Genomic DNA, 47,729 nt, shown 5'->3' on the forward strand with positions numbered 1-47,729 from the left:
GAGCGACCAACTCAGACCGTCACCCCGGCTGCCGCCGAGTCCCAACAGCAGGCACCGTATCGGTGCCCACAGCAAGGATGGTGCCCTAGTGACCAGGTTCGTGTCGTCCCCGCTGGCCCTCGCCGCTGCCCTCTCGCTGTCGCTCACCGCCTGTGGTGGTGACGACAAGGAGGCCGGATCGACTCCCGCCGCGAGTACGCCGGCACCGAGTGTGACCTCTCCGGCACCGAGCGGTACGCCCGGCGAACCGGTCGCCCGGACGGCGGCCGAGCTCACCAAGGCCCTGCTCGCGTTGAGTGATCTCCCGAGCGGCTTCTCGCAGGAGAAGGACGAACCGGACGACAACTCCAAGCCGTTCTCCTCGCCGAGCAGCCGGTGCAAGACCCTGGTCAAGTACCTGAACGCCACCAAGGCGCCGGGTTCGAAGGCCAGCGTGAGCCGATCCTTCTCCGGCAGCCAGGAAGGCCCGTACATCGACTTCGGCCTCGACTCGATGGGTACCGCGGAGGAGGTCGCCGACCTGCGGGACACGTACGCGGACGCGGTGAAGTCCTGCACGAAGGTCTCGCTCAAGACCGAGGGCGAGAGCAGTACGTCGATGAAGGTCGAGAAGATCGCGGCACCCCAGTTCGGCACCGGCCCGTTCGCGTTCCGCCTGACCGGAACCAGCGGCCCGAAGCGCGGCCTCGAGTACACCGCCGCCATCACCGGCGTCAACGACGTCATCGTGTCGGTCGGCGTCCTGGCCGGCCAAGGCACCGAGCTGGACGTCGCCACCGAAACCGCTGTCACCAAGGCCCAGCAGGTCCTCAAAGCCGGCGCGTGATCGGCGTCACACCGGCCACTGTCACGCCCGCGTCGCGCCGGCCCGTCGTGTCGGTATGGAACAACGGATCGACTTCAGCAAGGTCGTACCGGCCGGCTTTCTGGCCGTGTACGGCGTGGAGAACTATGTGCAGGGCAAGCTCGACCACACCCTGTCGCACCTGATCAAAATCCGGGCGTCGATGCTCAACGGATGCGCGTTCTGCCTGGACATGCACACCACGGACGCGCTCAAGCACGGGGAGAGCAGCCAGCGCCTGTTCGGCCTGGCGGCGTGGCGTGAATCGTCGTTCTACGACGAGCGCGAGCGGGCCGCCCTTGCCCTGACGGACGCGGTCACGGTGCTCGAACGGACCGGCGTACCGGATGGGCCCAGTTCTTCGCTCACGTCTACACCCGGCCGAACCTGAGCGTCCTGCCCGTCCAGTTGGTGACCGGCCCCGCGCTGGACATCGTGATCGGCGACCGGCGGCATGTGCTGGCACTGAGTTCGACGGCGACCAGATCGCCGGGATCCGGGTCGTCATCAGCTCGGACAAGCTGTCAGCGATCGGGCAGCGGCATGATCGTCGTACGGCGGTGGTGTTCGAAGACGACTGAGCTGCGGATGTCGGCGATCTCCTGGCGTTTGGCCAGCGCCAGCACGAGGTCGCGGAGCGCCTGGGTGTCCTTGACCGCGACGTGGGCGAGGAAGTCGGAGCCGCCGGAGACCATGAACATGTCCAGGGTCTGCGGAAGCTGCATCACGTAGTCCTGGAACGCGGTCGCGACGGCCATCGCCTGCGGGCGGAGCTTGATCGAGATGATCGCCTGGGTGGACCGGTCGATCGCGGCCAGGTCCACCTCCGCGCGGTACCCGCTGATCACGCCGCGCTCGCGCAGGCCGCGGATCCGCTCCAGGCAGGTCGACGGCGCGATCCCGAGCTCGGCCGCCATGTCCCGGTTCGTCCGGCGGGCGTCGTTCTGCAGCATCTGCAGCAGCGCCGTATCAAGTTCGTCCATAGCGGGAAGTTTCGCAGATCCGCCGAACGATGTTCGGATCAGAGGACGTGAGCCCGTGCACCTGGCTAGCTTTGCCGTCGTGCTGACGAACAAGATGGTCGTGGTGATCGCGGCCGAGGCGCCGGTCGGCGTCGCCCTGAACACCGCCGCCCTGCTCGGGGTCGGACTCGGCCACCACCACGACGACGTGGTCGGCCCGGACACCGCCGACGCCTCGGGTGCGGCGCACACCGGGATGTGCGCCCACCCGATTCCGGTACTGCGAGCATCCGCCGAGCAACTGCAGGACCTCCACACCCAGGCAGCGGCCAGGGACGACGTCACCGTGCACGACATGCACCAGATCGCCCAGCGCGCACGCACCTACGAGCAGATGTCGACCACGTTGAGCGGGACCAAGCCCGAAGACATTGAATACCTCGGCCTGGCCCTCTACGGCCCGCGGTCCGCCGTCGATTCCCTGACCGGCGCTCTACCGCTTTACCGGTAGGGCTCAGAGGAAGAGGTCGGCGAAGCGCCGTAGTTCGTTCGGGTCCAGGCCGTTCTCGAAGGCCACGATGAGTTCCTGGGTTCCGGCGTCCTCGTACGCGGCGATCCGTTGCCGGATCGTCGACTCGGTGCCGATCAGGCCGTAGGAGGCGAGGTCGCCGGGGAAGGCGAACTCGGAGCCGGCGGGGACCCTGGACCGCGCTTCCGCGTCCGAAGTGCCGAGGATGTACGACGTGGTGACCGTTCGCCGGATGTCGTCGTACGGGCGGCCGACGTCCGCACAGTGCTTGCGGAGTACGTCGTACTTGCGCCGCAGCACCTCCGGCGAGTCCATGATGTTCGACGCGTCGGCCCACCGCGCGACGGTCCGCAGAGTCTTCTGCTCACCGCCGCCGGCGACCAGGACCGGGATGTGGGGTTGCTGGAGTCCTTTCGGCTGGTTGAGTCCGCCGGACGCCCGGTAGTACCTTCCCTCGAAGTCGACCGACTCCTCGGTCCAGAACCGGCGGATCAGTTGCACCGCCTCGTCCAGCCGCCGCAGCCGGTCGCCGGCGGTGCCGAACTCGTACCCGTACCCGGCGTAGTCCGGCTCGTACCAGCCGGCGCCGATTCCGAAGATCAGCCGTCCGTTGCTGACCACATCGATCGTGGACGCGATCTTCGCCTGGAGCGCGGGGTTGCGGTAGCTGTTCGACGTCACCAACGGGCCGATCCGGATCCGGTCGGTCGCGGCCGCGAGCGCGGTGACCATCGTCCAGGCCTCGAACAGCGGTGCCTGCGAGGGCGGGATCGGAAGCAGGTGGTCGGGGACGTAAGCGGCGTGGAATCCGAGCTCGTCGGCGGTCTGGGCCACCGTAGTGATCCGGCGGAACGCGTCGGACGGGTCGAGGCCGGCGAGCTCGCCGGTGAATCCGGTGGGCAGGAACACGCTGAAGTTGGTCATGGCGGCCTTTCAATGAAGTGCTTGCACTCGTTTGTGCGTATTGACCGGCTGACGCGCCAAAAGGAATCGGATGTCGTGTCGGCGTCCGTATGGTGGGGACATGCGACTCAACTACGAGGCGACAGGTCCCGCCGACGCTCCGGTTGTCCTGCTCGGAGCGTCGCTCGGAGCAACGCAGGCGATGTGGGCGCCGCAGGTCGACGTCCTGGCGAAGCGGTACCGCGTGGTGGCTTTCGACCACCGCGGGCACGGCAAGTCCGACGTACCGCTCGGGCCGTACACGATCGACGACCTCGGTGGCGACGTCGTCGAACTACTCGACACGCTCGAGGTCGACCAGGCGTCGTACGTCGGGATCTCGCTGGGCGGCGCGGTCGGGCTGTGGCTCGCGCAGAACGCGGCCGAGCGCTTCCACCGGTTCGCGTTGCTCTGCCCGCCGGCCAACCCGGCCGAGAACGCGCAGATGTGGACCGAGCGGGCGGCCCAAGTGCGCGCCGAGGGAACCCAGTCGATCACGGACGCGACGCTCGGCCGCTGGTTCCTCCCGGAGTTCACCGAAGTCGCGCCGGTGCGCCAGATGCTCCTCGACACCCCCGACGAGGGCTACGCCGCCTGCTGTGAGGCTCTGGGCTCCACCAACCTGCTGCCCGGCCTGGCCGACATCACCGCTCCGGTCCTCCTCGTCACCACCGCCGGCGACACCTCCATCCCCCCGGAAACCGTCGTACCCCTGGCCGCCCAGATCCCCGGCGCCCACCTCGAAATCATCGAGAACGCCGCCCACCTGGTCACCTACTCCCACCCGGATGTCATCAACCCGCTGCTCCTCACCCACCTCGGGTGAGTGCGCGATTCCGGCGTACGGGGGCGGCGGCGTTAGGCTGGTAGGCGCTCTGACACCGACCGGAAGTTCCTGATGACTGTTGAATCGCTGTTCCCGCGCCTGGAGGCGCTGCTGCCGACTGTGCAGAAGCCGATCCAGTACGTCGGAGGTGAGCTGAACTCGGTCAGCAAGGACTGGGACGCGGTCAGCGTGCGCTGGGCGCTGATGTACCCGGACGCGTACGAGGTCGGCCTGCCGAACCAGGGCGTCCAGATCCTCTACGAGGTACTGAACGAGCGTGACCACATCCTGGCCGAGCGGACGTACTCCGTCTGGCCGGACATGGAGAAGGTGATGCGGGACCACAAGATCCCGCAGTTCACCCTGGACAGCCACCGGCCGGTCCGCGCGTTCGACGTCTTCGGACTGTCGTTCTCGACCGAGCTCGGCTACACGAACATGCTGACCGCACTCGATCTGGCCGGGATTCCGCTGTACGCCGTCGATCGGACCGACGAGGACCCGATCGTGCTGGCCGGCGGGCACGCCGCGTTCAACCCGGAGCCGATCGCCGACTTCATCGACGCCGCCGTCCTCGGTGACGGCGAGGAGATCGTGCTGGCCATCTCGGACGTGATCCGGGAGTGGAAGGACGAGGGATCCCCGGGCGGACGCGACGAGGTGCTGATGCGTTTGGCGGCCTCCGGCGGCGTCTACATCCCGAAGTTCTTCACGGTCGAGTACCTGACCGACGGCCGGATCAAGCGGGTCGCCCCGAACCGTCACGGCGTCCCGTGGCGGACGGCCAAGCACACGGTGATGGACCTGGACGCCTGGCCGTACCCGAAGAAGCCGCTGGTCCCGCTGGCCGAGACCGTGCACGAGCGGTACTCGGTGGAGATCTTCCGCGGTTGTACGCGCGGCTGCCGGTTCTGCCAGGCCGGCATGATCACCCGGCCGGTGCGCGAGCGCAGCATCACCACGATCGGAGACATGGTCGAGAACGGGCTGAAGCAGTCCGGATTCGAGGAGGTCGGACTGCTCAGCCTGTCCTCGGCCGACCACAGCGAGATCGCTGAGGTAGCCAAGGGTCTGGGTGATCGGTACGAGGGCAGCAACGTCTCGCTGTCGTTGCCTTCGACAAGGGTCGACGCGTTCAACATCACGCTGGCCAACGAGTTCTCCCGCAACGGCCGGCGCAGCGGCCTGACCTTCGCGCCCGAGGGCGGGTCGGACCGGATGCGCAAGGTGATCAACAAGATGGTCACCGAGGAGGACCTGATCCGCACGGTCGCGGCGGCGTACGGGCACGGCTGGCGGCAGGTGAAGCTGTACTTCATGTGCGGCCTGCCGACCGAGACCGACGAGGACGTGCTGGCGATCGCGGACCTGGCCAAGAAGGTGATCGCGACCGGGCGGGAGGTGTCCGGCCGGCGCGACATCCGTTGCACGGTGTCGATCGGTGGGTTCGTGCCGAAGCCGCACACGCCGTTCCAGTGGGCCGCGCAGCTCGGCGCCGAGGAGACCGACGCCCGGCTGTCGAAGCTGGCCGCCGCGATCCGTTCCGACCGGAACTACGCCAAGGCGATCGGCTTCCGGTACCACGACGGCAAGCCAGGCATCATCGAAGGCCTGCTGTCCCGCGGTGACCGCCGTGTCGGCCGGGTGATCGAGGCGGTCTGGCGTGACGGCGGCCGGTTCGACGGGTGGAGCGAGCACTTCTCCTACGACCGCTGGGTCGAGTCCGCCGAGAAGGCACTGGCCGACGAGCCGGTCGACCTGACCTGGTACACCACGCGGGAGCGCGAGTACGCCGAAGTTCTGCCGTGGGACCACCTGGACTCGGGGCTGGATCGCGACTGGCTGTGGGAGGACTGGCAGGACTCGCTCGAGGAGGACGGCGCGATCGAGGTCGAGGACTGCCGCTGGACCCCGTGCTTCGACTGCGGCGTCTGCCCGCAGATGGGCACCGAGATCCAGATCGGTCCCACCGGCAAGAAGCTGCTACCTCTTTCGGTGGTCTGAGGGCCTGCCGATCAGCGGCCCCCAAATCCATCAGTTGCAGTAGTAGGCCGGGGTGACGCCGCCGAAAGAAGCAGCTCGGTGAGCAAGAGTTCGTCAGCGCTGCCCAGAACGAGGTCGGCGGCCGCCACCGCACCCGGCGCGACGAACGGGTTGGGGACAGCGACCGCGAACATCCCGGCCGCCTGCGCCGCCGCGACGCCATGCGCGGTGTCCTCGACCGCGATCGCCTCGTCGCCTCGTACGCCGAGGCGCTGCAAGGCCAACTCATAGATCGCCGGATCGGGCTTGTGGGTCTCGACCTCGTCACCAGTGACGACGTGGTCGAAGAGATCCACCGCGTCGACGCGCTCCAGATGGCCGCGCACCCAGGGACGCGCCGAGCTACTCGCGATCGCGACCTGCAGACCGAGCTCGCGTGCCGTCCGTAGCCAGTCCTGGATGCCCGGCCGGAAGTGCAGTTCCCGGTGCATCGCGTCCCGGTGAGCGGTCCGGCGCGCATGACTTGCGGCGCGGTCGAAGCCGGAGCCGACAGCGGCCGCGAGTAGTTCATAGCGGTCCTCGGTGATGTCGCCGCCGTGCCCGGGCCAGAACTCCGCGAGATCCAGCTCGAGCCCGTGGTGGGCCCACTCGGCCCGCCAGCTCTCCACCATCGTCGTCTCGGTGTCCATCAACAGCCCGTCGAAGTCGAACACAACCGCCCGCACGTCCACCGGCACGAGCCGCGTCGCGAGCCGGTGGATCTGCGGCTCGGTCAGCCCGAGACCCGAGAGGTACGCGCGGACTCCGCCGAGTTGGTGGTCCAGATGGTCGAGTGACCCGAGAATCGTCTCGGGCCTCGTGCGCGAGTACTCCGGTCCGTCCTGCCGACCCAGCCGGACCTCGCTCACCGCATAGTCGTCAGCGATCACCTCGCGGGGTACACCGGCCAGCTCGAGAAGCAGGGCCGCGAGCTGACCGGTGCGATCCTTCCCGGAGTGGCAGTGCACGACCACCGGCCGGTCCGCCGGCGCGTCCGCGACGGCCTGGAAGATCTTGCTGAGGTGGGCCGAGTTGCGGCTCAGGCTATTGCAGTAGACGTCGACCAAGCGCGGCTCGGCGGCCGCATCCCGCGTCGCCTCAGCGGCCGGATCGATCCAAGGGATGCGCCGGTACGACGGATGGCCGTCGAGCGGGTGTGGTTGCCTGAGTTCCACGTCGGAGCGCAGGTCGAGCACCAGACCGGCGTCGACCGAGTCGAACTCAGCCCGTCCCGCGTCGTCCAGGTTGTCGAGGCACTCCGAACGGAACAACGCCCGCCGGCGCGTCAGTCCGCCGTACCGAGTCGGAAGGCCGCCAAGGTCACGCGCATTCGGGCTCCACACACTTGTCAGCTTAGGACAACGCCTCCAAGGGACTCGAAGTCGTGCCAGGTTCCGTCGAAGGCCTTGTGGTGCAGGGCTGAGTCCATGCCGACCACGAAGACGTCGAGTCGGTTCGGGCCCCAGGCGACCACCGAGCCGGCTGGTTGCGGGCGGGCCGCGGCTGCTGGTTCGAGCCAGCCGGCCAGTGCGGCGACGTTCATCCGGAGGATCTCGGCTGCCAACGACCAGTCGATGAAGTTCAACGTGTCGTTCGCCGAATGGATGTGGCCGTTCGCGCTGTCCGAGCCCTCGATCGTCAGCACGGCCGGAACGCCGGCGTTGATGAACGGCACGTGGTCACTCGCGAACGGGTTGAGCGACGTCTCCACCTTCAGCCCGGTGTACGTCGCGGCCGCCGTCCCGAGAGCCGCCATCTGGCTCGACGACACCGGAGCACCCTCGAGCAGCACGGTCGGGACCGCGGTGTTCTTGGTCGCGATCATGTCCATGTTGAGAACGGCCCGGACCCGCGCCCGTTCGGCCGGCGGCAGCGCGGCGACGTACTGCTTGCTGCCGAACAACCCCTCTTCCTCGCCACCGAAGAGGATCAGCCGTACGTCGTGCTGCCACGACCGCGTCGACAACAGCCGGCCGAGCTCGAGCACTCCGGCCGAGCCGCTGCCGTTGTCGTCCGCACCGGGGGCTGACGCGGCCGGACCGCCCGCGATGTTGATCGAGTCCAGGTGTGCGGTGACGATCACCAGTTCACGGGTGGATCCAACGCCGGCCAGGTCGCCGATCAGGTTCGCCGAGTGGCCCGCGCCGACCGTGATCGGCATCCGGCTGGTGGTGTAGCCGAGGGCAACCATTCGGTCGGCGGCGAAGTCCATCGCCTGGGTGAACGTCGAACTGAGCGAGTGCCGCGTCGGCAGGCTCGCCAACCAGGTCAGGTCCGACTGGTACGACGCCGGCGACACCTGCCCGACCAGATCCGCGATGGTCGGATCGACCCGGACCGCGGAGACGATCGGATTGTCGACAATCGTCGTACCTGCGTGGAGTGCTTCGACCCGCCAGCAGTTGTTCGAGCGGCGGCGGGGCCGGTCGGCGGACGAGATCACCAGGTGCCGGCCGTGATCGAGCAGCGGCACGACATCGGGGTAGTCGTCCTGGAAACTCCGGCCCACCTGCGTGACGAGCAGCAGGCCGGGTGCGGTCCGGGACGCGCGGCCGAGGCGTTGGTCGGCCCGGACCCAGAGGAGAGTCTTCTCGCCGAACCGCGCCGACTGCGCGCCTCCGGCGGCATCAGCGGTCGGTACGACGAGATAACGAACAGGTGCTGTAGTCATGAGGCCTCCCGGCGTGGATTGAGGTGACGAGGGAGCCCGGTCATGGGGCCTCCTGCCCTGGACTGAGGAGCGTAGGGAGCGGAGCGACTGGAGCGACGAGGGAAGGGCGGGAGGTAGAGCCCCATGACCCGCCGTGCCGGAGGCGCGGCCAAAGGCACAGCGGCTGGAGCGACCAGGGAAGGCCGGGAGCCAAGGCCCCATGACCCTGCCGGCGCCGAAGGCCCGGCCAAACGCTCAGCTAGTCCTGCCAGCTGATTTCGAGGCGGTCGGGCTCGGCTTTGACGATCTGGCCGGTCCCGCTGGAGCCGCGATCCAGCCGGCCGCCGGCGTCCCAGCGGCCGGCCGGACGTGCCTCCGGTGCGTCACCCCGGCCGATCGCGTACTCGACCAGGGTGCCGTCCGGGCGGAACTCCACCCCCCGCCGGCCGCGGGCCGGCGGGAAGGCGAAGTCGTCGCGGCGGTAGACGCTGACCCCGTCGTGGTCCTCCTCGAACGAGTGCGTCCAGCGCCCGACCGGTGATCCGCTCAGCTGGTCACCCCCTGCATGGCGGAAGCGGCAGGCATCGACTCCGGGATGGTGACCTTGAAGTCGCTGATGACGCCGCCGAGCGGTTCGTACCCGGTGACCGACGGTCCCCAGTTCGAGCCGTCCCACCACTTGTGCCACAGCTGCTTGTCGGTGCCGGTGACGAACACGTCCAGCCGGTTCTGGGCCCACGAGACAACCCGCGGCTCGTCGGTGCAGATCCCGCCCAGGTACTCGTAGCCGGTGACCGACGGTCCCCACGCGGATCCGTCCCACCACTTGTGGTACAGCGCGGAGTCGGTGCCGAGCACGAACACGTCGAGCCGGTCCGAGCCCCACGAGACAACGGTCGGCGCCGTCGTACACACGCCGCCCATGTACTCCCAGCTCGACCAGGACGAGCCGTCCCACCACATGTGGTACAGCGCGGAGTCGGTGCCGATGACGAACATGTCGAGCCGGTTCTGGCCCCAGGCAACGACCCGCGGCGGCGAAGCACAGACGCCGCCGAGGTACTCGTAGCCGGTGACGGACGGTCCCCAGTTCGCCCCGTCCCACCACTTGTGGTAGACCGCGTTGTCCGTGCCGAGCACGAACACGTCCAGCCTGTCCTTGCCCCAGGCAACAACCTCGGGCGGGCTCATGCAGATGCCGCCCATGTATTCGTACCCGGTGGCCGACGGTCCCCAGTTCGCCCCGTCCCACCACTTGTGGTACAGCGCACGGTCGGTGCCGAGGACGAACGCGTCCAGCCGGTTCGGGCCCCAGGTGGCCAGTCGCGGCGGGCTCTGACAGACGCCGCCGAGGTACTCGTACCCGGTGACGGACGGTCCCCAGTTCGCCCCGTCCCACCACTTGTGGTACAGCGCGTGATCGGTGCCGAGGACGAACGCGTCGAGGCGGTTCGGTGCCCAGGACGCGACTTCAGGAGCACTCATGCAGATACCACCCATGTACTCGTAGCCCGCGACGGACGGTCCCCAGTTCGAGCCGTCCCACCACTTGTGATACATCGCCAGGTCGGTGCCGAGGACGAACGCGTCCAGCCGGTTCGCGCCCCACGCCACCACCGAGCCGGCCGGTTCCGGCGTACTGATGCCGCCGCCGAAGATCGGCAGACTCTTGCGCACGGTGTCCAGACAGGCCTGCATCCGGGCCACCTGGTCGGCAGTGAACATCACCATGCCGCGGTCGTCGGTGTAGTCCATGTAGTCGTAGAACAGGTCACCGTTCGGCCCGTTGCTGCACGTCACGTGCGGGAACGTCGGTACGCCGAAGTTCGGGCCGGCCGCGTTCGGGGTGTCGGCGCACTCGTCGCTGCCGCTGCAGCCACTGCCGTCGTCGCCCCAGATGTGGAACAGGTTCAGGTAGTGCCCGACCTCGTGGGTCGTCGTCCGCCCGAGGTCGAACGGTGCGGCCGCCGTACCGCCGGTGCCGAACCCGCTGTGCAGGATGACCACGCCGTCGGTGTTCGCCGGACCGCCCGGGAACTGCGCGTACCCGAGCAGGCCGCCGCCGAGCTGGCAGACCCAGATGTTGAGGTAGTGATCTGTCGGCCACGGGTCGATACCGCCGGTGGACGACTTCTTCACCTTGTCGTCGGTGCCGAAGCTCGCCGTACTGGTCTGGGTCCGGGTCACACCGGTGGTCGGGTTCCCGTTCGGGTCCTGGGTCGCCAGGAAGAACTCGATCCGGCTGTCCGTGATCAGCCCGCTGAACACCCCCGGCACGATGCTCGTGTCGGGGTTCGTCGCCCGGAAGTCGCGGTTCAGAACGTCGATCTGGTTGTCGATCTGGGCCTGCGAGATGTTCTGCGCGGCGGTGTTCCAGACCACGTGGACGACGCACGGGATGCGCGCGATCCCGGAGAATCGCTGCGGACCGGAGACGTAGTCCATCGTCGCCGTTTCGAGCGCCGCCCGGTTGGCGGCGTACTCGGCTGAGGTCGTCAGCAGCCGCCGGTGCACATCCATCACACCGCACTGCCGCTGGCTCGGGTACTCGGTGCGCCCGTCCGCGCCGCTCATACCGGCACCACTGGCCTGGCCGCCACCACTCATGCCCGCTCCACCTGGCTGGCCGCCGCCACTCATGCCGTCGCCGGCCGGCTGGCCGCCGCCGGTCATGCCCGCTCCACTGGGCTGGCCGCCGCTCATGCCGGCGCCGCCCGAGGCCGGTGCACCGGTCATCCCGGTCATCGGCATGCCATTCGCCGCGGGCTGTCCATTCGCGCCCGACTCGGCTGCCTGGGCCTCACCCGGCATCCGGTAGTCGTCGTCGCGGTGCTTGTCCGCGCGCCCGTTGGCCTTCCTCGGCATCTCTCCCCCTTCCAGCGGGGGCGCACGAGCAGGTCGGGACCGCACCCGGTCCCGGACCGAAGAGGTTCTTCCCCCAGCCCGCCCAATCGATCGGAGGCGACACGTGCCACCTCCCCCTACCGAACAGCCGGCCCCCAAGTCGCTGCTCACGTTTCACCTTGCTCTCCTCACCGCCCGCACACAAGCTTTCGCGCACCGGCAGTCAACTCCACCAAACCCCCAACCCCCCGTTGAAGACTTGCTTGAAACCTCAAGAGGAGCAGGACGTGGCTAGACCGGTGCCGGCGCACATGATCAGCCGGGCTCGGATGGTGCGGGTACGACGTGCTTTTGCGGCCCTGGAGGTACGGCGAAACAAGCCGCCACGCCGCCGGCAGACGGCTCTCGGGGCCTTGGTGATCAGCTGATGGGGATCCAGCGGTTTCCCTCCAGCAAACTAGCAGTCCAGCTCGAGTTCCCAGGTGGTCCGCTGGGCGGTCGGCCGGAAGCCGAGCTTTTCGTTGACGGCGATCATCGGGGTGTTTTCGGGAGCGTTCCAGGTGTGGAGTACGGCGGGGTGGTCGAGGCCGGCCTGGAGGGCGCGGACGTTGGGAACCTTGACGGCGACGCCCAGGCCGCGGCCGCGATGTGCCGGATGAACGTAGGTGTCGTACTGGCTGAGACGGTCCGGAGTCTCCGGAGTGCCGCCCATCTGGGTGTACGCCGCCAGCGCGCCGGACGCGGTGTGGACGGCGGCCGTCGAATAGGTGAAGCGGCCTTGCTTAACACGCCGGGCCTCGGCTTCGCGGATCAGCGCCGGAGTCCAATGAACCGCCTCAACCGAGCGCTCGCCGGTCGGTACGTCTTCGCTCATCCCGGTCTGCAGCTCGGCGAACTCGACGAGCCACTCGTCCGGTGCGTACTCACGCCACTGCACGATCTCGTAGCCGGGCACCGGTCGATCCAGCGCTGCGAGCGCGTCCACGGCCAGCGGCAGCTCGAGCACCTGGTGCAGTTCGGCATGCTTTCGGACAAACCCGCGCGCGGCGGCGAACGCCGTACCAGGGCTGTCGCCCGTCACTGGATCACCGGCGGCGTTGAACCCGGACAGCACCCGACGCCCGTCGGCCCGGGCTCGCTCGATCACCGCCGCCAGCAGCCGCGTCGCGACCCCCTGGCGCCGGTACGACGGAACCACGGCGAGCTCCACGTCGACGGTGTCGGTGTTGTCGAGCAACCACCAGTCGAGCCACGCGATCCCGGCCCACGTGTCACCGTCGACCAGACCCAACCCGTCCGCCCGCTGGTCCGAGTGGTCACCGGTGAACAGCACCCGAGCCTCTTCCAGCCCCAGTCCGACAGGAAACTCGAGCTCCTCCCGCCGCACGTCGAACTTCACCTCGTAAAACCGCTTGAAAACCTCAGGATCCCGGCCGTCGACCGTCACAATGCGCACCCGCGGACCCTACGGCGCCGCGGCGTGCAGCGCGCGGGAATTAGTGGTGTGGGCGCAGGGCGCGGTTGGCGGCGGGTTCGGCTATTTGGGCTCGGAAAGAGTTGGCGGGGTAGACGCCGAGGATGCGGACCTCGACGGAGAAGAAGGCGAGCTCCTCCAGGGCCAGGGCGACGTTGGGGTCTTCCGGGTGGCCCTCGATGTCGGCATAGAACTGGGTGGCGAAGAACATGCCGCCGAGCTGGTACGACTCCAGCTTCGTCATGTTCACGCCGTTGGTCGCGAAGCCCCCGAGCGCCTTGTACAGCGCGGCCGAGACGTTGCGGACCCGGTAGACGAAGCTGGTGATGATCGGACCCGATCCGACCGGAGGTACGTCGGGCTCCCGCGAGAGCACCAGGAACCGGGTGGTGTTGTGGTGCTCGTCCTCGACATCGGAGGCCAGCGTCTCCAAGCCGTACAGCGACGCCGCGGCCCGCGGGGACAACGCGGCGACCGTGGGATCGGCCAGCTCGGCCACCTCGCGGGCGGCGCCGGCGGTGTCGTCGGCAACCACCGTGGACCAGCCGTGCTCGCGGATGATCTTGCGGCACTGCCCGAGCGCGTGCACGTGGCTGCGGACGGTCCGGATCGTGTCGATCGACGCGCCCGGTACGGCGAGCAACTGGAAGTGGATCGGCAGGAAGTGCTCGCCGACGATGTGCAGCCCGGACTCCGGCAGCAGGTGGTGGATGTCGGCCACCCGGCCGGCGATCGAGTTGTCCACCGGGATCATCGCGAGCCCGGCCCGGCCGCTGCTGACCGCCTCGAGCGCGTCCTCGAACGTCGTACAGGGCAGCTGCTCGCGGTCCGGGAACATTTCGGTGCACGCCATTGCCGAATTGGCGCCTGGCTCACCCTGATAAGCGATCGGTCCGTCCACAGTCCACCAGACTAGACCTGCCGTGTCTCACAAGGCGGATCAGGTGTCCGTCTTGCGGACCTTCTTCGGCGCTCCGGTGACCGCCCGGCCTTCCAGCGCCTTGGCCTTGGTGGCGTACATGTCGATGTACTCCTGGCCGGACAGCTCCATGATCTTGTACATGATCTCGTCGGTGACCGCGCGCAGGATCAGCCGGTCGCTCTCCATCCCCTCGTACCGGGAGAAGTCCAGCGGCTCGCCGAACTTGACCGTGGGGGAGGCGAACGAGGCGACCACCTTGCCGGGCGGGGCGACCACGTCGGTGCCGATCACGCCGCACGGGATGACCGGGACCTTCGCCTCGAGCGCCAGCCGGGCGACGCCCGTACGGCCCTTGTAGAGGCGGCCGTCGTGCGACCGGGTGCCCTCGGGGTAGATGCCGAACAGCTCGCCGCGCTCGAGCACCTTCATCCCGGCCCGCATCGCGCCCTCGGACGCGGACCCGCCGGACCGGTCGATCGGGACCTGGCCGGTGCCCTTGAAGAACCCGCGCTGGAACCGGCCCTTGATCCCGGCGCCGGTGAAGTAGTCGGACTTCGCCACGAACGTGACCCGGCGCCGGAGCACCAGCGGCATGAAGATCCAGTCGGCGTACGAGAGGTGGTTGCTGGCGATGATCGCCGGACCCAGCTCGGGGATGTTCTCGGCGCCGACCACGTTCGGCCGGAAGATGCGCTTGACGGGCGGGCCGAGCAGCACATTCTTCAGCACCCAGTAGATGCCCTTGCCGTCGCCGTCTCCGGCATCCACGACCGCAGCGTCCGGCTCAGGCCGCCGCGACTGCGCCGGTTCCGTCATCGATGTCCTTTCCTCACAGTTCCCCGATCCCTCATGATGCCGCACGACGGCCCGGATGGCCCGCACGTCGCCACGCGGGAACGACTCACACCCGGCGGCGGATCTTCGTAAGCTGCTGACGGCAGCGTCGCCCGGCTGGGGGAGGACTTGTGCGGACCAGAGGACTGACAGCGGTGCTGGGGGTGCTGGCGGCAGTGTTCGCCGGCGCCGGTACGACGGCTTCAGCGGGTACGACGGAAGCACCGGCGGCCACCGTGGTGCCGATCCAGGTCACCGGACCGGCCGCCTCCCGGTTCAATCTGCTTGTGATGGGCGACGGCTACACCGCGGCCGAGCTGCCGAAGTTCCGCGAGCAGGTCGACAAGCACCTGAACATCCTGTGGAGCATCGAGCCGTTCAAGTCGTACCGCAACTACGTCAACGTGTACGCGGTCGAGATCACCTCGCCGCAGAGCGGAGTCGACTGCGATCCCGGCCTCACGTCGCCCAAGGTCGACACCCCGCTGCAGATGGGCTTCTGGGGTGGCTGCAACCCGGGCAGCGTCCAGCGCCTGCTCACGGTCAGCTCGACCGCTGCCGCCCAGTACGCCGACCTGGTCCCGGGCACGACGTCGGCCAACCGCCAGATTCTTGCTATCGGCAACAGCGACACGTACGGCGGCGCCGGCGGAAGCTACGCGACCGCCTCGGGCGGCAACGCGCTGTCCGCCCTGATCACCCCGCACGAGCTCGGCCACTCACTCGGCGGTCTGCAGGACGAGTACGACTACTACGCCCGCGGTGCGCGGGGAGCGCCGTACGAAGGACCTGAGCCGTCGTCCATTCACCACACCTTGCTGACCGAGCAGCAGATGCGGGACCAGCAGCAGAAGTGGTTCCGCTGGCTCGGCGAGCCGTCCGAGTCCGGCGGCACGATCGGCCGCTACGAGGGCGGGATGTACGCCGGATCCGGGGTCTGGCGTGCTAGCGCGCACTCGATGATGAAGGCGCTCGGGTACTACTTCGACCAGGTCTCCAGGGAGCGGATGACGCAGCGGATCTCGGCCCGAGCCTCGCTGTTCCAGGGCAGCACGCCGACCGGGCAGGTCGCCGCCGACCAAGTCGTCTGGCTGCAGACGCTGCACCCGGTGAACCACGAGCTCGACGTCACGTGGACCTTGGACGGTACGGCGCTCCCGACCGCGAACGCCCGTGCGGTCGACCTCTCGACCGTCGAGCTCGCGCCGGGTCTGCACACGCTCACCGCGTCGATTGTCGACAATACGACGTTCATCCGGGACCCCGCCGTACGCCCGACCGCCTCGCGCTCGTGGACCGTCGACACGACCCTCCACGCCACGCCGTCGGGCGATCCGGTGAATTTCACCGGGTCGACGTCGACCGAGCATCCGGTGAGCGCCGACGAGGTTGTGTACGCCGAGACGACACAGTCCGACACCTCGCAACCTGCCGTCGAGTGGCTGATGGACGGAAAGCCGGTCGCCAACCCCGGAAACGACCGCGACTTCGACCTGGCGCCCTTGAAGCTGACCGGCCAGCACACGCTGACCGCCCGTGCCGGCGCCGAGTCGCTGACCTGGACGGTCGACGGCGTCGAGCCCGAGGTGCGGTCGACGATGTCCAAGCCGCTGCTCACGGTGCAGAAGGCGACCGGTCCGGAGTACATCTACAACGACGCGTTCACGATGGGCCTGGCAGCGACGGACGACAGCCCGGGGTACGTCGTACCAGAGTTCCGGGTGGACGGGGACGGTTGGTACAACTACTACGGCTGGCCCACCGACGCGTCCGCGCCGTTCCGCTTCACCGCCGCGGGAACCGAGATCGACCAGCTCGTCTACGGCAAACTCGGCGTACCGCGGGTGGTGCCGTGGGACGACGTACCGCCCGGGTACGGCCGGCACCAGGTCGAGTACCGCGCGATCGATGCCTCGGGCAACATCGGTACGCCGCGACGGTTCGCGGTCACGTTGCTGCGCCCGGCCCCTCCGTGCACGACGACGATCACCACTGTCCGGAACGGCCCGCTGTACGTGCGATCCGGCGTGACCTGCCTGGTCGGTGCCACGGTCAACGGTCCGGTCGTGGTCGGCGCCGGCGCGTCCTTGGTCGCCACGGACAGCCGGATCGTCGGACCGGTCCAGGCAGATCGAGCCGCCGACCTCCAGTTGTTGCGGAGCACGGTCGGGGGACCGGTGGCGGCCGACGGCGTCACGCAGTCCGTCGTCGTGGTCGGGACCGCGGTCAAGGGCCCGGCGTCCGTGACCAAGTCGGCTTCTGCCGTACTGGCGGGGAACACGGTCGGCGGCCCGCTGAGCTGCTCAGGCAACACGCCGGCACCGGTCAACCTCGAAGCCCCGAACCAGGTCGCCGGCCCTCGCTCCGGTCAATGTGCCCGTCTGTAAAGGGAAATCGGTTGACCGTCGAGCGGGCCGGTGTGAGGCTCCGTTGCCGTGTCCCAGGTCGCGAAGCTCCACGATGACGAAGTAGATATCGACGCGTCGCTGGTGGCGCGCCTACTGGCCGAGCAGTTCCCGGAATGGGCCGCGCTGCCGATTCGGGTCGTCACCTCGTCGGGCACCGACAACGTGACGTTCCGCGTGGGCTCCGACCTCGCTGTCCGGCTGCCGCGCACCGCGTGGGCTCAGGGCCAGGTGGAGAACGACCTGCTCTGGCTACCGCGACTGGGCCCGCACCTTCCACTCGCCGTACCCGAGCCGCTGGCGATCGGGGCGCCGGGTGCGGGCTATCCCTTCACCTGGGGCGTGTACCGGTGGCTGGCCGGCGAGTCCTTCCAGCTCGATCAGCTCGCCGACCCGGAGGCTGCGGCCCGCGACCTCGCCGGGTTCGTCCGCTGTCTGCAGGCGATCGACACGACCGGAGCGCCCGTACCACCGGACGACCCGTTCAGCCGCGGTACGCCGCTCGCACCGCGGGACGAGCTCTTCCGTACGGCGCTCGACGAGTTGCGGGACGAGTTCGACACCGGACTCGTGCTCGCCGCCTGGGACGCGTCGCTGGCGGCCGGGGGACCCGGGTCGGCGAAGTGGATCCACGGCGATCTCATGCCGGGCAACCTGCTGGTGGCCGACGGCCGGCTGACCGCGGTCATCGACTTCGCCACCGCACGGGCCGCGGACCCGGCCGGCGATCTGCTGGCCGCCTGGTATTCGTTCGCCGGCGACTCGCGGCGCGCCTTCCGGGACGCCCTCGACGTCGACAACGACACCTGGGCGCGCGGACGCGGCTGGGCGCTGTCCCTGACGATGATCGCGATCCCGTACTACCGGACCCGCGATCCGGAAGCGGTGAGCGGTGCCCACGCGTTCGTCGCCGACATCCTGGCCGACTTCGCCGCGACTGAGTCGCGCTGACATGGATGTGAGTTTCGGCGACATGTCCGTGAAAGGTCCGGTCCAATAGCTTTTCCGGTGCGGGGCGTTCCCGCCGTACTGGAGGAGAGAGATGAACGGACTGCGGGTGGCGTCGTTGATGGCGGCCACGATGACGACCGGACTGGTGGCCGGCGTGTACGCGAGCTACGCGAACGCGGTCATGCCGGGCCTGGCGAAGACCGACGACAAGACCTTCGTCGGCGCGTTCCAGGCGGTCGACCGGGCCATCGTCAATCCGCTGTTCCTCGGGCTCGGGTTCGTCGGCGCGCTGCTGTTCACGCTGCTGGCCGGCCTGCTGTCCCTCAAAGAGAAGGCGCTGCCGTGGATCGCGATCGCCTTCGTGCTCTACCTGGTCACGATGATCCTGACGATCGCGATCAACGTCCCGCTCAACGACGCCATCAAGGCCGCCGGCGATCCGAACACGATCGACGTCGCCGCCGTCCGCGCCGCCTTCGACGAGGCCAAGTGGCGCACCGTCAACCTGATCCGCACCATTCTCGGAACCGTTGCCTTCGGCCTCCTCGGCTGGGCCCTCTACGTCACCGGCAAGTCCGCCGTCCAGCCCTGAAACCGGCCATCAGACCTCGCGGCAATCGCTTGCCGCGGGGAAGCCTGACACAATGCGGTCGTGCCACCTGTTCAAGCTCCGCCGTCGCAGCAACTCCCCGCGGTCCAGAAACTGCGGGTCCGGTTCGCCAAGCGCGGGCGGCTGCGATTCACCTCACACCGCGACTTCCAGCGGGCGTTCGAGCGCGCCGTCCGCCGGGCCGAGCTGCCGGTGGCGTTCTCGCACGGCTTCAGCCCGCACCCGAAGATCTCGTACGCCGGTGCCGCGCCGACCGGAGCCGCCTCCGAGGCGGAGTATCTGGAGATCTCGCTCACACATGAGCGGGACGCCGAGCAGGTCCGGTCCGCCCTGGACGAGGCGCTGCCGCCCGGTCTCGACGTACTCGAGGTGGTTGTCGCAGGCCCCGGCGGGCTGGCCGAGCGGCTGGAGGCGAGCGAGTGGCTGATCTCGTTGCCCGGTGTGGATCCGGAGGCGGCCACCGGCGCGGTGCAGGCGTTCCTCGCCCGGGAGGAAATTCTGGTCGAGCGCATGACCAAACGGGGACTTCGATCGTTCGATTGTCGGGACGCCGTTCTCCGACTCACCGTCGGCAGTGAACCGGGGTCTGTTGAGACGTGTGCGATACTGCAAGTGGTGTTACGGCACGGAACCCCGGCCGTGAGACCCGACGACGTTCTCGCCGGATTGCTGGCGGTAGCGGCGCTCCCGGTGACGGGCCCGGCTCTTCTGACCAGGCTCGCCCAGGGCCCGCTCATCGCGGCGACCGGCACGGTGGACGACCCGCTCGCTCGTGACCGCGACGCCACCCAGGCGACCGCGACCGGCCAGGCAGGTCCTCACCAGACGCATTCAGCGGAGGGCGACGCCGCCGCTCCCACCGAGCCCTGAGCACGGGCGGAGCGGATCCAGCAGGCTTCCGCCGTACCGGCACCGTTGCCGGAACAGCGAACCGTGACCGCCTTCGAAGTGGCTGCGCCCGGACCCGTGACAGGGGTCGCAGGATGCGCCGGAAGGCTTGAGGAGACCGCACCACATGCTCGACAACGAGCCGACCACCGAAGCAGCCGACCCGGCTGCCACCGCCCAGCCGGCCGCCCGCAGAACTGCGAAGAAGGCCGCTACCAAGATCACCACGACGCGCAAGCGGACGGTCAAGAAGACCGCCGCCGCCGAGGAGGTCCCGACCCAGTCCGACGGCGAGACCGCCGACCCGGCACCGGTGAAGAAGGCCGCCGCGAAGAAGGCGGTCGCCAAGAAGACCACGGTCAAGAAGGCCGCCGCCAAGGCGCCCGCCAAGAAGACCGCTCAGCGCCCGGCCAAGAAGACGGCGGCCCAGGACACGTTCCCGGAGCTCAACGAGGCGCCGGAGACCACTCCGGCCGACGGCGGCCCGGTCGTCGAGAGCGCACCGGCGGCGAAGAAGACCACCCGCAAGCGCACCGCGAAGAAGACCGCCGCGACCGGCCTGACGACCGCTGACTCGCCGGTCACCGACGGCCCGGTCGCGGACGCAGAGACCACCCCTGGCTCCGGCGCGAGTGAGGTTGCGCCCACCGCGAAGCGCGCGTCCCGGCGTCGTGGCTCCCAGCCTGCCGTCGAGGAGGCGCCGAGCGCCATCTTCCCGACCGCGGACGCCACGGCCACCGACTCACCCGCCGAAGGCACCGAGACCGCGGCCCCGGCGGACGAGTCGTCCACCCGCCGGACGCGCCGCCGTGCGCCGGCCGCCGCGGCCGTGCTCTTCCAGGCGCCGACCGACGTACCGAAGCAGGCTCCCGCGCAGGCCGCGGTGACCAGCCCGGTCGAGGCCACCCCCGAGGCAGCAACGACGACCGCAGGCGCCGAGCCGAATGCCGAGGAGCATCCGACGACCCGCCGTCGCCGGAGCCGCCGCGGTCGCGACACCGAGACCCGTGAGGCCGAGGCGCGCGAGGGTGACACCCGCGAGGCCGACGCTCGCGAAACCGGCACCCGCGACGCCGACGGCGCCGAGACCGCTGCCGAGCCGACCCGGCGGTCGACCCGTACCAGGGCCGGCGCACAGACCGCTCAGCCGACGGAAGAGACCACGGACGAGGACGAGGCGGCGGACGAGACCGCCGACGCGCAGTCCGAGGACGGCGAGGAAGGCGGCGAGGGAACCCGTCGCCGTCGTCGCCGCCGCGGTGGCCGTCGTCGCCGCAAGTCCGGTGACAACGACACGGACGACAACGCCGACGAGCACTCGGACGACGACGAGCAGGACGAGACCGAGGCCGAGTCCGGCTCGGACGACGAGCAGGACGCGTCGGCCGACTCCGACGAGGACGGCGACACCACGGGCAGTTCGTCCCGGCGCCGCCGGCGTCGTCGCCGCCGCAAGGGCGAGGAGGGCGGCTCCGCGTCCCCGGACGACCCCGACGAGACCGTCGTACGGGTCCGGGAGCCGCGCAGCAAGAACACCGCGAACGAGATCACCGCGGTCGAGGGCTCGACCCGGCTGGAGGCGAAGAAGCAGCGCCGCCGCGAGGGCCGCGCCGCCGGTCGCCGCCGGGCGCCGATCGTCACCGAGGCCGAGTTCCTGGCCCGGCGCGAGTCGGTCGAGCGGACCATGGTGATCCGCGCCCGCGGCGACCTGACCCAGATCGCCGTCTCCGAGGACAACGTCCTGGTCGAGCACTACGTCGCCCAGGAGGAGCAGGTCTCGCTGATCGGCAACGTGTACCTCGGCCGGGTGCAGAACGTGCTGCCCAGCATGGAGGCCGCGTTCATCGACATCGGCAAGGGCCGCAACGCCGTCCTGTACGCCGGTGAGGTGGACTGGGCCACGCTCGGCGGGGCCAACGGCCCGCGCAAGATCGAGCAGGTGCTGAAGTCCGGCCAGGCCGTGCTGGTCCAGGTGACCAAGGACCCGATCGGCCACAAGGGCGCCCGGCTGACCAACCAGATCAGCTTGCCCGGCCGGTACGTCGTCTACGTCCCGCGCGGCGGCAACGGCGGCATCAGCCGCAAGCTGCCGGACACCGAGCGGAACCGCCTGAAGGGCATCCTCAAGGACATCGTCCCGGACGAGGCGGGCGTGATCGTCCGGACCGCGGCCGAGGGCGCGTCGGAGGAGGAGCTGACCGCCGACGTCAGCCGGCTGCAGAAGTACTGGAACGACATCGACAAGAAGTCGAAGGGCGGCCAGGCCCCGCAGCTGCTGCACGGTGAGCCGGATCTGCTGATCCGGGTGGTCCGTGACCTGTTCACCGAGGACTTCACCAAGCTGGTGATCTCCGGGGACGACGCCTACGACCAGGTCCGCGAGTACGTCTCGGATGTCGCTCCGCACCTGGCCGACCGGGTCGAGAAATGGGCGTCGGACGGCGACGTGTTCTCGAACTTCCGGATCGACGAGCAGATCAAGAAGGCGCTGGACCGCAAGGTCTGGCTGCCGTCCGGTGGTTCGCTGATCATCGACCGGACCGAGGCGATGACAGTCGTCGACGTGAACACCGGCAAGTTCACCGGCTCCGGCGGCAACCTCGAGGAGACCGTCACCAAGAACAACCTGGAGGCGGCCGAGGAGATCGTCCGGCAGCTCCGGCTCCGCGACATCGGCGGCATCATCGTGATCGACTTCATCGACATGGTGCTGGAGTCGAACCGGGACCTCGTGCTGCGCCGGCTGGTGGAGTGCCTGGGCCGGGACCGGACCAAGCACCAGGTGGCCGAGGTCACCTCGCTCGGCCTGGTCCAGATGACCCGGAAGCGGATCGGCACCGGGCTGCTCGAGGCGTTCAGCGAGAACTGCGACCACTGCGGTGGCCGCGGCCTGATCCTGCACGACGAGCCGAAGGAGTCCCGCCGCCGCGACAGCCGCAACGGCCAGGACCAGAACAAGCCCGCCGCGCAGACCGACGAGCCACGCAAGTCGTCCCGCCGCCGCGGGCGCGGCAAGGGCCGCTCCGACGAGGAGCAGACCGAGCCGGAGGCCACCCAGCCCACCGGTGACGCCGCCCAGCGCCTGGCCCAGATCGCCGCCGCGTCGTCCAAGAAGGATGAGGACGGCGCCGGTACGACGGAGACGCCGACCGGCTACCCGATTTCCGCGGCCGGCGACGAGCCGGTCAGCCCGGAGGCCACCGGCTTCCCGGTGTCCGCCGAGACGGCCGAGGCGACCACGACCGTCGCAGCCGAGGTCACCAGCGGCACCGAGTCGACTGAGCCCGCGGAAGCGGCGCAGAACGGCTCGCCGAAGACCGGCAGCACCAGGCGCCGGCGCAGCAGCCGGAGCCGGGGCAAGGCGGCCCAGGACGGTGACGCCGGCAGCGACACCACCGACTCCGCCGAGCTCGTCTCCACCAGCAACTGACGAGGTACGAACGGTGTCCCCGAGCAGCACGAAGCATCCCGGTCCGACCCGGTTTGACCCGTCTGTGAGGGGACCCGTAAACTTGAGCTTCGGCGCGCGTTCCGCGTGCCATGTTTGTGTGGGCCGCTAGAGGTCTGTGCAGGCCCCCAGAGGAACTTCCGAACCAGCAGAGAGTGAGATCCACGGTGTACGCGATCGTGCGCAGTGGCGGCACCCAGCAGAAGGTCGCCGTCGGCGATGTCATCGAGATCGACAGCCTGACGGATCAGGTCGGCGACACGGTGTCGCTGTCCGCAGTCCTCGTCGTCGATGGCGATACCGTGACGACCGATGCCGCCGCTTTGTCCAAGGTGGCCGTGTCGGCTGAGGTCCTCGGCCGCACCAAGGGCCCGAAGATCCACATCCTCAAGTACAAGAACAAGACCGGTTACCGCAAGCGCCAGGGGCACCGCCAGCACTACACCCAGGTCAAGGTCACCGCGATCGACGCGAAGAAGAAGTGAGCTGATCCAGACATGGCACACAAAAAGGGAGCTGCCTCGACCCGCAACGGTCGTGACTCCAACGCGCAGCGGCTCGGCGTGAAGCGCTTCGGCGGCCAGCTGGTCAACGCCGGCGAGATCATCGTCCGCCAGCGTGGCACCCACTTCCACCCGGGCAACCTGGTCGGCCGTGGTGGCGACGACACGCTGTTCGCGCTGGCCGAGGGCCACGTGGAGTTCGGCACCCGGCGCGGTCGCCGCGTCGTCAACATCGTCCCGGCCCCGGCGGAGTAACACCGCCACCCGGACGTATTTCAAGCTCTGCAAAGGGCGGGTCGCGGAATACCGCGATCCGCCCTTCAGCTATGTAAGAGGCAGTATCTCCAGCAGGAAGTAGAGAACATCGATGGCGATCCCCAGCTTTGTCGACCGCGTGACGCTGTTCGTCACCGCGGGCCGCGGCGGACACGGATGTGCCTCGGTGCACCGGGAGAAGTTCAAGCCCCTCGGCGGTCCCGACGGCGGCAACGGCGGTGACGGCGGCAGCGTGATCCTGCGCGTCGACCCGGACACCACGACACTCGTCGACTACCACCGCTCCAGCCACCGCACCGCGACGAATGGTGCCCAGGGCAAGGGCGATCACCAGGCCGGCAGCAACGGCGGTGATGTCGTCCTGCCGGTCCCCGACGGCACGGTCATCAGTACGACGGACGGCGTCGTACTCGCGGACCTCGTCGGCTCCGGCGCGGAATTCGTCGCGGCGCAGGGTGGCAAGGGTGGTCTGGGCAACGCGGCCCTGGCCAGCAGCGCCCGCAAGGCTCCCGGTTTCGCCCTGCTCGGTGAGGACGGCGAGGAGCGCACCCTCGTCCTCGAGCTCAAGGTCGTCGCGGACATCGGCCTGGTCGGGTTCCCGAGTGCCGGCAAGTCGTCGCTGGTCGCGTCGATCAGCCGGGCCCGGCCGAAGATCGCCGACTACCCCTTCACCACCCTGATCCCGAATCTCGGTGTCGTGGTCGCGGGGGAGACCACCTTCACGGTGGCCGACGTCCCCGGGCTGATCGAGGGCGCGAGTGAGGGGCGCGGGCTCGGGTACGACTTCCTGCGGCACGTGGAGCGGTGCGCGGCACTGGTCCACGTCATCGACTGTGCGACGTACGAGCCGGGCCGGGATCCGCTCAGCGACCTGGACACGATCGAGGCCGAGTTGGAGGCGCACGGTGGGCTCGAGGACCGGCCGCGACTCGTTGCCCTGAACAAGATCGACGTACCGGACGCCCGGGACATCGCCGAGATGGTGCAGGCCGAGCTGGAGCAGCGCGGGTTGCGGGTGTTCCCGATCTCGACCGCTTCGCACGAAGGTCTGGAGGCGCTGAAGTTCGCGATGGCCGAGATCGTCGTACGGCGTCGTGCCGAGGAGTCCAAGCCCGACACCACGCGGATCGTGATCCGGCCGCAGGTGCAGGGCGGGCCCGAGTTCAAGGTGAAGAAACTGCCGGACGGCGGCGGCTGGCTGGTGCAGGGCGACAAGCCCGAGCGCTGGGTCAAGCAGACCGACTTCGCGAACGCGGAGGCGACCGGTTACCTGGCCGACCGGCTGAACCGGCTCGGTGTGGAGAAGGAACTGCTGGAGCGCGGTGCGCTCGAAGGCGATGCGGTCGTCATCGGTGACGGACCGAACGCGATCGTGTTCGACTTCGCGCCCGAGGTCCAGGCCGGGGCGGAGATCCTGGCCCGGCGCGGTGAGGACCACCGGCTCGAGGAGCCGCGTCCGGCCGTCCAGCGGCGTAAGCAGAAGGACACCGACTACCACGCCCACCGCTCGGGCGAGCTCGTCACCGATCGTTCGGAGTACGGGCAGGGCTGGGTCGAGGACGAGGTCGACCTGTCCCCGGCCGAGGCCAAGCGAGCGGCGGAGAAGGCGGAGAAACTCGCGCGCAAGGACGCGCGCGAGCTCGAAGCTCAGCAGGAACTCGACCAGAACGGTTGACCCATGAAGGAACGCGCGGAGGTCGTCAAGGCCACGCGGATCGTCGTCAAGGTTGGCTCGTCGTCGCTGACCCAGCGCGGCAAGATCGACCTCGAACGACTCCGGCTGCTCGTCGACGCCCTCGCGGCGCAGCGGGTGGAGGGGGCCGAGGTCGTGCTCGTCTCCTCCGGCGCCATCGCCGCCGGCCTGGCCCCGATGGGCCTGCGGTCGCGACCGCGTGATCTCGCTACGCAGCAGGCGGCCGCGTCGGTCGGCCAGGGGCTGTTGATGTCCCGGTACAGCGACGCGTTCGCGGCGCACGGGCTGCGCGTCGGGCAGGTTTTGCTGACTGTCGACGATGTGACTCGGCGGAGTCACTACCGCAACGCGTACCGGACGTTCGCGCGGCTGCTCGAGCTGGGTGTCGTACCGATCGTGAACGAGAACGACACGGTCGCCACCACCGAGATCCGCTTCGGCGACAACGACCGGCTGGCGGCGCTGACCAGTCACCTCGTCCACGCGAATCTGTTGCTGCTGCTGTCGGACGTCGACGGGCTGTACGACGGGGATCCGCGCAAGCCCGGTACGTCGATGGTCGCCGAGGTCCGCGGACCCGCCGACCTCAAATCGCTGAGGATCGGCCGGAACGGGTCATCCGGGGTGGGCACCGGCGGCATGCACACGAAGGTCGAGGCGGCCGCGATCGCCACCGAGGCGGGGATTCCGGTCGTGTTGACGTCTGCCGCCCGGGTCGGCGAGGCACTGAGGGGAGTGCCCGTGGGCACGCTCTTCCATCCCACCGGTCGCCGCCGCAAGACGCGTCTGCTCTGGCTGGCCCACGCCACTTCCGGCCAGGGCATCCTGCGCCTGGACGAAGGCGCGGTCCGGGCCGTGACAGAACGCCGTACGTCGCTCCTCCCGGCCGGAATCTCCGCCGTCGAGGGCACCTTCTCCGCCGGCGATCCCGTCGACCTGGTCTCCCCGGCCGGCGTCGTCATCGCCCGCGGCCTGGTCAACTACGACGCCACCGAACTCCCCGACCTCCTGGGCCGCTCCACCCGGGACCTGGCCCGGGAACTCGGCGCCGCCTACGAACGAGAGGTAGTCCACCGCGACGACCTGGTCCTGCTGTAAAGGGGTCCAGGGACCCTTGCCCGCCGGGCCGATGTTCCCCAAGCTCGGTGGTATGAGCGGAAAAGGCAACCGGGGCGCCGGTGGCGGGGACGCGGTCTACGGACTCGGCCTGATCGGCGCCCTTGTGTACTACATCCAGCAAGCCGACAGCTTCTGGGGAGTCGTCGTCGGCATCCTCCAGGCACTCGTCTGGCCGGCCTTCGTCGTCTACGACCTACTGAAGTTCCTGCATCGCTGAAGCAGCCGGCGACCGTTGCGCCGGTCGGAGATCGAGAGGTGGGCGACATGGCCAAGTCAACCCGGACGGATGTCCTCGAAATCCTGCAGGGGGTGGTCGACAACGTCAAAGCCGGGATGGTTTTCGGCAATCCCGTCAGCAAGGACGGTGTGACCATACTGCCGGTGGCCCGCATCAGTGGCGGTGGCGGGGGAGGCGGTGGTACCGGTCAGCAGACGGGTGGGCAGGACATGGACGGTTCCGGCGGCGGGTTCGGCCTGATCGCCAAGCCGGCCGGCGTGTATGTCCTTCGCGACGGCAAGGTCACCTGGACCCCGGCCGTCGACGCCACGAAGGTGATCCTCGGCTTCCAACTGCTCGGAATGGCCGCGATCCTGACCATCCGCGCGCTCCTCAAGAGCCGCCGGCGACGCGATCGGCGTGACCGAACCGGGGTGGCGGTCGCCCCGAGTGAGACGGCTGAGGGGGACGGACGGGGAGGGACCTAGGATGTTGGCGTGAGCGAGATCATCGAGTTGGCGAGGCGGGCGCGGGAGGCGTCGTACGCGTTGGCGGAGGCCTCGCGGGCGACCAAGGATGCGGCGCTGCACGCGTTGGCGGCGGCGTTGCGGGCGCACACCGACACGATCGTCGCGGCGAACGCGAAGGACGTCGCGGCGGCTCGTGAAGCCGGTACGCCGGAGTCGACGGTGGACCGCCTGGCGCTGGACCCGGCTCGCGTGGACGGGATGGCCGCCGGCCTGGAGCAGTTGGCCGGGCTGACTGATCCGGTCGGCGAGGTCGTCCGTGGGTACACGTTGCCGAACGGTCTGGAGCTCCGCCAGGTCCGCGTCCCGTTCGGCGTGATCGGCATCATTTACGAGGCCCGCCCGAACGTGACGGCCGATGCGGCCGGCATCTGCCTCAAGTCCGGCAACGCGGTCCTGCTCCGCGGCTCGTCTTCTGCCGCCGCGTCCAACGAGGCGATCATCGCCGTACTGCGGGACGCCGTCGCCGAGGCTGGTCTGCCGGCTGACGTGATCCAGGGCGTGCCGACGGATCGCGCCGCGGTGAAGGAGCTCATGCAGGCCCGCGGGCTGGTCGACGTACTGATTCCGCGCGGTGGCGCCGGGCTGATCCAGACTGTGGTCACCGAGTCGACCGTGCCGGTGATCGAGACCGGTGTCGGCAACTGCCACGTGTACGTGGACTCCGAGGCGGATCTGGAGCTCGCTCTGGCGATCCTGCTGAACTCCAAGACGCAGCGCCCGAGTGTCTGCAACGCGGCCGAATCCCTGCTGGTGCATGCGTCAGTGGCCGACGAATTCCTGGCCGCCGCCCTGCCGGCGTTGGCCGACGCCGGGGTGACCGTGCACGGTGATCCGGTGGTAGTTGCTGCGGGCAAGGATGTTGTCGCGGCGACGGATGAGGACTTCGGCGCGGAGTACAACTCGCTGGACCTGTCCGCGGCGGTCGTGGAGTCGTTGGAGGCTGCCGTGCAGCACATCCGCCGGTACAGCTCGGGCCACACCGACGCGATCATCACCCGGTCGCAGGCCTCCGCCCGCCGGTTCGTGCAGGCCGTGGACTCGGCCGCGGTCGTGGTCAACGCGAGTACGCGCTTCACCGACGGCGGCGAGTTCGGCTTCGGTGCGGAGATCGGCATCTCCACCCAGAAACTCCACGCCCGTGGGCCGATGGGCCTGCCCGAGATGACGTCCACCAAGTACGTCGTCACCGGCGAGGGTCAGATCAGGAGCTGACTCGCGTCCCTGACGTTGACGACGGGCGGTTCGGCACACACCACCGCGAGCGCCGCGCGATGGTCGGGACCGACGGCCAGCTCCTGCAGTTGAATTCCGTCGGGGACTGCGACTCTGCGCAGATCCGTCCTCAGCCCGTCGCCGGTGGCCTTCACGACCGCCTCCTTGCGCGTCCAGTACGTCGTGAACGCGCGAACCCTCTCGATCCCGTCGTACCGCTGCAACTCCTGCACTTCAGACGGAGCCAGCGCCATCCTCGCCACCCCGTCGACATCCATCCCCGGGTCGATCTTCTCCACGTCGAGTCCGACCGGGTGGTCGCCGATCGCGACACCGACCAGTTCGCCGGAATGCGTGACGGACAGCTCGACGCCGTCCGCGCGGACCTTGCCGTGCGGCTTCCCACAGTCGGGGCAGGTCCGATCCAACCGGACCTTTGGTGCAGGCAACGAAAACCGTGCCGCCAGCAACCGCCGTACGATCGTGCACCCGAGCAGGAACCGCGCCTTGTCCTCATCCCGCAGGTACGCCGCCAGCCGTCCGCGCTCGACCTCGTCGAGATCATCCGCGAACTTGTCCCGCGCCTGATCGATCCGAGCCCACCACACCTCGGTCACCGGCCCGGTCCGACCGTCGGTCGCTGGCCCGGTCCGACCGTCGAACGCCGGCGCGGTCCGACCGTCGAACGCCGGCGCGGTCCGACCGTCGCCGGCCACGCCCGCGCCCGCCCCGACCGTCATACCGGGCCGGGTTTCCAGGTCAACGATCCGGTTGTCAGATCGTCGACAATCCCGTCGATCCATTCCGCCTCGGCCACCGTGACCGCCCGCTGGTACTCCGTTTCGAGCAGCGCGAACCGGGGGATCGGCGCGCCTTCGACCTCCAGCGTCAGCTCGGCGTCCAGCTCCGCGATGCGTTTGGTGAGGTGATCGCGGCGCTCGGCCAGCAGCTCCGCGGCCGTCTCCGGCGTCACCAGCATCACGAACGACAGCCCCGCCGGGAACTCGGGGAACTCGTTGCGCGGCGTGGTCAGGATCTCCGCCAGCCACTCCCGGCAGACCGCCCGCCCGTCCTCGGTCAGGTGGTACACCGTCCGCTCCGGGTAGCGCTCGTCCCGCTCGGTGGCGCCGGCGGTGATCAGCCCGGCCTCCTCCAGCCGGACGATCATCCGGTACAGGCTGGTCCGCTGGCCGACGTTGACCACCTGGTCCTTGCCCCACTGCTTGATCAGCCGCTGGATCCCGTACGGATGCAGCGGCCCGTTCTCCAGCAGGCCGAGGATCGCGAGCGCGAGCGGTGAGCGTCGGAAGGTCACGTCGTCAGCTTACGGGATCATAGATACTAGTTGCAATGCAACTAGAGGATGTGTGACTATCGGATCATGAGAACAGCAGAACTGACCGAGGGTGCGGTCGAGTCCCGCGACGGCACCACCATCGGCTACTGGAAGACCGGGCAGGGACCGGCGATCGTCGTACTGCACGGGAGCATGGAGTCGGCGCGCAGCCACACGCTGCTCGCGGAGGCGTTGGCCGGCGACTTCACCGTCTACCTCCCGGATCGCCGCGGCCGCGGTCTGTCCGGTCCGCATCGCCCGGACCACACCGTGCGTACCGAGGTCGAGGATCTCGAGGCCGTGCTGACGTCGGCGGGCGCCGAGTTCGCTTTCGGGGTGAGTGCGGGTGGCGCGGTCGTGCTGGAGGCGGCGCGGACGCTGCCTGGCCTGAAGAAAGTCGGATTGTATGAGCCTGCGATTGTCGACAATCCGACGCCGCATCGGGAATGGCTGGCCCGCTTCGACCGTGAGGTTGCCGAGGGCAACCTTGCTGGGGCGATGGTGACCAGCATGTATGGATTGCAGTTGGCGCCGGCGTTCCTGAAAGTGATCCCGCGGCGGCTGATGACGCGGATGACCGAGAAGATGCTGGTCAAGGACGAGCGGCAGGCCGCCCCTGGTGCCGTCACGATGCGCACGCTCGCGCCGACGATTCACCACGAGGGCGCGTTGATCGCCGAACTCGCCGGGACTTTCGAGGCGTACCGCGCTGTCTCGGCGGAAGTCCTGCTCATGGGTGGCAGCAAGGGCCTGGCGGCGTTGAAGCCGTGGCGGGACACGCTGGAGAAGGCGCTTCCGCACTGCCGGCGGGTCGAGTTCGACGGCCTCGACCATGGTGCGTCGAGCGACCCGGGTGGGACCAATCCGGGCGGCAGCGCCAAGGCAGTCGGCCGAGTCGCCGACGAGCTCAAGGCGTTCTTCAAGCAGTCCTGAGGGCCCAGTCGACCGTGTCCGCGATGTCCGTGACCGGGTATCGCACGGCTTTGACGATGCGGTCGTCGCCGATCACGAGTACGACGCGTTTGAGCCGCTCGTACCCGCCGGCGCGGAACGTCGGCAGCCGGAGCGCCGCGGTGAGCTCCAGCTCGAGGTCGGACAACAGGGTATGCGGGATCTCCTCGGCCTTGGCGAACGCCTGCTGTTCGTCGGTCCGTTGCGTACTGACTCCGCGGACCGCGACTCCCTTGGCGGCGAAATCGTCGTACCGCGCGGCGAAGAGGCGGTTCTCCAGCGTGCAGCCGCTGGCGCCGGCGATCTCGCTCCAGCCGTCCGGCAGCGGGGTCGGTCGCCCGGTCGCCGGGTACCCGAACAGGACCGTCGCGCGGGAATTCGGGTCGACAACGTCCTGCGCCGTACCTGCGATGGATGGCAGGGTGATCTGCGGGACGGACCGTCCGACCAGGTCGTGGATCCGGTGCGCGGGTGGCTCGTCGGCGTCGTTCGTACCGGTGAGTGAGCCGTCGCCGAGCAGCCAGCGGTCGCCCCAGTCCTGGAGCGCGACCAGCACCGGAAGCAGTGCGCGGCCGCGTGGGGTGAGGCGGTAGGCGTAGCGGGTCGGGTGGTCCTGGTACGCCGAGCGCTCGACGATCCCGCTGTCGAGCAGGCCGGTGAGTCGCTCGGTCAGCACCTTGCGGGAGATGTGCAGCGAGTCGGCGAGTTGGTCGAAGCGATCCAGGCCGCGGGCCAGGTCACGCACGATCAGCAGTTCCCAGCCGTCGCCGATGACACCGAGGGACTGGGCGATCGCACAGTCCGGCTCGGGCGAGAAGCTGCTCCGCCGCACGTCGACCCCAATCCGGTTGCCACCACGCTAATGCCGTGAGTAAGTTCCTCTTAGGAACTCACTCTACCTGGGGGACGTCATGTACTGGCGCCGCATCGCGGAACTACCGGCCTGGCTCAAGGCGGTGATGGTCGGCCAGTTGGTCAGCTCGGCCGGCGCGCTGGCGTGGATCTACCTCACGCTCTACCTGGTCGAGGACCGCGGGATGTCGGCCCAGGAGGCCGGCTTCGCGGCTGCGGCGTACGGCGTCGGACTGCTCGGCGGCAATCTTGGTGGCGGCTGGTTCGGCGACCGCTTCGGTCTGCGCACGGCGGCTGTGGTCAGTCAGCTCGCCTGGGCCGTGAGTTGCGTGGCGATGCCGCTCGTGCCGAACTGGTCGCTCGCCGGGGTCGCCGTACTGGCCGGGCTCTTCGGCGGCGCGAGCCGGCCGAACTTGAGTGCGCTGGTCGCGACCGCACTTCCGGCCGAGCGCCGGCGGGAAGGAATCGCGTTGTCGCGGACGGCGAGCAACGCGGGTTTCACCATCGGACCACCGCTGGGTGGACTGCTGGCGACGTACAACTTCTCACTGGTGTTTGTCGTCGATGCGGTGAGCAGCTTGGTGCTGGCCGCGATCATCTGGCGCCGGGTGCCGAGTGCGCGGCGCGCCTCGTCGGTCTCTGCTGCCGGGCTCTGGCGGGTCTTGCGCCGGGATCGATCGGTTCTGGTGCTGCTGGCGACGATCGTGGTCGTCGACACTGTGTATCGGCAGGTGTTCGCGACGATGCCGTTGGTGCTGCGGGACCACGGTTCGCCCGCGGTCGCGTACGGCGTACTGATCGGGTTGAGCTCCGTGGTCATCGTGTGCTGTGAGGCGCCGCTCGCCGTACGGCTGCGTGGGCACTCGGGGCTGCGGGTGATCGCTGTCGGGTTCGCTCTGGTCGGAGTGGGACTGGCTGCCCTGGGGGTCTGGCCGGCGCTCGCCGGTGCGACGGTCGCGATCGTCGTGATCACGGCGGGGGAGATGCTCTACAAACCGACCGCGACCGCTCACGTCGCCGACGCTGCCCCCTCTGGCATGGTCGGCCGCTACTCCAGCCTGTACGCCGCCGCGTCGATCAGCGGCATGTTCCTGGCCCCGGCGCTCGGTGGAGTCGCCTACGAGCACACGCCCGGGTTGCTCTTCCCGGTGGCGGCCACGCTGGCTCTTGCGGCGGCCGCCGTACTCGTGCTCACTCCGGAAGGGGTGCGGGCCGGCCTTCCCAGCGAGTCGACAGTACGACCGTCGTCCGGGTCCTGACCACGCCGTTGACCCGGCGGAGGGAGCCGACGACCGCCTCGAGTTGGGTGACGTCGGCGACGCGGACCTTGACCACGAGCTCCTGGTCGCCGGCGACGAACCAGCAGTCCTCGACCGCGACGATCTCCCGGACCTGCTCGACAATGTCGTCGGTCTCCACGTCGTCGCGCTGGAACAGGCCGATCAGCGCGCTGGTGCCGAGCCCGACCTGCGCCGGCGCGACCACGGCGCGGTACCCGAGCAGCACGCCGCGCTCCTCCAGCCGTCGGACCCGTTCCTGGACGCTCGGGCCGGACAGCCCGACTACCCGGCCCAGCTCGGCCCAGCTGGAGCGGCCGTTCAGCCGGAGTGCCTCGATCAGCTGCCGATCGATCGCGTCCATGAATCCTCCCGTTCACCACAGATTCGAAGGCTGGGAATCTTGTGAGCCTTTAATTCGTTTGTAAGAGCGTACTGCAAACCATACAATGTGAGGTGTCGGGGTAGCCCGCCCCGGACCCGTCGTACCAACCCAGTGAAGGAATCATGATCACCCCCGAAGTTGCCCGTGCCCACATCGACGAGCTGCACCGGATCGCCGCGCAGTCCCGGCGTGCCCACGCCGTACCGTCTGCCTGGCGCCGGCTGCTGACCCGTCACATCCGCCACAGCTGACCGATCTGTCCGCGACCGGTAGGCCCGCCCGGGCCACCGGTCGCTGTTGTGTCGGTGGCTAGGAGATAGGCTCTGCATCATGTTCTCGCTCCTCGTGCCGCAGGTGGCGGCCTTCGAAGAAGCCGGTACCGAGGCTTCGCACATCTCGCCGTGGTGGTACGGCGGGTTCGCGCTGTTCGTGCTCGTCCTGCTGCTGCTCGTCACCGTCATCATGGGCAAGGGCCGGCCGCACAGCTGAGCGGCTGAATACTGGCTGATATGGCTTCTGTCGAGCGGGTCCGGCGCGTAGGCGTGATGGGTGGCACGTTCGACCCGATCCATCATGGCCACTTGGTCGCCGCCAGCGAGGTGCAGTCGTACTTCGATCTGGACGAGGTGATCTTCGTCCCGACCGGCCAGCCGTGGCAGAAGTCCGACCGGAAGGTTTCCGCGGCCGAGGATCGGTATCTGATGACCGTGATCGCGACCGCGTCGAACCCGCGGTTCTCGGTCAGCCGGGTGGACATCGACCGGCCGGGTCCGACGTACACGATCGACACCCTGCGCGACCTGTCCAAGTTGTATCCGGACGCCGAGCTGTTCTTCATCACGGGCGCCGACGCGCTCGCCCAGATCCTCACCTGGCGCGACGTGGACGAGATGTTCAAACTGGCCCAGTTCGTCGGCTGTACCCGGCCCGGGACCGAGGGCCTCGAGTTGCCGCTGGACCAGCTGCCGATGGACCGGATCACCCTGCTCGAGGTGCCGGCGCTGGCGATCTCGTCGACCGAGTGCCGGGCCCGGGTCGCCAAGGGCAACCCGACCTGGTACCTCGTGCCCGACGGCATCGTCCAGTACATCGCCAAGCGTGAGCTCTACACCAACCGTTAGGAACCACATGCCAGCCAGCGAACGCGCCATCGAGCTGCTCACCGCGGCCGCCGAAGCGGCCCACGACAAGAAGGCCGAGAACGTCCTCGCCTTCGACGTGTCCGAGCAACTCGCCATCACCGACGCCTTCCTGGTCGCGTCCGCCTCCAACGACCGCCAGGTCCGCGCCATCGTCGACGCCGTCGAGGAGAAGCTCCGCGTCGACTTCGACGCCAAGCCGGTCCGCCGCGAAGGCGCCCGGGAAGGCCGCTGGGTGCTGCTCGACTACCTCGAGATCGTCATCCACGTCCAGCACGACGAGGAGCGCAGCTTCTACTCCCTCGAGCGCCTGTGGCGTGACTGCCCGGTGATCCCGCTGCCGTCCCCGATCCCTTCGGCTGAATGACAGCGGGGCGGCTGATCGTCTGGCGGCACGGCCGGACCGAGTGGAACCTGCAGGACAAGATCCAGGGCCAAGCCGACATCCCCCTCGACGAGGTCGGCATCGCCCAGGCACGCGCCGCCGCCGCGCGCCTGGCCGCCCTCGCCCCGACCCGCCTGTTCGCCAGCGACCTGCAGCGCGCTGTCGCAACCGCGGGTGAGCTCTCGGTGCTGACCGACCTCAAGATCGAGTACGACGAAGCCCTCCGCGAGATCGACGTCGACAACTGGGCCGGCATGACCATGGCCGAGCTCGCCACCATCCACCCCGAAGCAGCCGCCCGCATCCGCTCCGGCGAACCCCAACGCCGCGGCGAGGCCGGCGAGACCATCGAAGAGGTCGCCGCCCGGTTCGCGGCCGCTCTGGAGCGGATCGCCGACCTGGGCGCCCCCGAGGACACCATCGTGATCGCCACCCACGGCCTCGCGGCTCGCGTCGGCATCTGCCTGTTCCTCGGCATCCCCCAAGCCCACTGGCCCGCCTTCGGCGGCCTCTCCAACTGCAACTGGGTCTCGCTGCTGCCCAGCCGCAACCACCGCTGGCGCATCGAAGAATGGAACGCCGGCTCCCTCCCCGAACCAGTAATGAGCGACGACCCCCAACGATGACCCGTAAAAGGTAGGGAGCGGCCCAAGAGACACCGCTCCGCGGCGGCTGTTCCTTGGGCCCTTCGGCGGCTCCGCAGACCGCTATCCGGTGTGCTGTGTTCGGCGCGGGGGAGCGTGGTGTGTGCCAATGGACACCGCTTCGCGGCAGTCTTTCGGGCCGCCTTCGGCGCCTGCCGCAGAGCGCCATCCGGAGTGCTGTGTTCGGCGTGGTGCAACGTGGTCGCGGCAGGGGCGAACGCTGGCGGGTCAGGGCGCAACCCGCTTGGCGCGGCTTCCCCAGATCGCCCCGTCCGGCTCTCCGGACTGCTTTGACTGGCGGATGTGCGGCGGTGCGCCGGGCGAGGAGGATGGAGCGGGCTCGGCGCCTGGAGGACGAAGTCGGGCGCCACGAGACCGTGGTTCAGCGTCATCCAGCGGCTGTCGCGGAGCAGCCCCACCCGATTTTTCTTCGAAGGCACTCATCCGCTAAACTTCCGGAGTCGCAAGACACCGCGGGGCTTTGGCGCAGTTGGTAGCGCGCTTCCATGGCATGGAAGAGGTCAGGGGTTCGAATCCCCTAAGCTCCACCGCAAGAGTTAGCAGGTCAGGAGGCACTTTCGCCCCCTGGCCTGTTTTCGTTTGAGGCCCCAGTGGGAGAGATTTGGGAGAACCGCTCGCCTCCCACCAACTTGGCCGCCAGGGTCTCAGCCTCCAGCTGGGCCTTCTCGATGGTGTCCTTGATCACGGGCACCCACGTGAGCAGCTTCTCCCGCTCGTCGGCGTCCAGCGCGAGTACGGACGTGATCCAGCGGTCCTCTAGAGCCTCCGAGATCCGTCGCTCCATCTCGGTCCTCACGTGGTCGTAGACCCGACCCATGCCCTTCATCTTGTGACCAAGCCGCGCACGGCGAGCGACCTCCTCGATGCCGTCCTCGGTGAGCCAGGTGGCGTGCGTGTGTCGCCCCTCGTGGAAGCGGAAGCCCGAAAGGATCGCAGGCATGTGGCGCTCCGATGTCGGGTTACTCGGATCGACGCCGTCCCACGCGGGCCGCCAGAAGCGCTGGCGGAAGTTGGAGCGGTACCAGGGCTTGCCCTGCAGCGAGGTGAACACGAGCGAACTCCCACTCGGTCGGGTCGCGAGGAGCAGTTCGTAGATCGATGCGATGCTCGGAGGTAGTGGGACCCAGCGCTCACCCGCTGGTGACTTCGTGCGAGCGTTCCGCCGCGTACGCCGGGGACGACGCGTACCGTGCGCAAGGTCGAGCGCGGCTCGTTCGGTCACGTCGGTTCCACCCTTGAGCAGCCGACCGTCGACTTCCTTGAGTGGTTGAAAAACCGCAATCGCCTTACTGACCTGGTCGTACTCAACGAGGGTTTGGCCGGCCAATTCGCCCCAGCGCCCTCCGGTGTATGCATCGAGGAGACCGAGCACCAAGCCACTCAACCCAAGCTCGTTCTCGTATAGCCGCATACTTGCCCGCAGGACTTGCAGCGGTGTGGCAACGTACTTCTCCGACTCCCAGTCCCCGCCAGTCACGCGGATACCCGAGCAGGGGTTCGCGGGAATCACCCTAGCTTTCACTGCCGCGTTCATGATCGTGGAGAAGCATCCGAAGTACGACGCAACCGAGGACTCTTCATAGTCGTTGTGGAGCTGAGTCACCCAGGTCTCGATGTCGAAGTGGCTGTTGAAGATGCCGATCATCGGCCAGTCGCCCCACTTGGGAATCAGTTGCCTATCGAGGTATCTCCGGTACTTGACTCGGGTGTTGTCGCTCAGCCTGCCGGTGACGGCAGCGTGCCACTGGTTGGCGAAGTCTTCGAACCGCATCTCCGCTACTCGTGGATCGATCCATGTGTTGTGACGTATGCGGGACTCTTCGTCGCCTGCGGCTTGGAGCGCAGCCCGCTTGGTGCTGAATCCCGATGTTGAGCCGTAGGTGCCGTCCGGGCGGCGATAGCGGCCACGCCATCCCTTGCCTCGTCTCTCTGCGAATGCCATTACACATCTCCTATGCGACTCGCGCCGACCGCGAGCGCGTCGGCCCATTGATTGGCCTCTTCGCGGTCATGCGCAGGATCTCTTGCACGTCCTCGGCATCGAATCGGTAGTGCTTCCCGAAACGGTGATGAGGCAACAATCCGGCAGCGAGCTGATCCTTGATCGTTCGCGCCGGGATCTTCAGGACGACAGCCAGGTCATCGACGGTAAGCAGCTCGTCTATGCCGAGTGCCGACTTGACTTCCAACTGGGCGATCGCGTCAGCAAGAAGCCGCATCGACTCAGACAGAGCGTCGCCTTCCTGTGGTGTCATCCGAACCTCCCTTCCTTGACAGTTACGTGTCAGTCGTTGTTGCTTTCAGCAAGTAGTTCCTTGACGAGGCGTCGGTGCTCGCGGGCTTTGGCGGCGGCGGTGTTGGCGAGGAGTGCGTCGCCGATGGTCTTCCAGCCGGTGCCTGCGTAGGTGAAGTTGCCGACGATGAGGGTTGTCTCAACGTCGTCGGTGTGGTCTGCGGTGCGGTGGTGGTCGCGTCGCCAGTTCGCCCGAGCCTCGCGGAGGGCTTTGAGGGTGGTGGAGTACTGGCGGGATTTGGTGGAGAAGTGGCCGCCGAAGCCGAGCATGTGTGCCCACCGTTGAAGTCGCCGGTAGGACAGGCGTCCGGAGTTCTTGGCTGCTTCGGTTTCGTCGAGGTCGGCGCCAGGGCGTCCGAGTCGCCAGCAGGCATCGACCAATCGGCCGGCGTGTGTCCGCACGGTGGCGTATCGCATCACGGTGGCGTTGGTTAGCCGTGCGGATGAGTGGCCGGTGGCTTCTGCGCCCTTGGTCGCGTACTTAGCGAGGTACCCAGCGACGGCGGTGTCGGTGATCGCGCCGTCAACGGCGAGGCGGACATGCCGCAGGTCGAGTTGGGTACCCCATTCGATGAGCCAGCCTTCGGGCCGGTCAGGGTGCGGCAGGGACCGGAACCGGGTGGTTGCGGCGGCTCGACGTACAGCGTCGGCGAGCATGGTGAAGGTCGCGGCACAGGCAGGCGGCTCGATGAGGGTGGGGTCCAGGGGGTTGACGCCGTCGAGGCGCATGAGGGCGTGGAAGTGTGCGACGCCGCGTGCCTGGAGTTCGGCGACCTTGCCGTAGGAGAGCTTGACCGAGCAGCCGTGCTTCTTAGCTTCAGTGCGGAGGAGATCTTTTGCGCGGTCCATGGTCCGTCGCCACAGCTCGCCTGAGAGGGCGTTCCACACGACTTGGTGGTCGTGGTCGTAGCAGTCCAGGCACAGGGGTGTGCCGAGGATCTTCTCGCCGTCGTGGTGGGTTTGGTGGCAGCGTAGATCGATGCCGTGGGGGCAGTAGTCGGGGTTGCGGCGGGGTCGGCAGGGTCGGTTGCGGATCTGGCCGTCACGGGTGCGGAGGGAGCGGGTGCCGTGGACGGGGCCGAACGTAGGCGCGGTGAAGGTGACAAACGCGGACGGATGCTGTGCGACGGTGGCGGGGATGCCTTTGCCACCCTGGAGGCCGGCCAGCACGAGTTGGTAGGTGTCGCCCCGGTAGGTCTCTGCGCAGGACGGGCAGACGGCAGCGCGGCGGTTGCCGCAAGCCTTGTAGATAACCCGATCGGGCATCGCGTCGGTGTGCCGGGTCGAGATGACCCTGCCGGTACGTTCGGACACGACATGGGCTTCGCCGCGCAGCTGGATGGGGCGGAGGCATCCGCCTGCCGACGTGGTGTGCTCCAGCCATGCGGTGTACTGCGCGTAGTCCGCGGTTGAGGCGGCCCTGGCGACGGCTTGCTCGAGACCTGAGGCGGGGTTGGAGCGCTTGCCGGGATCGACGCGTGGCCTGCGGGTCTGCACAGTCAGGAGCGGGTCTTGGGAGCCGCTCGGTGGTTCGATCGTGGTCGTGGTCGTGGTCGTGGCGGTGCTGGTGGGCTTCACGGTGGTTCCTCCTCTCCGGCTCGGCGCGACGGGCAATGGGCGTTGACGGTTACGTGTCAGGCAGCGGTTGGGCTCGGGCCGAGTGGCACCGTGGTTCGGGCGGTGTCGAGGGTGGAGATGCCGAAGAGTTGGTAGCCGCAGCCGGGGCAGTAGCGCGCTTCGATGTGTCCGTCGACGGCGATGACGGTGTAGTCGTCGCCGGGTTCGAGAACGGCGGGGCACCAGTCATGTCCATCGAGGTGGTCGTTGGCGACCCAGTCGCACAGGAAGGTGCTGTCGGCAACGGCGTGGTAGGCGGTGACTTCGGCGTACGCGTTGGGTTCGGTGGTGTGGCTGATGGTCATCGCGATTTCCTTCCTTCGATGTTCTCGGTGGTCTACTGAGGGCTCGGTGTTCGCCCTCGTCTCCGGGACCCCGTGGATTCCGGAGACGGGAGCCAGCAACGAAAGAGTTCGGTGGCTGGGTTACTCGTCGGGTACGAAGGTGGCTTCGCAGACGCCGCAGGTGATGTCTCCTTCTTCGAGAACCTGTTTGGCGACGCGGATACGCCGTGGGCATTGGCATGCGCAGGCGATGGCGTTGTTGCTGTTCTTCGTGGATGCGCCGGCCACCATTTCGGGGTGGCGGTAGGCGATGAGTGCCTTCTTCAGTTCGATGAGGACGCTCTTGTAAGTGGTGGCTGTCTCCTGGCGGAGGGTGCAGGGTGACCAGCCGATGCGGGGGTCTTTGGTGGTGTCGAGGCCGAGCTCGGAGGCGAGTGCTGCGAACTTCTGGTTGTGCCAGCGGCCTTGACGGCTGGTGTCTTTGATCTCGCGGACGTTGGCCAGGGCGTGTGCGGCTTCGTGGAGGAGGGTGGTGAAGACCTCTTCGACGGGTCGTTTGAGTCCTTCGCCGGAGATGAGGACTTCGGCGAGTGCTTGTTCGCCGTGCTGCCAGCGACCTGCGGCGAAGTGCCCGTACTTGGCTTGTTTGCTGGCGGTGCCGGAGCCGACGATGATCACGACGGCGGGAACTTCCTTGTGGTTGGTGCGGATCGCCGCCCAGGCAGCTTCGAGTGCGGAGACGAGTTCTGCGGTGGTGTATTCGTCTTGACGCTTACGTGTCAGTCGCGCCTTCGGTGATCCGGTGCGGGTTTTGGAGGTCGTCGCTGGCGCGGCCTTCTTGGCTCGTTTGATGGTGACGGTGACGGCCGGGTGACTGCCGCCTGTGCTGAGTTCCTTCAGCTTGTTGCGGACCGCGATGAGTGAGGCGTAGCCGGTGGCTCTGCCGCCTTCGGTGGCCCGGACGTGGTCCATCTGCTGCTGTACGGCGTTCAGGGCTCCTGTTGGGCTGCCTGCGTAGGTGGCGGTGGTCTTGGTGACCGTCCATCCATCGATGCCTGTGAGGGCAGTGATGTTGTGCGGGGTGAGGCCGGTGAGCTTGGTCGTGGTGGCCGGCCTTGCCGGTTGCGGAGTTGGCACGATGACCGGAGCGGCAGCGGTGGTGGTTGCCGTGTGCATCAGTTGTCTCCGATCCATGTCGTGCGGAAGTTCTGGATGCGGGTCTTGATGTCGAAGACCTCGCCGAACACGTCGAGTGCCTTGCCGTACTCGGGGTCATCGATGACGACGTTTTCGTCGGTGGTGCCGAGTCGTTGTTCGGCTTCGACGCGGATGTCTTCGCAGTAGTCGAGGACGTCGCTGAACACGGCGTACATGGCTTGGTCGAGTCGCCGGTAGCGGCCTGCCAGCTTTGCCGGGGACGGCTTACGGACCGAGCTCATGACTGATCCACCGCCTTGTTCCGTGTGCCGGTCTGCGTGATGACAGGCTGGAGTTCGTTGGGTTTGCGGAAGCAGTTCGGCCACCAGTCGTAGCCGTCGCCGTGTTCCATGACTTCGGGTGCGTCGATGACGATGTGCCATTCGTCGGGGCCGGTTTGGCCGAGGACGGTTCCGCGGAGCCAGGGCCAGTCCAGGTCCCAGTAGAGGTCGCTGTCGGGCAGCGGGAACGGTGTCCAGACGTGGCTGTCGGTCGGGTAGCGACCGTCGTTGGTTTCGTACATGCTCATGGCTGGTCTCCGTTCTCTGCGGTCCAGTCGGTGGGGATGTAGACCTGGTCTTGAGTCCAGGTGTCGGTCTTGGTGGCGTGGTCCACGAGGTGTTCTTCGAGGAGGGCGCGTGCCTCGTAGCAGGCGTCGATGAGTTGGCTCAGTGCGATGACGGAGCCGGTGATGAGTTCGATCTCGATCGGTGTTCCGCCCAGATCGATGCAGACCAAAGGGGTTTCGCCGTTGCAGGCCAGGTTGATGCCGGCAACGGAGTTGTCGGTGAAGTCGTAGCCGACGATGATGCGGTCTTCGCGTTCGCCGCCGTTGGCGTCGTAGTAGAGGCTCATCACGCCACCTCGTGGGTGTCTCGGATGACGTAGGCGCGTTGCCAGTTGCCGTTGTGCGCCCAGCGGTTGTGGCCTGCTGACCAGCAAACGCCGCAGCGGTGCGGTTGACTGGATGAGTGGACGAAGGCTCCGCAGTTGTGGAGCCAGCCTGGGGTGTTGGTCGAGTTGCTGTCGTTGTCGCGGACGCTCATGAAGGCGTCGGCGGGGATGGGTTTGACGGTGATCATGCGGCCCTCCGGAGGTGTACAGCGCGGCGGACGATTCGTCGGTGGTGGTCGTCGCTCAGGAATCCGCCCTTGATGCGGCGCGGGAATCCGCCTTCGGCGCGGAGCAGTCCGACGCCGAGGGCTTCGGGTTCGATGTCCACGGCGGTGTGACCTTGGGAGGCCCAGCCGGTGCCGAGGATGATGTCGCTGCTGGAGTCGGTGGCGCAGCGGAACGCGAGCCGGTACCCGAACAGGTCTCGCAGTGAGGTCGGGACGATGTCGGCGCTGGGACGCTGTGTTGCGGCTTCGACGATGATCCCCGCAGCACGGCCACGGGCGACGATGTCGCGCACCAGCACGCGGAACTCTTCTTGTTGTTCCTTGGTGCCAACGGTGACGGTGAAGTACGCCAGCTCGTCGATCGCGAGGAGTTTGGCGCGGAAGCCGTCGCCAGCGACGATCTTCTTGCGGCCCGTGCGGGCCAGGTGCAGATAGCGTTCGTCCAGATCCTTCTGGAGTTCGCGCAGGACCCGGAGGGCCTTGGTCATGTCGTTGCCGACGAACTCCTTCGCGACAGGTGCGTACGGGAGGAGTTCGACGATCTTGCCGTCGATGAGGATGAGATCCACGTCGGTGCACAGTGCGGCGTGGGCGACGATGTTTCCTTGGGCTACGGACTTGCCGGAGCCGGGTTCGCCACCGACGAGGATGTTGCGGTACATGAGCGTCACGTAGACGGCTTTGCCGCGTGTGTCGACGCCCAGGTAGATGGGGTCGTAGATCGAGAGCGCACCCTTGGGTACCGGGGTGGCCCCCGGCTTGCGCCGGGGGAACACCGATTTCGGTTTGAAGCTAGACATAGTCGGACACGTCTTCTCCGTTGGCGCCCAAGATCACCGTCTGGCTGTCGTTCACGGCAGCGGTGGTCTTGGTCTTGGATGTGCGAGAACGCGTCTCACCACTGCCGGGTTTGGCCGGCCTTTCGTTCGTGGTGGACTCGTCGGGGACGCTGTCGGGCGTGAGGAACGAGAGGACAGCGTCATCAGCGACTGCCGCTTCGGGCATGCCGCTGGTGTCTTCGAGCAGTGGCGAGTCGATGGTCTTCTTCGCCAGGGGGTCGCGGCGGTCGATGTCGATCCGCACGATCGCGGCGTTGCTCTTGTGCCGGGCGATGGTGGCTTTGCGTGCCCAGCACGCCGAGGCCAAGGTTTCGGCCTTGTTGTCGAGGTCTTCGATCGACAGACCGGGACGCATCCACAGCCACACGACCTGTCCGGTCTTGGTGGCGAAGCAGCCGAGGATGAACGGCAGGTTCCCCGAGTAGTTCAGGGTCCGCATCTCGGTCAGGCAGGCCCGGACGCGGTGCCGGGTAGCGACGCACCAGAACCGGTTGCGCAGGAAGCGCCGGATCGGGTTGTCGACGATCAGCCACCAGCCGACCAGCACGGTCAGCGCCACGGTGAGCCAGATCGGGAGTTGGTTGTCGAAGAAGTCGACGATGTCCGTTCCGTGACGACGGACGACGTAGATGGTGGCCGCGAGCAGGACGAGTTCCCAGCGCCAACGCCAGATGGTCAGCAGGAGCTTGACCGGCCAGCTCTGGTTCGGACGGGTGATGGTTTCGACCGCGCCGCGTGAGGTGCTGCGTGCTCGACCAGCCGAGCGCTTGCGGGTAGATTTGGGCATAGCTCGCCCCTCCCAGTGGGGTGGTGAGATGGAAAGACACGAGGCCGGGTTGGTTGTCTAGGCCGGGTCCGACCCCGTGTCCGTGTTCCAGGGAGCGGCCCTTTCGAGGGCCGTTCTTGGGTTTCTAGCTGGGTTTAGCGGTTGTTAATCGGCGTTGACACGTACGTGTCAGCCGCGGTGGCTTCAGCCGAAGCCGACTTCCACACCAGCAGCGCGTAGTCGCGTGCGGCGTACAGATCACGACGCCGGTTCTCGGCCTCGCGGTACAGATCCAGCAGCTGCCAGAACGCGTCAGACGCGTACACGGCGAGCACCTCGTGATGGTCTGAGACGACCGGTTCGGCGACCTGCAGGCCGCGCACGAGGGCGGTTTCGAGGTACGTGAGTACCGTCTCGATCTCGATGATTTCGTTGCACTTGGCCACATACTCGGCCCGTGCCTGATTCGCTGTGACGGTTCGATCTTCCATCGATTGCGACATGACTACCCCCTAGCTGAGCAGTGCACGAATCACGGGGACGAGTGGAGAACTACTTCGCAGAACCCGACGCGGCGTTGAGGCTCTTGGCCTTGTACGCGACACCGTTCCGCCCGTTGGTGGCCCACGGCATGGCCTCCAGCTCGACCGGCGCGACAACAGCGCCAACGTTGACCTTCGGCATGGCATTGCCCGCCAGAGTCACGTTGATCACCTCGCCGCCCGTCTCGTCGAGCGCCATCACCTGGACCTGCCAGAGCAGCTCGTTGGTGTTCCGGTCAGCCTTCTGCCGGCCGTTCTGGTCCTTCTTCTCCTCCACACCCTTGGTGACCGTGAACGTCTTGCCCGTGGTGTCGATGTTCAACTTCATGAGGGATGCCCCTTTCAGGCGTCAGACGGCATCTCAGAGATGCCTCTAAATCGAGCTAGGCTGACTAGCCAGCTTCCTGTAAACGCAAAGCTACCTATCCTGGCTAGTCAGGTCAAGCATCTGGACGGATCTTTCCTAGGCTGCCTAGCCAGGCGGTAGCATCGAAGACATGGAGCTAGATCCCAACGACCCGCGTCCGCCGTACAAGCAGGTCGCGAATACCCTGCGTGCGGCGATTCTTACTCATCGGTACAACGCGGGGGAGAAGCTGCCGTCTCAGAACGATCTGGCGACGCAGTACGGCGTTGCTCGGATGACCATCCAGCAGGCGCTTCGGCTGCTACGCGACGAGGGACTCATCGTTTCTCGGGCTGGCAGCGGTGTGTATGTCCGTGACCGAGCCGACCAGGCTGTCGGCCTCAGGCCGACGATCGAGCGTGCCTTCGAGCGGTCGCGGGTAACTGTGGACTTCGCAGGCCTGACAGGGGAGACGCTTCTCGGAGCGCTAGAAGAGCCTCTGGACCGCATCAGGCGAGGACGACTGACGCCGGAGTCGATCAGCATCCGGCTGCTTCTGCCGGACATGTCCCAGCCCCTGGCGGTGCCGTCGAGGGCGGGTAGCAAGCCGGGGGACGATCCGGCTGTGCGGAATCGAGCCCACCAGATCGCACATCGATCGGCCGGCCAAATCATCGAGGCCATCGAGGAGCTCGGCACGATCGGACTGGTGCCCAAAACCAGTGTCGAGTGCCGCGTCGTCACGCTCCCGATGATGTTCAAGCTGTATCTCCTCAACGATGAGGAGGTCTTCTTCGGCTTCTATCCCGTGGTTGAGCGGGAAGTCGCGATCGATGGGAAAGAGATGCCCATCTTCGACGCAGTAGGGAAGGACACCGTGCTCTTCCACCACTCAGTGACCGACAACGATCGGGCTACAGGCTCGCAGTACGTCGACCAGGCGCGCAGCTGGTTCGAAAGCGTCTGGGGCACCATCAGTCGGACCCACACGCCGTGACCGGCGAATCCCCTGCCTCTGTCTTCCGCCGTACCCAAGCCGTACTCCTGGACTTCGACGGTCCAGTGTGCTCGGTGTTCGCGGGCTACCCGGCGACACAGATCGCAGAAGAACTCAGGGCGCTCATCCAAGACGTGTTGGGTCACCTGCCTCAGAGGATCATCGAGGCCAGCGGCCCGCATGAGGTTCTTGCAGCGTCGGCACCCTTCGGTGACCGCCTCTGGCGACAAGTCGAGGAAGCCCTCCAAGGTGCTGAAATAAAGGCCGTGGAGAGCGCTACAGCCACCCCAGGCGCTGCAGCATTCCTGGCCGCCTGTAGCTCCTCTAATCGTCCCGTGGCGATCGTCAGCAACAACTGTGAGGCCTCTGTACTCGCCTACCTCGACAACGTTGGTCTCACGTCGCAGATCCAACACGTCGAAGCCCGAGATCCAGTCCACGTCGAACGGATGAAGCCAAGTCCGTTCCTGCTCGAGCAGGCGGTTAGGGTCCTCGGCCTCCATCCGGCGCAAACCGTCCTGATCGGAGACCAGGTGAGCGATGTGAAGGCGGCGATCGCAGCCGGTGCCTGCAGTCTCGGCTACGCCAACAAACCTGGAAAGTCGGACGACCTCGTCGCAGCTGGTGCCGACGCAGTCGTTGATGACATGCAGGTTCTCGCTGATGCCATGCTCCGCGGCAGTAGGTAGGTCAGACATGGAGATACCCGGCGAAGCGCATGAGTCACCTCCCGATGCCGCTCATAGCCAATCCATTGAGCCCCTCAGCCTGCATCGCACTGTTGAGTTGCGACTAATAGCCGAGGATACGATCTGGGCAGAGGATGCGGTGCGCACCTTATCGGAACTTCCGGATGGGCAAGTGTCTCTGGGTGCCTTCTGTCTATATCCTCATGCGTCACGAATAGTCCACGAGGCTGTGAAGCATCTTGGAAGGCTCTTTCCAGAACTTGCACACGAGATGAATCTGGAGTTCGGTGAGTACATCGAGTCGGCCAGGCATAGCGTAAAGCTGTTCGATGACAAGCCGCGGGGCCTCGACGGCGTCGTAGCATGGTTTGAGTCCGAAAACGCGGTTGCGCAGCGAGATGCATTCACAGGAAACGTGCGTTGGAAATGGCTCCAGCGATTCGAGTCTGACATGGGCCAATTCTTCGTGGATGACTCCCTCACGATGACGAATCACGTTGTCGCCTACCAGACTGCAATGCCTCTGAGCGCACTGGAGGACGAAGAACTGCAGCGACAATTCTTCTACGGCGCAAGCTTCAACATGGGGCAGATCGTTGGCTCACTCGCAGATGCCTTCAGAGGTGATCGACCGAACTCGATCCCACCAATTGATGATCTAAAGGGGTTCCGAACCCGGGACGTCAAAACGGAACCATTTCTTGAATCGAAGTTCGATCCGAGTTTCTCGCTCGGTCTGAAGCTTGCGCTTGTGACCATGCAATGTAGTTTGAACTCAGTGCTAAACGTTCTCGCTCACACTGAAGCGGGGCACGAAGGTGCACTGCTTCGGATTAGGCTCGTTACGTTATCGCATGTGCTCTCTGCGATTTCGAAGATTCGAGAGCAGTTTAGCGACGCCATGAGCAGGTCGAGCCTGGCTTGTCTGGATCAGGTCCTGGCGGATCCGGATGCGCGGACTGTGCGCGAAACGTGTCGCTCCCTCCGTAATGTCTCCGTGCACTACGGCGTGGACCCCACGTGGCCTGGCCTTGACCTGCAGCTACCCATGGCCGGCCTTGTCGAAGCTCTGGTCCCAGGGAGCTCCTTCCTGCAGCTCAGCGAAGATCTGCGCGGTCTGACAACTCGGGTGGCCGCAGTGCTCAATGCGTGGGGCACCGACACCTGACAAGTTTCTCTACGTCTTCAAGACGGGCCCCTCCAGGGCCCGGAAGCGCGCCGCCACCACAGGGCGGGACGCCTGCCCGCCACTCCGCTTCGCTACGTTCTGGGCGCGTCCCTTGGCTTGGGGGGGGGGGGGGGACAGAAGAAAGGGGAGGAAAAAGAAGGGCAAAACATAAAAAAAAC

Annotated in this window: 54 protein-coding genes and 1 tRNA gene; 29 read left to right on the forward strand and 26 right to left on the reverse strand. The window is 67.6% G+C overall.

Annotated elements, in window-relative coordinates:
- Positions 1-88: 88 nt before the first annotated feature.
- The gene (locus tag ACZ3HV_RS42460; RefSeq protein ID WP_465693427.1) at positions 89-826 is read left to right on the forward strand and encodes a hypothetical protein; all 738 of its coding nucleotides are present in this window, start codon (positions 89-91) and stop codon (positions 824-826) included.
- Between the two features lie 55 nt (positions 827-881).
- Complete coding sequence (locus tag ACZ3HV_RS42465; RefSeq protein WP_465693428.1) at positions 882-1,235, forward strand: carboxymuconolactone decarboxylase family protein; 354 nt, start codon at positions 882-884, stop codon at positions 1,233-1,235.
- Between the two features lie 133 nt (positions 1,236-1,368).
- Here the strand turns inward: ACZ3HV_RS42465 and ACZ3HV_RS42470 are convergent, their stop codons facing one another.
- A complete protein-coding gene (locus ACZ3HV_RS42470; RefSeq protein ID WP_465693429.1) occupies positions 1,369-1,827 on the reverse strand; it encodes an Lrp/AsnC family transcriptional regulator in 459 nt (152 codons plus the stop codon).
- A 79-nt stretch (positions 1,828-1,906) separates the two neighbouring features.
- Between ACZ3HV_RS42470 and ACZ3HV_RS42475 the strand changes: the two genes are divergently transcribed.
- On the forward strand, positions 1,907-2,317 hold the full coding sequence (locus ACZ3HV_RS42475) for a DUF2000 domain-containing protein (RefSeq protein WP_465693430.1): 411 nt from the start codon (positions 1,907-1,909) through the stop codon (positions 2,315-2,317).
- A 3-nt stretch (positions 2,318-2,320) separates the two neighbouring features.
- Here ACZ3HV_RS42475 and ACZ3HV_RS42480 read toward each other — a convergent pair whose 3' ends face one another.
- Positions 2,321-3,259 (reverse strand): TIGR03560 family F420-dependent LLM class oxidoreductase, encoded by a 939-nt coding sequence (locus ACZ3HV_RS42480; RefSeq protein WP_465693432.1) that lies wholly within the window; start codon positions 3,257-3,259, stop codon positions 2,321-2,323.
- Positions 3,260-3,359: 100 nt separating this feature from the next.
- On the opposite strand from ACZ3HV_RS42480, the gene ACZ3HV_RS42485 reads away from it, so the two are divergent.
- Positions 3,360-4,103, forward strand: a complete 744-nt coding sequence (locus ACZ3HV_RS42485; protein WP_465693434.1) for an alpha/beta fold hydrolase — start codon at positions 3,360-3,362, stop codon at positions 4,101-4,103.
- Positions 4,104-4,175: 72 nt separating this feature from the next.
- Complete coding sequence (locus ACZ3HV_RS42490) at positions 4,176-6,107, forward strand: TIGR03960 family B12-binding radical SAM protein (RefSeq protein ID WP_465693436.1); 1,932 nt, start codon at positions 4,176-4,178, stop codon at positions 6,105-6,107.
- Between the two features lie 11 nt (positions 6,108-6,118).
- Here the strand turns inward: ACZ3HV_RS42490 and ACZ3HV_RS42495 are convergent, their stop codons facing one another.
- The 4 genes from ACZ3HV_RS42495 to ACZ3HV_RS42510 all read right to left on the reverse strand — a co-directional run bounded on the left by ACZ3HV_RS42495 (position 6,119) and on the right by ACZ3HV_RS42510 (position 11,640).
- A complete protein-coding gene (locus ACZ3HV_RS42495) occupies positions 6,119-7,468 on the reverse strand; it encodes an HAD-IA family hydrolase (RefSeq protein ID WP_465693438.1) in 1,350 nt (449 codons plus the stop codon).
- A gap of 5 nt (positions 7,469-7,473) precedes the next feature.
- The gene (locus ACZ3HV_RS42500) at positions 7,474-8,796 is read right to left on the reverse strand and encodes a M28 family metallopeptidase (RefSeq protein ID WP_465693439.1); all 1,323 of its coding nucleotides are present in this window, start codon (positions 8,794-8,796) and stop codon (positions 7,474-7,476) included.
- A 238-nt stretch (positions 8,797-9,034) separates the two neighbouring features.
- Positions 9,035-9,211, reverse strand: coding sequence for a hypothetical protein (locus ACZ3HV_RS42505; RefSeq protein WP_465693441.1), 177 nt, complete (start codon positions 9,209-9,211; stop codon positions 9,035-9,037).
- 110 nt (positions 9,212-9,321) lie between these two features.
- A complete protein-coding gene (locus ACZ3HV_RS42510) occupies positions 9,322-11,640 on the reverse strand; it encodes a DUF8189 domain-containing protein (protein ID WP_465693442.1) in 2,319 nt (772 codons plus the stop codon).
- A gap of 266 nt (positions 11,641-11,906) precedes the next feature.
- Here ACZ3HV_RS42510 and ACZ3HV_RS42515 point away from each other — a divergent pair, with 266 nt between their 5' ends.
- Positions 11,907-12,047: a hypothetical protein gene (locus ACZ3HV_RS42515; protein ID WP_465693444.1), complete on the forward strand. Its 141-nt coding sequence runs from the start codon at positions 11,907-11,909 to the stop codon at positions 12,045-12,047.
- A gap of 29 nt (positions 12,048-12,076) precedes the next feature.
- On the opposite strand, the gene ACZ3HV_RS42520 is transcribed toward ACZ3HV_RS42515, so the two are convergent.
- Genes ACZ3HV_RS42520 through ACZ3HV_RS42530 form a run of 3 tightly spaced genes read right to left on the reverse strand, consistent with a single transcriptional unit; the run spans position 12,077 to position 14,831 of the window.
- Positions 12,077-13,075, reverse strand: a complete 999-nt coding sequence (locus ACZ3HV_RS42520; RefSeq protein ID WP_465693445.1) for a GNAT family N-acetyltransferase — start codon at positions 13,073-13,075, stop codon at positions 12,077-12,079.
- Between the two features lie 40 nt (positions 13,076-13,115).
- A complete protein-coding gene (locus tag ACZ3HV_RS42525; protein ID WP_360377362.1) occupies positions 13,116-13,994 on the reverse strand; it encodes a prephenate dehydratase in 879 nt (292 codons plus the stop codon).
- Positions 13,995-14,033: 39 nt separating this feature from the next.
- Positions 14,034-14,831, reverse strand: a complete 798-nt coding sequence (locus ACZ3HV_RS42530) for a lysophospholipid acyltransferase family protein (RefSeq protein ID WP_465693446.1) — start codon at positions 14,829-14,831, stop codon at positions 14,034-14,036.
- A 149-nt stretch (positions 14,832-14,980) separates the two neighbouring features.
- Between ACZ3HV_RS42530 and ACZ3HV_RS42535 the strand changes: the two genes are divergently transcribed.
- From ACZ3HV_RS42535 to ACZ3HV_RS42590, 12 genes are all read left to right on the forward strand, one after another.
- Entirely contained in the window at positions 14,981-17,236 is a 2,256-nt protein-coding gene (locus tag ACZ3HV_RS42535) for a M64 family metallopeptidase (protein ID WP_465693448.1), read from the forward strand.
- Between the two features lie 48 nt (positions 17,237-17,284).
- On the forward strand, positions 17,285-18,205 hold the full coding sequence (locus tag ACZ3HV_RS42540) for an aminoglycoside phosphotransferase family protein (RefSeq protein WP_465693450.1): 921 nt from the start codon (positions 17,285-17,287) through the stop codon (positions 18,203-18,205).
- A 91-nt stretch (positions 18,206-18,296) separates the two neighbouring features.
- Positions 18,297-18,797 carry an anthrone oxygenase family protein gene (locus ACZ3HV_RS42545; protein ID WP_465693451.1) on the forward strand — a complete coding sequence of 167 codons (501 nt, stop codon included), beginning with the start codon at positions 18,297-18,299 and terminating at the stop codon, positions 18,795-18,797.
- 60 nt (positions 18,798-18,857) lie between these two features.
- Complete coding sequence (locus ACZ3HV_RS42550; RefSeq protein ID WP_465693453.1) at positions 18,858-19,685, forward strand: TIGR03936 family radical SAM-associated protein; 828 nt, start codon at positions 18,858-18,860, stop codon at positions 19,683-19,685.
- 145 nt (positions 19,686-19,830) lie between these two features.
- The gene (locus ACZ3HV_RS42555) at positions 19,831-23,133 is read left to right on the forward strand and encodes an Rne/Rng family ribonuclease (RefSeq protein WP_465693454.1); all 3,303 of its coding nucleotides are present in this window, start codon (positions 19,831-19,833) and stop codon (positions 23,131-23,133) included.
- 185 nt (positions 23,134-23,318) lie between these two features.
- Positions 23,319-23,636 (forward strand): 50S ribosomal protein L21, encoded by a 318-nt coding sequence (gene rplU / locus ACZ3HV_RS42560; RefSeq protein WP_012919954.1) that lies wholly within the window; start codon positions 23,319-23,321, stop codon positions 23,634-23,636.
- 12 nt (positions 23,637-23,648) lie between these two features.
- Positions 23,649-23,909, forward strand: a complete 261-nt coding sequence (rpmA, locus tag ACZ3HV_RS42565) for a 50S ribosomal protein L27 (protein WP_112245816.1) — start codon at positions 23,649-23,651, stop codon at positions 23,907-23,909.
- A gap of 112 nt (positions 23,910-24,021) precedes the next feature.
- Positions 24,022-25,605, forward strand: a complete 1,584-nt coding sequence (obgE, locus tag ACZ3HV_RS42570; RefSeq protein WP_465693456.1) for a GTPase ObgE — start codon at positions 24,022-24,024, stop codon at positions 25,603-25,605.
- A gap of 3 nt (positions 25,606-25,608) precedes the next feature.
- Positions 25,609-26,721, forward strand: coding sequence for a glutamate 5-kinase (gene proB / locus ACZ3HV_RS42575; RefSeq protein WP_465693458.1), 1,113 nt, complete (start codon positions 25,609-25,611; stop codon positions 26,719-26,721).
- 52 nt (positions 26,722-26,773) lie between these two features.
- On the forward strand, positions 26,774-26,959 hold the full coding sequence (locus ACZ3HV_RS42580) for a hypothetical protein (protein ID WP_360377384.1): 186 nt from the start codon (positions 26,774-26,776) through the stop codon (positions 26,957-26,959).
- 47 nt (positions 26,960-27,006) lie between these two features.
- On the forward strand, positions 27,007-27,447 hold the full coding sequence (locus ACZ3HV_RS42585; RefSeq protein WP_465693461.1) for a spore germination protein GerW family protein: 441 nt from the start codon (positions 27,007-27,009) through the stop codon (positions 27,445-27,447).
- Between the two features lie 9 nt (positions 27,448-27,456).
- Positions 27,457-28,701, forward strand: coding sequence for a glutamate-5-semialdehyde dehydrogenase (locus tag ACZ3HV_RS42590; RefSeq protein WP_465693462.1), 1,245 nt, complete (start codon positions 27,457-27,459; stop codon positions 28,699-28,701).
- Here the strand turns inward: ACZ3HV_RS42590 and ACZ3HV_RS42595 are convergent.
- Together ACZ3HV_RS42595 and ACZ3HV_RS42600 are read right to left on the reverse strand one after the other, a co-directional pair.
- The gene (locus ACZ3HV_RS42595; protein WP_465693463.1) at positions 28,686-29,441 is read right to left on the reverse strand and encodes a 4'-phosphopantetheinyl transferase family protein; all 756 of its coding nucleotides are present in this window, start codon (positions 29,439-29,441) and stop codon (positions 28,686-28,688) included. The two genes, ACZ3HV_RS42590 and ACZ3HV_RS42595, sit on opposite strands and share 16 nt — an antisense overlap.
- Complete coding sequence (locus tag ACZ3HV_RS42600) at positions 29,438-30,016, reverse strand: PadR family transcriptional regulator (protein ID WP_465693465.1); 579 nt, start codon at positions 30,014-30,016, stop codon at positions 29,438-29,440. Before ACZ3HV_RS42600 ends, ACZ3HV_RS42595 begins: the two co-directional genes overlap by 4 nt.
- Before the next feature lie 66 nt (positions 30,017-30,082).
- Here ACZ3HV_RS42600 and ACZ3HV_RS42605 point away from each other — a divergent pair, with 66 nt between their 5' ends.
- Positions 30,083-30,970 (forward strand): alpha/beta hydrolase, encoded by an 888-nt coding sequence (locus ACZ3HV_RS42605; RefSeq protein ID WP_465693466.1) that lies wholly within the window; start codon positions 30,083-30,085, stop codon positions 30,968-30,970.
- On the opposite strand, the gene ACZ3HV_RS42610 is transcribed toward ACZ3HV_RS42605, so the two are convergent.
- Positions 30,957-31,820: a winged helix-turn-helix transcriptional regulator gene (locus ACZ3HV_RS42610; RefSeq protein ID WP_465693468.1), complete on the reverse strand. Its 864-nt coding sequence runs from the start codon at positions 31,818-31,820 to the stop codon at positions 30,957-30,959. The two genes, ACZ3HV_RS42605 and ACZ3HV_RS42610, sit on opposite strands and share 14 nt — an antisense overlap.
- A 79-nt stretch (positions 31,821-31,899) precedes the next feature.
- Between ACZ3HV_RS42610 and ACZ3HV_RS42615 the strand changes: the two genes are divergently transcribed.
- Positions 31,900-33,099 carry an MFS transporter gene (locus ACZ3HV_RS42615; RefSeq protein WP_465693470.1) on the forward strand — a complete coding sequence of 400 codons (1,200 nt, stop codon included), beginning with the start codon at positions 31,900-31,902 and terminating at the stop codon, positions 33,097-33,099.
- On the opposite strand, the gene ACZ3HV_RS42620 is transcribed toward ACZ3HV_RS42615, so the two are convergent.
- Positions 33,032-33,481 carry an Lrp/AsnC family transcriptional regulator gene (locus ACZ3HV_RS42620; RefSeq protein WP_360377404.1) on the reverse strand — a complete coding sequence of 150 codons (450 nt, stop codon included), beginning with the start codon at positions 33,479-33,481 and terminating at the stop codon, positions 33,032-33,034. The two genes, ACZ3HV_RS42615 and ACZ3HV_RS42620, sit on opposite strands and share 68 nt — an antisense overlap.
- Positions 33,482-33,624: 143 nt before the next feature.
- Here ACZ3HV_RS42620 and ACZ3HV_RS42625 point away from each other — a divergent pair, with 143 nt between their 5' ends.
- The 6 genes from ACZ3HV_RS42625 (at position 33,625) to ACZ3HV_RS42650 (ending at position 36,218) form a co-directional block, all read left to right on the forward strand.
- The gene (locus ACZ3HV_RS42625; RefSeq protein WP_360377407.1) at positions 33,625-33,753 is read left to right on the forward strand and encodes a hypothetical protein; all 129 of its coding nucleotides are present in this window, start codon (positions 33,625-33,627) and stop codon (positions 33,751-33,753) included.
- 79 nt (positions 33,754-33,832) lie between these two features.
- The gene (locus ACZ3HV_RS42630; RefSeq protein ID WP_360377409.1) at positions 33,833-33,991 is read left to right on the forward strand and encodes a hypothetical protein; all 159 of its coding nucleotides are present in this window, start codon (positions 33,833-33,835) and stop codon (positions 33,989-33,991) included.
- 20 nt (positions 33,992-34,011) lie between these two features.
- Positions 34,012-34,623 carry a nicotinate-nucleotide adenylyltransferase gene (gene nadD / locus ACZ3HV_RS42635; RefSeq protein ID WP_465693471.1) on the forward strand — a complete coding sequence of 204 codons (612 nt, stop codon included), beginning with the start codon at positions 34,012-34,014 and terminating at the stop codon, positions 34,621-34,623.
- 7 nt (positions 34,624-34,630) lie between these two features.
- A complete protein-coding gene (rsfS, locus tag ACZ3HV_RS42640) occupies positions 34,631-35,008 on the forward strand; it encodes a ribosome silencing factor (protein ID WP_360377414.1) in 378 nt (125 codons plus the stop codon).
- Positions 35,005-35,652 carry a histidine phosphatase family protein gene (locus ACZ3HV_RS42645; RefSeq protein ID WP_465693473.1) on the forward strand — a complete coding sequence of 216 codons (648 nt, stop codon included), beginning with the start codon at positions 35,005-35,007 and terminating at the stop codon, positions 35,650-35,652. The genes rsfS and ACZ3HV_RS42645 overlap by 4 nt, the downstream gene beginning before the upstream one ends.
- Before the next feature lie 493 nt (positions 35,653-36,145).
- A tRNA-Ala gene (locus ACZ3HV_RS42650) sits at positions 36,146-36,218 on the forward strand.
- A gap of 17 nt (positions 36,219-36,235) precedes the next feature.
- Here ACZ3HV_RS42650 and ACZ3HV_RS42655 read toward each other — a convergent pair.
- From ACZ3HV_RS42655 to ACZ3HV_RS42715, 13 genes are all read right to left on the reverse strand, one after another.
- Positions 36,236-37,462 (reverse strand): tyrosine-type recombinase/integrase, encoded by a 1,227-nt coding sequence (locus ACZ3HV_RS42655; RefSeq protein WP_465693474.1) that lies wholly within the window; start codon positions 37,460-37,462, stop codon positions 36,236-36,238.
- Between the two features lie 181 nt (positions 37,463-37,643).
- Positions 37,644-37,946, reverse strand: coding sequence for a helix-turn-helix domain-containing protein (locus ACZ3HV_RS42660; RefSeq protein ID WP_465693476.1), 303 nt, complete (start codon positions 37,944-37,946; stop codon positions 37,644-37,646).
- A gap of 29 nt (positions 37,947-37,975) precedes the next feature.
- Entirely contained in the window at positions 37,976-39,562 is a 1,587-nt protein-coding gene (locus ACZ3HV_RS42665; protein ID WP_465693478.1) for a replication initiator, read from the reverse strand.
- Between the two features lie 56 nt (positions 39,563-39,618).
- On the reverse strand, positions 39,619-39,906 hold the full coding sequence (locus tag ACZ3HV_RS42670) for a hypothetical protein (RefSeq protein WP_465693480.1): 288 nt from the start codon (positions 39,904-39,906) through the stop codon (positions 39,619-39,621).
- 120 nt (positions 39,907-40,026) lie between these two features.
- A complete protein-coding gene (locus ACZ3HV_RS42675) occupies positions 40,027-41,061 on the reverse strand; it encodes a hypothetical protein (protein ID WP_465693482.1) in 1,035 nt (344 codons plus the stop codon).
- Positions 41,061-41,324 (reverse strand): hypothetical protein, encoded by a 264-nt coding sequence (locus ACZ3HV_RS42680; protein WP_465693484.1) that lies wholly within the window; start codon positions 41,322-41,324, stop codon positions 41,061-41,063. Before ACZ3HV_RS42680 ends, ACZ3HV_RS42675 begins: the two co-directional genes overlap by 1 nt.
- Positions 41,321-41,611, reverse strand: a complete 291-nt coding sequence (locus ACZ3HV_RS42685) for a hypothetical protein (RefSeq protein WP_465693485.1) — start codon at positions 41,609-41,611, stop codon at positions 41,321-41,323. Before ACZ3HV_RS42685 ends, ACZ3HV_RS42680 begins: the two co-directional genes overlap by 4 nt.
- Positions 41,608-41,937, reverse strand: a complete 330-nt coding sequence (locus ACZ3HV_RS42690; RefSeq protein ID WP_465693487.1) for a hypothetical protein — start codon at positions 41,935-41,937, stop codon at positions 41,608-41,610. Before ACZ3HV_RS42690 ends, ACZ3HV_RS42685 begins: the two co-directional genes overlap by 4 nt.
- On the reverse strand, positions 41,937-42,164 hold the full coding sequence (locus ACZ3HV_RS42695; RefSeq protein ID WP_465693488.1) for a hypothetical protein: 228 nt from the start codon (positions 42,162-42,164) through the stop codon (positions 41,937-41,939). Before ACZ3HV_RS42695 ends, ACZ3HV_RS42690 begins: the two co-directional genes overlap by 1 nt.
- Complete coding sequence (locus tag ACZ3HV_RS42700; RefSeq protein WP_465693489.1) at positions 42,161-43,003, reverse strand: FtsK/SpoIIIE domain-containing protein; 843 nt, start codon at positions 43,001-43,003, stop codon at positions 42,161-42,163. The genes ACZ3HV_RS42695 and ACZ3HV_RS42700 overlap by 4 nt, the downstream gene beginning before the upstream one ends.
- Complete coding sequence (locus ACZ3HV_RS42705; protein WP_465693491.1) at positions 42,996-43,829, reverse strand: hypothetical protein; 834 nt, start codon at positions 43,827-43,829, stop codon at positions 42,996-42,998. Before ACZ3HV_RS42705 ends, ACZ3HV_RS42700 begins: the two co-directional genes overlap by 8 nt.
- Positions 43,830-43,963: 134 nt before the next feature.
- Positions 43,964-44,299, reverse strand: a complete 336-nt coding sequence (locus ACZ3HV_RS42710; RefSeq protein WP_465693492.1) for a hypothetical protein — start codon at positions 44,297-44,299, stop codon at positions 43,964-43,966.
- Between the two features lie 61 nt (positions 44,300-44,360).
- Positions 44,361-44,678: a hypothetical protein gene (locus ACZ3HV_RS42715; RefSeq protein ID WP_465693493.1), complete on the reverse strand. Its 318-nt coding sequence runs from the start codon at positions 44,676-44,678 to the stop codon at positions 44,361-44,363.
- A 169-nt stretch (positions 44,679-44,847) separates the two neighbouring features.
- Here ACZ3HV_RS42715 and ACZ3HV_RS42720 point away from each other — a divergent pair, with 169 nt between their 5' ends.
- The 3 genes from ACZ3HV_RS42720 to ACZ3HV_RS42730 are packed head-to-tail and all read left to right on the forward strand — an operon-like array spanning position 44,848 to position 47,550.
- The gene (locus ACZ3HV_RS42720) at positions 44,848-45,693 is read left to right on the forward strand and encodes a GntR family transcriptional regulator (protein WP_465693495.1); all 846 of its coding nucleotides are present in this window, start codon (positions 44,848-44,850) and stop codon (positions 45,691-45,693) included.
- Complete coding sequence (locus ACZ3HV_RS42725; RefSeq protein ID WP_465693497.1) at positions 45,690-46,382, forward strand: HAD family hydrolase; 693 nt, start codon at positions 45,690-45,692, stop codon at positions 46,380-46,382. Before ACZ3HV_RS42720 ends, ACZ3HV_RS42725 begins: the two co-directional genes overlap by 4 nt.
- A 7-nt stretch (positions 46,383-46,389) precedes the next feature.
- Positions 46,390-47,550, forward strand: coding sequence for a hypothetical protein (locus ACZ3HV_RS42730; protein ID WP_465693498.1), 1,161 nt, complete (start codon positions 46,390-46,392; stop codon positions 47,548-47,550).
- Positions 47,551-47,729 lie beyond the last annotated feature (179 nt).

This window comes from Kribbella sp. NPDC020701 (assembly GCF_055562215.1).

Coding starts and splice junctions, on each gene's coding strand:
- ACZ3HV_RS42465 (WP_465693428.1), top strand. CDS start 882: ATGGAACAACGGATCGACTTCAGCAAGGTCGTACCGGCCGGCTTTCTG.
- ACZ3HV_RS42470 (WP_465693429.1), bottom strand. CDS start 1,827: ATGGACGAACTTGATACGGCGCTGCTGCAGATGCTGCAGAACGACGCC.
- ACZ3HV_RS42480 (WP_465693432.1), bottom strand. CDS start 3,259: ATGACCAACTTCAGCGTGTTCCTGCCCACCGGATTCACCGGCGAGCTC.
- ACZ3HV_RS42485 (WP_465693434.1), top strand. CDS start 3,360: ATGCGACTCAACTACGAGGCGACAGGTCCCGCCGACGCTCCGGTTGTC.
- ACZ3HV_RS42490 (WP_465693436.1), top strand. CDS start 4,176: ATGACTGTTGAATCGCTGTTCCCGCGCCTGGAGGCGCTGCTGCCGACT.
- ACZ3HV_RS42500 (WP_465693439.1), bottom strand. CDS start 8,796: ATGACTACAGCACCTGTTCGTTATCTCGTCGTACCGACCGCTGATGCC.
- ACZ3HV_RS42510 (WP_465693442.1), bottom strand. CDS start 11,640: ATGCCGAGGAAGGCCAACGGGCGCGCGGACAAGCACCGCGACGACGAC.
- ACZ3HV_RS42530 (WP_465693446.1), bottom strand. CDS start 14,831: ATGACGGAACCGGCGCAGTCGCGGCGGCCTGAGCCGGACGCTGCGGTC.
- ACZ3HV_RS42545 (WP_465693451.1), top strand. CDS start 18,297: ATGAACGGACTGCGGGTGGCGTCGTTGATGGCGGCCACGATGACGACC.
- ACZ3HV_RS42555 (WP_465693454.1), top strand. CDS start 19,831: ATGCTCGACAACGAGCCGACCACCGAAGCAGCCGACCCGGCTGCCACC.
- rpmA (WP_112245816.1), top strand. CDS start 23,649: ATGGCACACAAAAAGGGAGCTGCCTCGACCCGCAACGGTCGTGACTCC.
- obgE (WP_465693456.1), top strand. CDS start 24,022: ATGGCGATCCCCAGCTTTGTCGACCGCGTGACGCTGTTCGTCACCGCG.
- proB (WP_465693458.1), top strand. CDS start 25,609: ATGAAGGAACGCGCGGAGGTCGTCAAGGCCACGCGGATCGTCGTCAAG.
- ACZ3HV_RS42580 (WP_360377384.1), top strand. CDS start 26,774: ATGAGCGGAAAAGGCAACCGGGGCGCCGGTGGCGGGGACGCGGTCTAC.
- ACZ3HV_RS42585 (WP_465693461.1), top strand. CDS start 27,007: ATGGCCAAGTCAACCCGGACGGATGTCCTCGAAATCCTGCAGGGGGTG.
- ACZ3HV_RS42595 (WP_465693463.1), bottom strand. CDS start 29,441: ATGACGGTCGGGGCGGGCGCGGGCGTGGCCGGCGACGGTCGGACCGCG.
- ACZ3HV_RS42605 (WP_465693466.1), top strand. CDS start 30,083: ATGAGAACAGCAGAACTGACCGAGGGTGCGGTCGAGTCCCGCGACGGC.
- ACZ3HV_RS42615 (WP_465693470.1), top strand. CDS start 31,900: ATGTACTGGCGCCGCATCGCGGAACTACCGGCCTGGCTCAAGGCGGTG.
- ACZ3HV_RS42620 (WP_360377404.1), bottom strand. CDS start 33,481: ATGGACGCGATCGATCGGCAGCTGATCGAGGCACTCCGGCTGAACGGC.
- ACZ3HV_RS42625 (WP_360377407.1), top strand. CDS start 33,625: ATGATCACCCCCGAAGTTGCCCGTGCCCACATCGACGAGCTGCACCGG.
- ACZ3HV_RS42630 (WP_360377409.1), top strand. CDS start 33,833: ATGTTCTCGCTCCTCGTGCCGCAGGTGGCGGCCTTCGAAGAAGCCGGT.
- nadD (WP_465693471.1), top strand. CDS start 34,012: ATGGCTTCTGTCGAGCGGGTCCGGCGCGTAGGCGTGATGGGTGGCACG.
- rsfS (WP_360377414.1), top strand. CDS start 34,631: ATGCCAGCCAGCGAACGCGCCATCGAGCTGCTCACCGCGGCCGCCGAA.
- ACZ3HV_RS42645 (WP_465693473.1), top strand. CDS start 35,005: ATGACAGCGGGGCGGCTGATCGTCTGGCGGCACGGCCGGACCGAGTGG.
- ACZ3HV_RS42655 (WP_465693474.1), bottom strand. CDS start 37,462: ATGCGGTTCGAAGACTTCGCCAACCAGTGGCACGCTGCCGTCACCGGC.
- ACZ3HV_RS42660 (WP_465693476.1), bottom strand. CDS start 37,946: ATGACACCACAGGAAGGCGACGCTCTGTCTGAGTCGATGCGGCTTCTT.
- ACZ3HV_RS42670 (WP_465693480.1), bottom strand. CDS start 39,906: ATGACCATCAGCCACACCACCGAACCCAACGCGTACGCCGAAGTCACC.
- ACZ3HV_RS42675 (WP_465693482.1), bottom strand. CDS start 41,061: ATGCACACGGCAACCACCACCGCTGCCGCTCCGGTCATCGTGCCAACT.
- ACZ3HV_RS42680 (WP_465693484.1), bottom strand. CDS start 41,324: ATGAGCTCGGTCCGTAAGCCGTCCCCGGCAAAGCTGGCAGGCCGCTAC.
- ACZ3HV_RS42685 (WP_465693485.1), bottom strand. CDS start 41,611: ATGAGCATGTACGAAACCAACGACGGTCGCTACCCGACCGACAGCCAC.
- ACZ3HV_RS42690 (WP_465693487.1), bottom strand. CDS start 41,937: ATGAGCCTCTACTACGACGCCAACGGCGGCGAACGCGAAGACCGCATC.
- ACZ3HV_RS42695 (WP_465693488.1), bottom strand. CDS start 42,164: ATGATCACCGTCAAACCCATCCCCGCCGACGCCTTCATGAGCGTCCGC.
- ACZ3HV_RS42700 (WP_465693489.1), bottom strand. CDS start 43,003: ATGTCTAGCTTCAAACCGAAATCGGTGTTCCCCCGGCGCAAGCCGGGG.
- ACZ3HV_RS42705 (WP_465693491.1), bottom strand. CDS start 43,829: ATGCCCAAATCTACCCGCAAGCGCTCGGCTGGTCGAGCACGCAGCACC.
- ACZ3HV_RS42710 (WP_465693492.1), bottom strand. CDS start 44,299: ATGGAAGATCGAACCGTCACAGCGAATCAGGCACGGGCCGAGTATGTG.
- ACZ3HV_RS42715 (WP_465693493.1), bottom strand. CDS start 44,678: ATGAAGTTGAACATCGACACCACGGGCAAGACGTTCACGGTCACCAAG.
- ACZ3HV_RS42720 (WP_465693495.1), top strand. CDS start 44,848: ATGGAGCTAGATCCCAACGACCCGCGTCCGCCGTACAAGCAGGTCGCG.
- ACZ3HV_RS42730 (WP_465693498.1), top strand. CDS start 46,390: ATGGAGATACCCGGCGAAGCGCATGAGTCACCTCCCGATGCCGCTCAT.